Source organism: Thermus sp. KWY1, assembly GCF_057547025.1.
In genome coordinates this window covers 127,572-173,962 of record NZ_BAAJPG010000038.1, presented here as the reverse complement: position 1 = coordinate 173,962, position 46,391 = coordinate 127,572, and the positions used below count along the sequence as shown (strand labels likewise).

54 protein-coding genes, 1 tRNA gene and 1 rRNA gene (1 of these 56 only partly in view) are annotated in these 46,391 nt (G+C 65.1%); 38 read left to right on the top strand and 18 right to left on the bottom strand.

Going from position 1 to position 46,391, the window contains the following annotated elements:
• From AC27GT_RS10860 to AC27GT_RS10850, 3 genes are all read right to left on the bottom strand, one after another.
• Window positions 1–661, bottom strand: a 16S ribosomal RNA gene (locus AC27GT_RS10860); the annotation flags it as partial.
• Window positions 662–766: 105 nt separating this feature from the next.
• The gene (gene nrdR / locus AC27GT_RS10855) at window positions 767–1,228 is read right to left on the bottom strand and encodes a transcriptional regulator NrdR (RefSeq protein WP_028494308.1); all 462 of its coding nucleotides are present in this window, start codon (window positions 1,226–1,228) and stop codon (window positions 767–769) included.
• Complete coding sequence (locus AC27GT_RS10850) at window positions 1,225–1,932, bottom strand: SDR family NAD(P)-dependent oxidoreductase (protein WP_026329073.1); 708 nt, start codon at window positions 1,930–1,932, stop codon at window positions 1,225–1,227. Before AC27GT_RS10850 ends, nrdR begins: the two co-directional genes overlap by 4 nt.
• Before the next feature lie 28 nt (window positions 1,933–1,960).
• Here AC27GT_RS10850 and AC27GT_RS10845 point away from each other — a divergent pair, with 28 nt between their 5' ends.
• On the top strand, window positions 1,961–2,440 hold the full coding sequence (locus AC27GT_RS10845) for a macro domain-containing protein (RefSeq protein ID WP_015716558.1): 480 nt from the start codon (window positions 1,961–1,963) through the stop codon (window positions 2,438–2,440).
• A 26-nt stretch (window positions 2,441–2,466) separates the two neighbouring features.
• Here AC27GT_RS10845 and AC27GT_RS10840 read toward each other — a convergent pair whose 3' ends face one another.
• Window positions 2,467–3,369: a putative Ig domain-containing protein gene (locus AC27GT_RS10840; RefSeq protein ID WP_038031394.1), complete on the bottom strand. Its 903-nt coding sequence runs from the start codon at window positions 3,367–3,369 to the stop codon at window positions 2,467–2,469.
• Between the two features lie 30 nt (window positions 3,370–3,399).
• Between AC27GT_RS10840 and dcd the strand changes: the two genes are divergently transcribed.
• The 5 genes from dcd to trmH are packed head-to-tail and all read left to right on the top strand — an operon-like array spanning window position 3,400 to window position 6,815.
• Window positions 3,400–3,945 (top strand): dCTP deaminase, encoded by a 546-nt coding sequence (gene dcd, locus AC27GT_RS10835; RefSeq protein ID WP_015716556.1) that lies wholly within the window; start codon window positions 3,400–3,402, stop codon window positions 3,943–3,945.
• 3 nt (window positions 3,946–3,948) lie between these two features.
• Entirely contained in the window at window positions 3,949–4,554 is a 606-nt protein-coding gene (locus AC27GT_RS10830; RefSeq protein ID WP_015716555.1) for a peptidylprolyl isomerase, read from the top strand.
• Entirely contained in the window at window positions 4,551–5,636 is a 1,086-nt protein-coding gene (locus tag AC27GT_RS10825; RefSeq protein ID WP_038031391.1) for an ATP phosphoribosyltransferase regulatory subunit, read from the top strand. The genes AC27GT_RS10830 and AC27GT_RS10825 overlap by 4 nt, the downstream gene beginning before the upstream one ends.
• A complete protein-coding gene (gene hisG, locus AC27GT_RS10820) occupies window positions 5,633–6,256 on the top strand; it encodes an ATP phosphoribosyltransferase (RefSeq protein WP_038031388.1) in 624 nt (207 codons plus the stop codon). Before AC27GT_RS10825 ends, hisG begins: the two co-directional genes overlap by 4 nt.
• Window positions 6,240–6,815, top strand: a complete 576-nt coding sequence (trmH, locus tag AC27GT_RS10815; protein ID WP_038068434.1) for a tRNA (guanosine(18)-2'-O)-methyltransferase TrmH — start codon at window positions 6,240–6,242, stop codon at window positions 6,813–6,815. Before hisG ends, trmH begins: the two co-directional genes overlap by 17 nt.
• Here the strand turns inward: trmH and AC27GT_RS10810 are convergent.
• Together AC27GT_RS10810 and AC27GT_RS10805 are read right to left on the bottom strand one after the other, a co-directional pair.
• Window positions 6,805–7,758: a branched-chain amino acid transaminase gene (locus AC27GT_RS10810; protein ID WP_038031382.1), complete on the bottom strand. Its 954-nt coding sequence runs from the start codon at window positions 7,756–7,758 to the stop codon at window positions 6,805–6,807. The two genes, trmH and AC27GT_RS10810, sit on opposite strands and share 11 nt — an antisense overlap.
• A gap of 37 nt (window positions 7,759–7,795) precedes the next feature.
• The gene (locus AC27GT_RS10805) at window positions 7,796–8,692 is read right to left on the bottom strand and encodes a LysR family transcriptional regulator (protein WP_038031380.1); all 897 of its coding nucleotides are present in this window, start codon (window positions 8,690–8,692) and stop codon (window positions 7,796–7,798) included.
• A 102-nt stretch (window positions 8,693–8,794) separates the two neighbouring features.
• On the opposite strand from AC27GT_RS10805, the gene AC27GT_RS10800 reads away from it, so the two are divergent.
• The gene (locus tag AC27GT_RS10800) at window positions 8,795–9,703 is read left to right on the top strand and encodes a manganese catalase family protein (RefSeq protein ID WP_015716549.1); all 909 of its coding nucleotides are present in this window, start codon (window positions 8,795–8,797) and stop codon (window positions 9,701–9,703) included.
• 39 nt (window positions 9,704–9,742) lie between these two features.
• Here AC27GT_RS10800 and dprA read toward each other — a convergent pair whose 3' ends face one another.
• The gene (dprA, locus tag AC27GT_RS10795) at window positions 9,743–10,744 is read right to left on the bottom strand and encodes a DNA-processing protein DprA (protein ID WP_015716548.1); all 1,002 of its coding nucleotides are present in this window, start codon (window positions 10,742–10,744) and stop codon (window positions 9,743–9,745) included.
• A gap of 121 nt (window positions 10,745–10,865) precedes the next feature.
• Here dprA and era point away from each other — a divergent pair, with 121 nt between their 5' ends.
• Genes era through AC27GT_RS10780 form a run of 3 tightly spaced genes read left to right on the top strand, consistent with a single transcriptional unit; the run spans window position 10,866 to window position 13,510 of the window.
• The gene (gene era, locus AC27GT_RS10790; protein ID WP_015716547.1) at window positions 10,866–11,771 is read left to right on the top strand and encodes a GTPase Era; all 906 of its coding nucleotides are present in this window, start codon (window positions 10,866–10,868) and stop codon (window positions 11,769–11,771) included.
• A 44-nt stretch (window positions 11,772–11,815) separates the two neighbouring features.
• Window positions 11,816–12,697 (top strand): acyltransferase, encoded by an 882-nt coding sequence (locus AC27GT_RS10785; RefSeq protein WP_038068424.1) that lies wholly within the window; start codon window positions 11,816–11,818, stop codon window positions 12,695–12,697.
• Window positions 12,698–12,700: 3 nt separating this feature from the next.
• Window positions 12,701–13,510: a HesA/MoeB/ThiF family protein gene (locus tag AC27GT_RS10780; protein ID WP_487224150.1), complete on the top strand. Its 810-nt coding sequence runs from the start codon at window positions 12,701–12,703 to the stop codon at window positions 13,508–13,510.
• 127 nt (window positions 13,511–13,637) lie between these two features.
• On the opposite strand, the gene AC27GT_RS10775 is transcribed toward AC27GT_RS10780, so the two are convergent.
• Complete coding sequence (locus tag AC27GT_RS10775) at window positions 13,638–14,771, bottom strand: citrate synthase/methylcitrate synthase (protein ID WP_038031374.1); 1,134 nt, start codon at window positions 14,769–14,771, stop codon at window positions 13,638–13,640.
• 81 nt (window positions 14,772–14,852) lie between these two features.
• Window positions 14,853–15,998, bottom strand: a complete 1,146-nt coding sequence (locus tag AC27GT_RS10770) for a class I SAM-dependent rRNA methyltransferase (protein WP_487224149.1) — start codon at window positions 15,996–15,998, stop codon at window positions 14,853–14,855.
• Window positions 15,999–16,031: 33 nt separating this feature from the next.
• On the opposite strand from AC27GT_RS10770, the gene sppA reads away from it, so the two are divergent.
• The 3 genes from sppA to AC27GT_RS10755 all read left to right on the top strand — a co-directional run bounded on the left by sppA (window position 16,032) and on the right by AC27GT_RS10755 (window position 17,824).
• Window positions 16,032–16,964 (top strand): signal peptide peptidase SppA, encoded by a 933-nt coding sequence (sppA, locus tag AC27GT_RS10765; RefSeq protein WP_487224148.1) that lies wholly within the window; start codon window positions 16,032–16,034, stop codon window positions 16,962–16,964.
• On the top strand, window positions 16,958–17,395 hold the full coding sequence (locus AC27GT_RS10760; protein ID WP_487224147.1) for an RDD family protein: 438 nt from the start codon (window positions 16,958–16,960) through the stop codon (window positions 17,393–17,395). Before sppA ends, AC27GT_RS10760 begins: the two co-directional genes overlap by 7 nt.
• A gap of 117 nt (window positions 17,396–17,512) precedes the next feature.
• Complete coding sequence (locus AC27GT_RS10755; RefSeq protein ID WP_487224146.1) at window positions 17,513–17,824, top strand: hypothetical protein; 312 nt, start codon at window positions 17,513–17,515, stop codon at window positions 17,822–17,824.
• Between the two features lie 38 nt (window positions 17,825–17,862).
• Here AC27GT_RS10755 and AC27GT_RS10750 read toward each other — a convergent pair whose 3' ends face one another.
• The gene (locus AC27GT_RS10750; RefSeq protein ID WP_015716540.1) at window positions 17,863–18,264 is read right to left on the bottom strand and encodes a metal-sulfur cluster assembly factor; all 402 of its coding nucleotides are present in this window, start codon (window positions 18,262–18,264) and stop codon (window positions 17,863–17,865) included.
• Window positions 18,265–18,496: 232 nt separating this feature from the next.
• On the opposite strand from AC27GT_RS10750, the gene AC27GT_RS10745 reads away from it, so the two are divergent.
• Together AC27GT_RS10745 and AC27GT_RS10740 are read left to right on the top strand one after the other, a co-directional pair.
• Complete coding sequence (locus tag AC27GT_RS10745; RefSeq protein WP_038031402.1) at window positions 18,497–19,192, top strand: TerC family protein; 696 nt, start codon at window positions 18,497–18,499, stop codon at window positions 19,190–19,192.
• Window position 19,193: 1 nt separating this feature from the next.
• A complete protein-coding gene (locus tag AC27GT_RS10740; RefSeq protein WP_038031362.1) occupies window positions 19,194–19,724 on the top strand; it encodes a DedA family protein in 531 nt (176 codons plus the stop codon).
• Here the strand turns inward: AC27GT_RS10740 and AC27GT_RS10735 are convergent.
• Together AC27GT_RS10735 and AC27GT_RS10730 are read right to left on the bottom strand one after the other, a co-directional pair.
• A complete protein-coding gene (locus tag AC27GT_RS10735) occupies window positions 19,721–20,023 on the bottom strand; it encodes a P-II family nitrogen regulator (protein ID WP_038031360.1) in 303 nt (100 codons plus the stop codon). The genes AC27GT_RS10740 and AC27GT_RS10735 overlap by 4 nt on opposite strands.
• Before the next feature lie 3 nt (window positions 20,024–20,026).
• Entirely contained in the window at window positions 20,027–20,983 is a 957-nt protein-coding gene (locus AC27GT_RS10730; protein ID WP_038031359.1) for a sodium-dependent bicarbonate transport family permease, read from the bottom strand.
• A gap of 47 nt (window positions 20,984–21,030) precedes the next feature.
• Between AC27GT_RS10730 and purE the strand changes: the two genes are divergently transcribed.
• The 4 genes from purE to AC27GT_RS10710 all read left to right on the top strand — a co-directional run bounded on the left by purE (window position 21,031) and on the right by AC27GT_RS10710 (window position 24,997).
• On the top strand, window positions 21,031–21,525 hold the full coding sequence (gene purE / locus AC27GT_RS10725; RefSeq protein ID WP_038031357.1) for a 5-(carboxyamino)imidazole ribonucleotide mutase: 495 nt from the start codon (window positions 21,031–21,033) through the stop codon (window positions 21,523–21,525).
• The gene (locus AC27GT_RS10720) at window positions 21,522–22,625 is read left to right on the top strand and encodes a 5-(carboxyamino)imidazole ribonucleotide synthase (protein WP_487224145.1); all 1,104 of its coding nucleotides are present in this window, start codon (window positions 21,522–21,524) and stop codon (window positions 22,623–22,625) included. The genes purE and AC27GT_RS10720 overlap by 4 nt, the downstream gene beginning before the upstream one ends.
• 38 nt (window positions 22,626–22,663) lie before the next feature.
• Window positions 22,664–23,800: a phenylacetate--CoA ligase family protein gene (locus AC27GT_RS10715; RefSeq protein WP_487224144.1), complete on the top strand. Its 1,137-nt coding sequence runs from the start codon at window positions 22,664–22,666 to the stop codon at window positions 23,798–23,800.
• A 270-nt stretch (window positions 23,801–24,070) separates the two neighbouring features.
• A complete protein-coding gene (locus AC27GT_RS10710; RefSeq protein ID WP_487224143.1) occupies window positions 24,071–24,997 on the top strand; it encodes a carbohydrate kinase family protein in 927 nt (308 codons plus the stop codon).
• Here the strand turns inward: AC27GT_RS10710 and hisH are convergent.
• From hisH to AC27GT_RS10690, 4 genes are read right to left on the bottom strand one after another with little or no spacing between them, the layout of a single operon-like run.
• Entirely contained in the window at window positions 24,962–25,558 is a 597-nt protein-coding gene (gene hisH / locus AC27GT_RS10705) for an imidazole glycerol phosphate synthase subunit HisH (RefSeq protein WP_487224142.1), read from the bottom strand. The genes AC27GT_RS10710 and hisH overlap by 36 nt on opposite strands.
• Window positions 25,559–25,561: 3 nt before the next feature.
• Window positions 25,562–26,146, bottom strand: a complete 585-nt coding sequence (gene hisB / locus AC27GT_RS10700; RefSeq protein ID WP_487224141.1) for an imidazoleglycerol-phosphate dehydratase HisB — start codon at window positions 26,144–26,146, stop codon at window positions 25,562–25,564.
• A complete protein-coding gene (locus tag AC27GT_RS10695) occupies window positions 26,139–27,191 on the bottom strand; it encodes a pyridoxal phosphate-dependent aminotransferase (RefSeq protein WP_487224140.1) in 1,053 nt (350 codons plus the stop codon). The genes hisB and AC27GT_RS10695 overlap by 8 nt, the downstream gene beginning before the upstream one ends.
• A 13-nt stretch (window positions 27,192–27,204) precedes the next feature.
• Window positions 27,205–28,140: a thiamine-phosphate kinase gene (locus tag AC27GT_RS10690; protein WP_487224139.1), complete on the bottom strand. Its 936-nt coding sequence runs from the start codon at window positions 28,138–28,140 to the stop codon at window positions 27,205–27,207.
• A 27-nt stretch (window positions 28,141–28,167) separates the two neighbouring features.
• Between AC27GT_RS10690 and AC27GT_RS10685 the strand changes: the two genes are divergently transcribed.
• The 4 genes from AC27GT_RS10685 (at window position 28,168) to AC27GT_RS10670 (ending at window position 32,819) form a co-directional block, all read left to right on the top strand.
• On the top strand, window positions 28,168–28,884 hold the full coding sequence (locus tag AC27GT_RS10685) for a 2-phosphosulfolactate phosphatase (RefSeq protein WP_487224138.1): 717 nt from the start codon (window positions 28,168–28,170) through the stop codon (window positions 28,882–28,884).
• Window positions 28,872–29,576: a WecB/TagA/CpsF family glycosyltransferase gene (locus tag AC27GT_RS10680; RefSeq protein WP_487224137.1), complete on the top strand. Its 705-nt coding sequence runs from the start codon at window positions 28,872–28,874 to the stop codon at window positions 29,574–29,576. The genes AC27GT_RS10685 and AC27GT_RS10680 overlap by 13 nt, the downstream gene beginning before the upstream one ends.
• Window positions 29,577–29,585: 9 nt before the next feature.
• A complete protein-coding gene (locus tag AC27GT_RS10675) occupies window positions 29,586–31,481 on the top strand; it encodes a hypothetical protein (RefSeq protein WP_487224136.1) in 1,896 nt (631 codons plus the stop codon).
• A gap of 228 nt (window positions 31,482–31,709) precedes the next feature.
• Complete coding sequence (locus AC27GT_RS10670; RefSeq protein WP_487224135.1) at window positions 31,710–32,819, top strand: motility-associated ABC transporter substrate-binding family protein; 1,110 nt, start codon at window positions 31,710–31,712, stop codon at window positions 32,817–32,819.
• A gap of 43 nt (window positions 32,820–32,862) precedes the next feature.
• On the opposite strand, the gene AC27GT_RS10665 is transcribed toward AC27GT_RS10670, so the two are convergent.
• Window positions 32,863–32,938: transfer RNA gene (locus AC27GT_RS10665), tRNA-Ala, on the bottom strand.
• Between the two features lie 37 nt (window positions 32,939–32,975).
• The gene (locus AC27GT_RS10660; protein WP_487224152.1) at window positions 32,976–33,320 is read right to left on the bottom strand and encodes a hypothetical protein; all 345 of its coding nucleotides are present in this window, start codon (window positions 33,318–33,320) and stop codon (window positions 32,976–32,978) included.
• A gap of 80 nt (window positions 33,321–33,400) precedes the next feature.
• Between AC27GT_RS10660 and AC27GT_RS10655 the strand changes: the two genes are divergently transcribed.
• The 15 genes from AC27GT_RS10655 to nuoL form a co-directional block, all read left to right on the top strand.
• Entirely contained in the window at window positions 33,401–34,045 is a 645-nt protein-coding gene (locus tag AC27GT_RS10655) for a Rad52/Rad22 family DNA repair protein (RefSeq protein ID WP_487224134.1), read from the top strand.
• On the top strand, window positions 34,042–34,791 hold the full coding sequence (locus AC27GT_RS10650; protein WP_219760039.1) for a metallophosphoesterase: 750 nt from the start codon (window positions 34,042–34,044) through the stop codon (window positions 34,789–34,791). Before AC27GT_RS10655 ends, AC27GT_RS10650 begins: the two co-directional genes overlap by 4 nt.
• Window positions 34,781–35,599 (top strand): 16S rRNA (adenine(1518)-N(6)/adenine(1519)-N(6))-dimethyltransferase RsmA, encoded by an 819-nt coding sequence (rsmA, locus tag AC27GT_RS10645; protein ID WP_487224133.1) that lies wholly within the window; start codon window positions 34,781–34,783, stop codon window positions 35,597–35,599. The genes AC27GT_RS10650 and rsmA overlap by 11 nt, the downstream gene beginning before the upstream one ends.
• 168 nt (window positions 35,600–35,767) lie before the next feature.
• Entirely contained in the window at window positions 35,768–36,127 is a 360-nt protein-coding gene (locus AC27GT_RS10640) for an NADH-quinone oxidoreductase subunit A (RefSeq protein WP_019551172.1), read from the top strand.
• Window positions 36,118–36,663: a NuoB/complex I 20 kDa subunit family protein gene (locus AC27GT_RS10635; RefSeq protein WP_487224132.1), complete on the top strand. Its 546-nt coding sequence runs from the start codon at window positions 36,118–36,120 to the stop codon at window positions 36,661–36,663. Before AC27GT_RS10640 ends, AC27GT_RS10635 begins: the two co-directional genes overlap by 10 nt.
• Window positions 36,664–36,666: 3 nt before the next feature.
• Complete coding sequence (locus AC27GT_RS10630; protein WP_126164536.1) at window positions 36,667–37,287, top strand: NADH-quinone oxidoreductase subunit C; 621 nt, start codon at window positions 36,667–36,669, stop codon at window positions 37,285–37,287.
• A complete protein-coding gene (nuoD, locus tag AC27GT_RS10625) occupies window positions 37,284–38,504 on the top strand; it encodes an NADH dehydrogenase (quinone) subunit D (protein WP_038071566.1) in 1,221 nt (406 codons plus the stop codon). Before AC27GT_RS10630 ends, nuoD begins: the two co-directional genes overlap by 4 nt.
• A 13-nt stretch (window positions 38,505–38,517) precedes the next feature.
• Window positions 38,518–39,063 (top strand): NADH-quinone oxidoreductase subunit NuoE, encoded by a 546-nt coding sequence (gene nuoE, locus AC27GT_RS10620; protein WP_038071562.1) that lies wholly within the window; start codon window positions 38,518–38,520, stop codon window positions 39,061–39,063.
• Window positions 39,060–40,373 (top strand): NADH-quinone oxidoreductase subunit NuoF, encoded by a 1,314-nt coding sequence (gene nuoF, locus AC27GT_RS10615; protein WP_038071561.1) that lies wholly within the window; start codon window positions 39,060–39,062, stop codon window positions 40,371–40,373. The genes nuoE and nuoF overlap by 4 nt, the downstream gene beginning before the upstream one ends.
• A 2-nt stretch (window positions 40,374–40,375) precedes the next feature.
• On the top strand, window positions 40,376–42,724 hold the full coding sequence (nuoG, locus tag AC27GT_RS10610) for an NADH-quinone oxidoreductase subunit NuoG (RefSeq protein ID WP_487224131.1): 2,349 nt from the start codon (window positions 40,376–40,378) through the stop codon (window positions 42,722–42,724).
• Window positions 42,721–43,839, top strand: coding sequence for an NADH-quinone oxidoreductase subunit NuoH (nuoH, locus tag AC27GT_RS10605; RefSeq protein WP_038031324.1), 1,119 nt, complete (start codon window positions 42,721–42,723; stop codon window positions 43,837–43,839). Before nuoG ends, nuoH begins: the two co-directional genes overlap by 4 nt.
• On the top strand, window positions 43,836–44,384 hold the full coding sequence (nuoI, locus tag AC27GT_RS10600) for an NADH-quinone oxidoreductase subunit NuoI (RefSeq protein WP_126178494.1): 549 nt from the start codon (window positions 43,836–43,838) through the stop codon (window positions 44,382–44,384). Before nuoH ends, nuoI begins: the two co-directional genes overlap by 4 nt.
• Window positions 44,381–44,920, top strand: a complete 540-nt coding sequence (locus AC27GT_RS10595) for an NADH-quinone oxidoreductase subunit J family protein (RefSeq protein ID WP_038031320.1) — start codon at window positions 44,381–44,383, stop codon at window positions 44,918–44,920. Before nuoI ends, AC27GT_RS10595 begins: the two co-directional genes overlap by 4 nt.
• On the top strand, window positions 44,917–45,204 hold the full coding sequence (gene nuoK / locus AC27GT_RS10590; RefSeq protein WP_015716509.1) for an NADH-quinone oxidoreductase subunit NuoK: 288 nt from the start codon (window positions 44,917–44,919) through the stop codon (window positions 45,202–45,204). The genes AC27GT_RS10595 and nuoK overlap by 4 nt, the downstream gene beginning before the upstream one ends.
• 2 nt (window positions 45,205–45,206) lie before the next feature.
• Window positions 45,207–46,391 carry the 5' portion of an NADH-quinone oxidoreductase subunit L gene (gene nuoL, locus AC27GT_RS10585; protein WP_015716508.1) on the top strand. The gene runs 636 nt beyond the window's last position, so the window shows 1,185 of its 1,821 coding nt (coding positions 1–1,185); the start codon lies at window positions 45,207–45,209; its stop codon lies beyond the right edge, outside the window.

Sequence of the window (46,391 nt, the reverse complement as noted above, 5' to 3'; positions counted from 1 at the left end):
GGGAATTCCACCACCCTCTCCCACCCTCTAGCCTGAGCGTATCCCACGCTCCTCCACGGTTGAGCCGTGGCCTTTCACATGGGACGCCCCAGGCCGCCTACACGCCCTTTACGCCCAGTAAATCCGGGTAACGCTCGCGCCCTCCGTATTACCGCGGCTGCTGGCACGGAGTTGGCCGGCGCTATTACCTGGGTACCGTCATCCCCCTACACGGGGCTTTCGTCCCCAGTTCAGGAGTTTACACCCCGAAGGGCTTCCTCCTCCAAGCGGCGTCGCTCCGTCAGACTTCCGTCCATTGCGGAAGATTCCTAACTGCTGCCTCCCGTAGGAGTGGGGCCCGTGTCTCAGTGCCCCTGTGGCCGGCCATCCTCTCAGACCGGCTACCCGTCGTCGCCTTGGTGGGCCTTTACCCCACCAACTAGCTGATGGGACGCGGGCCCATCCGGAAGCGGGCTATTCACCCTTTAGTCCTACCCCACAGGACAGGACCACATGGCGGATTAGCCTGGGTTTCCCCAGGTTGTCCGCCTCTTCCGGGTAGGTCACCCACGCGTTACTCACCCGTCCGCCGCTGGGCAGGTATAAACCTACCCCGCTCGACTTGCATGTCTTAGGCACGCCGCCAGCGTTCACCCTGAGCCAGGATCAAACTCTCCAATAAAATTAACGCCCGAAGGCGTTGTTGGCTTCTTGGTGTTAGCCTCTGCTCTCCCCTTTTCAAGATCCCCCTGCTTGGGCTTTCGCCCGCGCAGCAAAAGCTATGCTATCAAGCCCCCTCCTTCTTGTCAACACCCCCCAGGCGCCGGATCTCCTCGATGAAGCGCTCCACGGAATCAAACTCCCGGTACACGGAGGCGAAGCGGATGTAGGCCACATGGTCCAGATCCCGTAAAAAGGCCATGGCCTTCAGGCCGATCTCCTCGGAGGTGATCTCCGGACCCGTCACCTGGTCCTCAAAGGTGTAGGCGAAGCGGCGGAGAACCTCCGGGTCCACGGGGCGCTTTTCGCACGCCAAAAGAAGCCCCCTCAGGAGCTTATCGGGGTTGAAGGGTTCCCTTCGGCCGTCCCGCTTCACCACCATCAAAGGCTCCAGCTGGGTGCGCTCGTAGGTGGTGAAGCGGCGGCCGCAGGCTGGGCACTCCCGGCGGCGGCGGATGGCCGCCCCCTCGTCGGAGGGGCGGGAGTCCACCACCCGGGTGTCGGGATGACCGCAGTAAGGGCACTTCATGGCACTTCCCTAAGGAGCTCGTAGATCTCGGGGGACGGGGGAGGCTCGGGAAGCTCCACCTCCAGCACCACCCCGCGCACCCCTTCGGAAACCATGGAACCCAGGCCCAGGGCCGCCCGGACCAAGGCTTGGTCGTAGGCTTCGGAAACCGGATCCCGGGAGGGCACCACCCCGTTCACCCGCACCCCGGGGAAGGTCCGGGTGACCCCCTCGATGAGCCCTTCCACCGCCCGGCGCACGGAAAGGGTATGGGGCTCTATGCGCACCGCCGGCGGCAGCACCAAGGTGACGAATCCACCCCCTGCCAGGTGGCGCAGACCCTGCTGGAGCACATACAGGCTGGACTTCACATCCTGGCTCATGAGGTCGTACCACTCCCCTTCCAGAAGCTCCACGAAGGGGGTCTTGCTCTCGGCGGTGGTCACGTGGACGATGCCGTCCAATAGCCCAAAAAGCTCTTCCACCTTTTCAAAGGTGCTGGTCACATCCAAAACCACGCTCATATCGCCCCGGATGGGGATGGCCGTGGCCCCCAAGGCCTCCACCTCCGAGGCCACGCTGGTGGCCAGCTCCACGTCGGGGTCCACGGCGATAACCGTGGCCCCGTTGCGCCCGTAGCCGTGGGCGATGGCCCGGCCGAAGCCCCTGCCGGCCCCGGTTACCATAACGATCCGCCCCTCGAGCCCCAAGATATCCCGTGACATCAGGCCCATTGTACGGGAAAATGAGGACATGGCCCGCATCCGCGTGGAAGAAGGGGACATCACCGAGTTCCGGGGGGATGCCATCGTCAACGCCGCCAACAACTATCTGAAGCTGGGCGCCGGGGTAGCGGGGGCCATCCTGAGGAAAGGAGGCCCCTCCATCCAGGAGGAATGCGACCGGATCGGGAAGATCCGGGTGGGGGAAGCCGCGGTCACGGGGGCGGGGAACCTGGGGGTGCGCTACGTGATCCACGCCGCCGTCCTGGGGGATGAGCCCGCCAGCTTGGAAAGCGTGCGCCAGGCCACCCGAAGCGCCCTGGAAAAGGCCGTGGAGCTAGGCCTAAGGACCGTGGCCTTTCCCCTTCTGGGCACCGGGGTGGGAGGGCTTCCCGTGGACCAGGTGGCCCAGGTGATGCTGGAGGAGATCAAGAAGGCCCCGGATACCCTCGAGGTCACCCTCTACGGCTACCGCAAGGAGGACGCCGAGGCCATCCGGAAAGCCCTTTGAGGCTACACCTTAAACATGCGAGGGCACTAGGGGGAACCTTCCTCCTGGGGTGGCGGGGGAGCCTCCTCCCGCCCAGAGGGAGGGGTGCTTCCGGGAGCGGCTGGGGCGGCTACCTTGGGGAAGTAATCCTTGGCCAGGGCCTCGAGGTCCTGGGCATCCACCTTGCCATCCCCGTTGCCATCCCCTTTGAGCTCCTTCCCCTCCTTGCCCCAGTTCTGGGCCAGTTGCAGGAGGTCGGCAAAGGGCCTGCCCCGCTTCAAAGCCTCCCCCAGGAGCTTCCCCTCCTTGTCGTAGAAGACCACCCGGGGGGAAAACCTGGGGGTAAGGGCCTTCTGCGGGGTGAGGAGGAGGCGGAAGGCCTCCTGGTCCTTTAGGGGTTTGGCGAAGGCCACATCCAGGCGCAAAAGCCCTGCCTCCGCATCGTAATCCAGGAGGTAGACGGGGCTCGCTACCTTCAGGCTGGCAAGATCCGGGCTCAGATCCTTTAGGGAAAGCTCCAGCTGGAAGCCCAGGGCCTCCCGCACCTCCACCCGGCCCAAGAGCAGGAAGGGCCCTTCCACCTGGGCCGGCGGGGCCACCAGGGTAAGCCTAGGCGGGGGTGGGTCGGACACCGTGAGGGTAAGCCGCTGGACCCGGCTGTTCTTGGCCCCGTCCTCCACGGTGAGGGTAAGGGGGAACTGGCCCTTCTCCCTGGGTACCCCGGTGATCCGCCCGCCCTGGAAGGCAAGGCCTTGGGGGAGTTTGCCCTCGAGGCTAAAGGTGTAGGGCCGCACCCCACCTTCGGCGCTGAAGGTGGCGGTGTAGGCCTCCCCCAGGTAGGCGGGAGGAAGGCTGGTGCTGGTGAGGCGCAGGGGTTCCATTCCCGCCCCCGTGGGGTCTTGGGTGCCACAGGCGGCCAGGAGGAGGAAGAGGGGCCAGAACTTCCGCATGGGTCCAGTCTAGCGGGTATAGTTGAAGGCATGATTAAGCCGGATTGGTGGATCCGGGAGATGGCCAAAAAGGGAATGATCGAGCCCTTTGAGGAAAGGCTGGTGCGGGAAGGGGTGATCAGCTACGGGCTTTCCAGCTTCGGCTACGACCTCCGCGCCGCCCCAGAGTGGAAGATCTTCACCAACGTCTTTTCCACGGTGGTGGATCCCAAGGGCTTTGACCCCAAAAGCTTCGTGGAGTACGAGGGCGAGGAGGTCATCATCCCCCCCAACTCCTTCGCCCTCACCCGGAGCATCGAGTACATTCGGATGCCGGAGAACGTGATCGCCATCGCCCTGGGCAAAAGCACCTATGCCCGTTGCGGCATCGTGGCCAACGTGACCCCTTTGGAACCTGGCTGGGAAGGGCACGTCACCCTGGAGATCTCCAACACCACCCCCCTGCCCGCCAAGGTCTACGCCAACGAGGGCATCGTGCAGATCATCTTCCTCGAGGGCCCGCGGCCCGAAACCACCTATAAGGACCGCCGGGGCAAGTACCAAGGGCAGAAGGGCATCACCCTGCCCCGGGTGTAGGCTATGAAGGTGCGCCTCCTCTTCCTCGCCTTCCTTCTCCTCCTGGGCGCCTGCAAGGGTGAGAGCATGCAACCCCTTCCCTACCTTTCGGAAACACCGGTCCGATCCTTCAAGGCACCCCAAAAGGTGCTGGAAGACGACAAGGATTACTACGCCCGCCTGAAGACCACCAAGGGGGATATTCTTCTTGATCTCCTGGAGAAGGAGGCCCCCAACACGGTGAACTCCTTCGTCTTCCTGGCCCTCCACCGCTTCTTTGAGGGGGTGGTGTGGCACCGGGTCATCCCGGGCTTCGTGGCCCAGACAGGGGATCCCACGGGCACCGGCCGGGGTGGGCCCGGGTATAGCTTCGGGTTGGAGATCGCCCCCGGTTTGGCCTTCGACCGGGAGGGTATGGTGGGCATGGCCCGCACCCAGGACCCCAACTCCAACGGCAGCCAGTTCTTCATCACCCTGGCCCCCACCCCCCACCTCACCGGGCAGTACACCCTCTTCGCCAAGGTGGTGGAGGGCATGGAGGTGGTAAGGCGCCTTGCCCCCACGGAGGGCCCAGGCGCCACGGGGGAACGGGACAAGATCCTCAGCGTGGAGATCCTGGTCAAGGAATGATCCCCGAAGGCACCCGTTTTCTGCTTCCCCCCGAAGCCCGGCTCAAGGCCGAGCTTATGGCCCGGCTACGGGATCTCTTCCTCCGCCATGGGTATGAGCCCGTGGAACTCCCGGCCCTCGAGGTCTACGACCCCTCCCATCCCCTGGCGGAACGGGCCTTCAAGCTGGTGGACAAAACCGGGGAGGTCTTGGCCCTTAGGAGCGAGTTCACCACCCTTCTGGCCAAACTCCTAAGGCCCCACCTGGGGGAAGGAGTGGCCCGCTTCCAGTACGCCGGGGCCCTTTGGCTTAGGGAAGGGGATGCGGAACTCGGCCGCTACCGGGAGTACACCCAGGTGGGGCTGGAACTCATCGGGGCCACGGGCCCCCTGGCGGATGCCGAGATCCTCTCCCTGGTCTTCGCTGCCCTCGAGGCCCTGGGCCTGGAAGGGGAGGTGGAGGTGGGCCTTCCCAGCCTGGTGGGGGAGGTGCTCAAGGCCTCGGGCCTGCCGGAAGAGGCCCGCAAAGAAGCCCAGAGGGCCATCCATCGCAAGAACCTGCCCGAGCTCACCGAGCTCCTCTCCCGCCACCCGGTTTCCCCGGAGGCCCGGCGTACCCTCCTGGCCCTCCCCGACCTCTACGGGGGCATGGAGGTGCTGGCCGAGGCCAAGAGCCTCCCCCTCCCCGAAAGAGCCAGAAAGGCCCTGGAGGATCTGGAAAAGACCCTGGAACTTCTGGAAAGGCCCGTGCTTTTGGACCTGGGCATGGCCCGGCGCTACGAGTACTACTCGGGGGTCTTCTTCCGCGCCTACACCCCGGGGTTCGGCCTGCCCCTTTTAGGAGGCGGCCGGTACGACGGGGCCCTCCTCCCCAGGGCGGCGGGGTTCGCCATAGGGGTAGAGCGGGCCCTGGAGGCCCTAAAACCCCCCAGGGTGGACGTAAGCCCCGAGGTTTTGGCCCTGGACCTGAAGGCCCTTCGCCGCTTCGCCCGGGAAAAGCGGGTGGAGCTCTTCCACGGGGAAGACCCCGTGGCCTACGCCAAGGCCCGGGGCATCCCCTACCTGGCCCAAGGCGAGCGCATCTTTAAGGTGGAGGAGGCATGAAGCGCTTTGCCCTCACCATTGCCCTGCCCAAGGGGCGAATGTTTCAGGAGGCCTACGAGGCCTTAAGAAAAGCGGGGCTGGAACTCCCTTCCATAGAGAACCAGCGGGCTCTCCTCCACGGCAAGGAAGGAGGGATCGCCCTCCTGGAGCTTCGCAACAAGGATGTGCCCGTCTATGTGGACCTGGGGATCGCCGAGGTGGGGGTGGTGGGCAAGGATGTGCTTTTGGACTCGGGCCGGGACCTTTTCGAGCCGGTGGACCTCGGCTTCGGAGCCTGCCGCCTTTCCCTCATCCGGCGCCCCGGCGATACCTCCCCCATCCGGCGCATCGCCACCAAGTATCCCCTCTTCACCACCCGGCTCCTGAAGGAACGGGGCTGGGTGGCGGATGTGGTGGAGCTATCCGGAAACATCGAGCTGGCCGCGGTCACGGGCCTGGCGGATGCGGTGGTGGACGTGGTCCAGACCGGGGCCACCCTTAGGGCGGCGGGCCTTGTGGAGGTGGAGGTCCTGGCCCACTCCACCGCCCGCCTCGTAGTGAACCGGCAGGCCCTCAAGCTTAAACGCTCGCTTTTAAAGCCCCTGATCGCTAAGCTGAGAAACCGTGACGGAGGCCCGTAGACGCCGCATAGAGGAGGTCCTAAGGAGGCGCCAGCCCGACCTCACCGTTTTGCTGGAAAACGTGCACAAACCCCACAACCTCTCGGCCATCCTGAGGAGCTGCGATGCAGTGGGGGTCCTCGAGGCCCATGCGGTGAACCCCACCGGGGGCGTGCCCACCTTCAACGAGACCAGCGGGGGAAGCCACAAATGGGTCTACCTGCGGGTGCACCCCGACATCCAGACGGCCATCGGCCACCTGAGGGAGCGGGGCTTTCGGATCTACGCCACCGCCTTGCGGGAGGATGCCCTAGACTTCCGGGAGGTGGACTACACCCAGCCCACCGCCATCCTCCTGGGAGCGGAGAAATGGGGGGTTTCCCAGGAGGCCCTGGCCCTTTCCCATGGAGCCATAAAGATCCCCATGCTGGGCATGGTGCAGAGCCTGAACGTGAGCGTGGCGGCGGCGGTGATCCTCTTTGAGGCCCAAAGGCAAAGGTTAAAGGCGGGGCTTTACGAGCATCCCCGCCTGGACCCAGAGCTTTACCAAAGGGTCCTCGAGGACTGGCTCAGGAAGTGACGTAGGTAAGCCAGCCCTCGTACTCGGGCCGCAAGCCCCTGGCGGCCTCCAGGTAGACCTCCCGTAGCCTCAGGGCAATGGGCCCGGCGGTCCCCGAGCCAATGGGCCGCCAGTCGATCATGGAAACCGGGGTCACCTCGGCGGCGGTGCCGGTCATGAAGACCTCGTCGGCCATGTAGAGCTGGTCCCGGGTGGCCCGCACCACCTGGACCTCGTACCCGAGGTCCCTGGCGATGCGGATCACGGAATCCCGGGTGATCCCCTCCAGGTTCACCGAGTGCTCGAGGGCATAGATCACCCCGTCCCGCACGAAGAAGAGGTTCTCCCCGCTGCCCTCGGCCACATACCCCTCCTCGTCCAAAAGGAGCGCCTCGTCGGCCCCGGCCGCCACCGCCTCCATCTTGGCCAGGGCCGAGTTCACGTAGTTCCCCCCCACCTTGGCCTTGCCCGGCATCACGTTGGCGGGGAAGCGGGCCCAGGAGCTGGTGATGAGCTTGGCCCCCTTGCGCACCGCCTCCTCCCCCAGGTAGGCCCCCCACTCCCAGGCAGCCACCATCACCTCGGCGGGGTTGTTGGGCAGGGGGTTCACCCCCAAGGCTTTGGCCCCCATCCAGGCCAGGGGGCGGATGTAGCAGCTTTTGTAGCCGTTTCGCCGCACCACCTCCTTGATGGCCTCCTCGATCTCCTCCGGGGTGAAGGGGATCTCCATGCGCAGGACCTTGGCGGAGTTGAAAAAGCGCCGCACGTGCTCCTTTAGGCGGAAGATGGCCGCACCCTTGGGGGTTTCGTAGGCCCGTATACCCTCAAAGACGCTGGTCCCGTAGTGAAGGGCATGGCTTAGAACGCTGGTCTTGGCCTCCTCCTGGGGCAGAAGGGCCCCGTTCATCCAGATGAGACCGGCTTTGATATGAACATCCCCACCTTTAGCCTCGGGCTTCACCATGGCGAACCTCCGCCCCCATCATAACGCTTTTCCGCTCCTAGCCCTTTAACCGTAGCTCTCGGAAAACCCCCTTGGCCTCTTCCCCCAGGGCCCGGGCCACAGGTGCCTTAAGGCTTCCCTCCCGCACAAGAAGGTAGACGGTCCGCCCCGCCCCTGGGGGGCTCAAGGGCCTTAGGTGGAGGCGCTTGGCCCGGGGAAGGGTCCACAGGGCCACCTCAGGCAGAAGGGTAAGCCCCCCCACCTCCTCCACCAGAAGGATCAGGGTTTCCAGATCCCCGCTTTGAAACTCCACTCTTCGCCTTTCCAGGCTGGGACGGCAGACGGAAAGGACCTGATCCCGGAAACAGTGGCCTTCCGAAAGGATCCAGGTGTCCTCAAGGGGGATCTCCAAGGGATGAAGGCTCGCCTTGGCATAAAGGGGGTGCCCCGGGGAGATGTAGGCCAGAAACTCCTCGGAAAAAAGGGGAAGGCTCTGCACCCCCGGTGCCCGCTCCTCCGTACCCACCAACCCCGCATCCAACCGGCCCTCCACCAGCCCCTGAAGGATGGCCGGGGTGAGCTCCTCCTCCACCGAGACCTCGAGGCCCGGGTACCTTTCCAGCAACCGGGGCAAAAGCCTTGGCAGAAGATAAGGGGCCAGGGTAGGGATGACCCCCACGCGGAAAGGACCTTGGAAGACCCCCTCCTCTCCCCGGGCGATGGCCATGACCCTAGCCACCTCCTCCAGCACCCGGCGGGCCTGGGCCGCCACCCTTTCCCCCACCTCCGTGGGCTTTCCCTGCCTGCGGTCAAAGAGCTTGACCCCAAGCTCCTCCTCCAGCTTGCGGATCTGCACGCTGAGGGCAGGCTGGGTGAGGTAGACCCGCTCCGCCGCCCGGGTAAAGCTCCTCTCCTCCACCAGGGCCACCAGGTAGCGCATCTGCTCCAGGGTCATAAATTTAGTTTATTCCTATAACCAACAAGATGTATTGGACTTATGCGTGGATCCCCCCTAAGGTGAAAACTGCCTGGCCCTGCCAGGCAGGAGGTGACGAGGATGTTCCTGAGAATAGACCGCCTGCAGATCGAACTCCCCATGCCCAAGGAGCAGGACCCCAACGCCGCCGCCGCGGTACAGGCCCTACTGGGAGGGCGCTTCGGGGAAATGTCCACCCTGATGAACTACATGTACCAGTCCTTCAACTTCCGGGGGAAGAAGGCCCTTAAGCCCTACTACGACCTCATCGCCAACATCGCCACCGAGGAGCTGGGCCACATCGAGCTGGTGGCCGCCACCATCAACAGCCTCCTGGCCAAGAACCCGGGGAAGGACCTCGAGGAAAGCGTGGACCCGGTGGCCGCCCCCCTGGGCTTCGCCAAGGACGCCCGCAACGCCGCCCACTTCATCGCCGGCGGGGCCAACAGCCTGGTGATGGGAGCCATGGGGGAGCACTGGCACGGGGAGTACGTGTTCACCAGTGGGAACCTTATTCTGGACCTTCTCCATAACTTCTTCCTCGAGGTGGCCGCCCGCACCCACAAGCTCCGGGTTTATGAGATGACGGATAACCCCGTGGCCCGGGAGATGATCGGTTACCTCCTGGTGCGGGGCGGGGTGCACGCCGCCGCCTACGGCAAGGCCTTAGAAAGCCTCACCGGGGTGGAGATGACCAGGATGCTCCCCATCCCCCGCATCGACAACAGCAAGATCCCCGAGGCCAAAAAGTACATGGACCTGGGCTTCCACAGGAACCTCTACCGCTTTAGCCCTTCCGACTACCAGGACCTGGGGCTCATCTGGTCCGGCCCCTCCCCGGAGGACGGTAGCGAGGTAAGGGTGGTGGACGGCCCCCCCGAAGGCGGACCCGTCTTTGACGCGGGCCACGACGCTGCCGAGTTTGCCCCCGAGTTCCACCCAGGCGAGCTCTACGAGATCGCCAAGAAACTTTACGAGAAGGCCAAGTAAGGGGGTTCTTCCCGGCTGGGCCAAGAGGCCCAGCCGGCCCTAAAGCGCCCCATACCTCCCCCCGGGCAAAGCCTGGGCCAGCCCCTTAAGCTCCAGCAGGGTGAGGAGGGAAAGCACTTTTTCCGCAGGAACCCCCAAGGCCTGGGCCAGGTCCTCGGGGAGGGCTTCCCCTTGCCTAAGAAGGGCATAAAGCCCCTCCTCCTCCTGGGAAAGCTCCACTGCCTTTTTGGGCTTCCCGGAAAATCCCAGGTAGGAAAGAACGTCCTCTGCGGAAAGGACCGGATAGGCTCCATCCTGGATGAGGCGGTTGGTCCCCAAGGAGTTCGCATCGGTGGGACGGCCCGGCACCGCCAAAACCTCCTTGCCCAGTTCCAGGGCATACCGGGCGGTGATGAGGGCTCCGGATTCCATGGGGGCCTCCACCACGATCACCGCCCGCACCAGCCCCGCAATGATGCGGTTTCTTCTCGGGAAAAACTCCGGCTTGGGTCCGGTGCCGAAGGGGAACTCGGAAACCAGGGCCACCTTCCGGGCCAGCTCCCGGTGCTCGGGAGGATAGATGCGGTCCAAGGCGCTTCCCAAAACCCCCAGGGTGGACCCACCTCCCTCCAGGGCCCCCAGGTGGGCCTCCCGATCCACCCCCCTGGCCAGGCCGGAAACCACGCAAAGCCCGGCCTCGGAAAGCTCCCGGGCAAGTTTGCGGGTGAAGGAAAGCGCCCAGGCGGAGGCTTTCCTGGTGCCCACGATGGCCACCGCCTTCCCTTCCTCCGGAAGATCCCCTTGCACATAGAGGTGGGTGGGAGGTTGGGGAAGCCTCCTAAGCCCCTCGGGAAAGGCCTCTTCCCAAAGCCCCAGGATGCGTACCCCCAAGGCCTCCGCCCGCTCCCTTTCCCGCCTGGCCTCCCCTTCCGCCTGGGGAAGCTGGGTTGCCACCTGGGGAAAGCGTTCTTTTAAGGAAAGAAGGGGGTTTTCCTCCGCCAAAAGCTCAAGAAGCCGCTTGGGCCCGATGCCGGGAAGCAGGGCCAGGGCCAAGGGATCCACGGGTTTAGAGTATACTGAAACATCTGGGTCACGGGCGGAGCCTGTATCCCGGAGTCCGTGCCCGAAGGTCCGGCCCCAGGCCCCAAGGCCAATCCAAGGGGGTCGGGATGACCTAGCAGATATGGAAGAGAAAACCTACTCCGGCTTTGTGGCCATCGTGGGCAAGCCCAACGTGGGCAAGTCCACCCTCCTCAACAACCTCCTGGGGGTGAAGGTGGCCCCCATCAGCCCCAGGCCCCAGACCACCCGGAAGCGCCTTAGGGGCATCCTCACCGAGGGAAACCGCCAGATCGTCTTCGTGGACACCCCGGGCCTTCACAAGCCCATGGACGCCCTGGGGGAGTTCATGGACCAGGAGGTCTACGAGGCCCTTTCCGACGTGAACGCCGTGGTGTGGGTGGTGGACCTCCGCCACCCCCCTACCCCTGAGGACGAGCTGGTGGCCAAGGCCCTCAAGCCCCTGGTGGGAAAGGTGCCCATCCTCCTGGTGGGCAACAAGCTGGACGCTGCCAAATACCCCGAGGAGGCCCTCAAGGCCTACCACGCCCTCCTGCCCGAGGCTGAGGCCAGGATGCTTTCCGCCCTGGACGAACGCCAGGTGGCCGAGCTCAAAGCGGAACTCCTGGCCCTTCTCCCCGAAGGCCCCTTCTTCTACCCCGAGGACTTCGCCAAAAGCGACCAGGACTTCGGGGAGTGGGTAGCGGAGATCATCCGGGAGGAGGCCATGAAGCGCCTCTGGCACGAGGTGCCCTACGCGGTGGCGGTGAAGACCGAGGAGGTGGCGGAGAGGGAAAACGGCATCCTGTACATCAAGGCCGTCCTCTATGTGGAGCGCCCCTCGCAAAAGGCCATCGTCATCGGGGAGGGGGGCAGGAAAATCAAGGAGATCGGCCAGGCCGCCAGGAAACAGCTGGAGGTTTTCCTGAACCGGCAGGTGTACCTGGACCTCGAGGTCAAGGTCTACCCCGACTGGCGCAAGGACCCCGAGGCCTTGCGGGAGCTGGGCTACCGATCCTCCATAGGGTGAGGAAGAGCATTCCCCTGGGGGCCTTTTCCGGTTAGCATACCCTTATGCCCTGGCTCCTTCCTCGAGGCATCGCCCCCCTTCACGAAAAGGCCCTGGACCGCTTCATCGGGGCTTTGGTGGAGAAGCTTTCCGATCCCAGCGTGGACCGGAACGCCCTGGTGAGAGAGGAGCTTGCCCGCCTCCTCTACGGCCGGCCCTATGCGGAACTCCTGGAGCTAAACCCCCTGGCCGCCATGGGGCTAGACCCCGAGGGCATCACCTTTGAAGCGGAGTACTACGCCGCCACCGACCAGGAGAAGTTCCAAAAGGTTAAACCCCTCCTTTGGTTCTGGAAGGTTTTGGACCTCACCCCCATCGGCCAGTCCGTGCACTCCGGGGTGGCCATCCGCCGGGCCTTAGCCCCCTTCATCTTCAAACGGGTGGGGAAAAACCCCAAGTTCTTCCAGAACGTGGAGTTTTCCGTGGGGTACAACCTGGAGCTGGGGGACGACGTGGTGGTCCACCGCTACGTGCTCCTGGACGACATCGGGGGCATAAAGATCGGAGACCGCACCTCCCTTTCCGACTACGTGAACGTCTACAGCCACACCCACCACGTCCTGGCCTCCCCTGACGTCACCCTCAAGGAAACCATCATCGGTAGCGGGGTGCGCATCACCTACCACGCCACCATCCTGGCCGGGGTGCGCATCGGGGACGACGCCATGGTGGGCACGGGGGCCATCGTCACCAAGGATGTGCCTCCCCATGCCATCGCCCTGGGCATTCCCGCAAGGCCCACCCGCTATAAGGTCCGCCACGACTGCCCCTACTGCCGCAAGGGGGAACCCCACCCCTCGGACCTCATCCCCAGGGCCCCCGACCGCAAGGGCAACCCCGACTTCCCCGACTTCCTCCCCCCTGGATTCGGAACCCGGGAGGCCTAGGCCATGTGGACCAAGGAGGAACTGGACCGGTACCACCGCCAGATGATCCTGCCCCAGGTGGGCCCCGAGGGGCAGGAAAGGTTGAAGCGCTCCTCCGTGGTGGTGGTGGGGGCCGGGGGCCTGGGTGTGCCGGTCCTGCAGTACCTGGTGGCCGCCGGGGTGGGGCGGGTGGGCATCGTGGAGATGGACCGGGTGGAGCTTTCCAACCTCCACCGCCAGGTGCTTTACGCCACGGAGGATGTGGGCAAACCCAAGGCCCTGGCCGCCAAGGAGCGGCTCTTAGCCCTGAACCCTCTGGTGCAGATCGACACCTACCCCGTGCGCCTCACCTCGGAAAACGCCCTGGAGATCCTGAAGCCTTACGACCTGGTGATCGATGCCTCCGACAACTTCCCCACCCGCTATTTGGTGAACGACGCCTGCGTGTTCCTGGGAAAACCCCTCGTCTACGGGGCCATTTACCAGTTTGACGGCCAGGTGGCGGTCTTCCACCACCTGACCCCTGAGGGGGAGATGGGGCCCTGCTACCGGTGCCTCTTTCCCAAGCCCCCTCCTCCGGGAAGCGTTCCCTCCTGCGCCGAGGCCGGGGTCTTCGGGGTGTTGCCGGCGGTGGTGGGAAGCCTCATGGCCGCAGAGGCCCTTAAGGTGCTTTTGGGGATCGGGAAACCCCTGGCTGGGGCCCTGCTCCTCTACGACGCCTTAGAAGCCCAGTTCCGCAAGCTTTCCCTGCGCCGCAACCCCGCCTGCCCGGTCTGCGGGGACCACCCCACCCAGCGGGAGCTTATAGACTACGAGGCCTTTTGCGGCCTTTGATCCTACCGGGTGGGGGTCCCCCGGGCTACTCCCTTGGACCCTTAGGGGGCGCGCTAAGGTGGGAAAGAGCCAAAAGCTAGAGGGAAAAAGCCGGGGGTCTTACCCCGGCTTCCCCATAGCCTCTCTCCTAAGCCCGGGCCTCGAGGGGCACGTAGGGCACGTCCAACTCCCCGGTATACTTGGCATCCGGCCTGAGAAGGCGGTTATCCAGGGCCTTGTACTCCAGGATGTGCCCCACCCAACCGGAGATACGGGCCACGGCGAAGATGGGGGTGAAGAACTCCAGGCCAAACCCCAGGTCGGAGTAAACCACCCCGGAGTAGAAGTCCACGTTGGGGTAGATGCCCCTGGGGTTCAGGACCTTGCCCGCCTCCTCCTCCACGATCTTCAGGATCTGGTATTCGGTGGAATGCCCATGGGTTTCCGCCACGATGCGGGCCAGTTTTTCCAGTACCCCAGCCCTTGGGTCAAAGGCCTTGTAGACCCGGTGGCCCATGCCCATGATGCGCTCCTTCTTGGCCAGCTTCTCCCGCACCCACTCCCGCGCCCTTTCGGGGGTGCCGATCTCCCGGATCATCTTCATCACCGCCTCATTGGCTCCCCCGTGCCTGGGACCCTTGAGGGAAGCCACGGCGGCGGTGATGGCGGAGTAGAGGTCGGTTTCCGTGGAAAAGGCGGCGATGGCGGTAAAGGTGCTGGCGTTGAAGCCGTGCTCGGCGTGCAGAATAAGGGCAGCGTCCATGAGGCGCTCCTGCTCCTTGGAGGGTTCCACCCCGTTAGCCATGTACAAGAAGTTGGCGGCGTGGGAGAGATCCTCCCGGGGAGCCAGGGGCTCCTTCCCTTCCCTCAGGCGCTTGTTGGCGGCCACAATGGTGGCGAACTTGGCGATGAGGGAAAGCCCTTTTTGGTAGAGGGCCTCTTGGGAGATGTCCCCCTCGGTGGGGTCCAGCATCCCCAGCTCGGAAACCGCCGTGCGCAGGAAGCTCATGGGATGGGCCGAGAGGGGATAGCGGCGGAAGGATTCCAGGATATGCTCGGGCAAGGCCCGTCGCCTGGCCAGCTCCTTTTTGAACCCCTCGAGCTCCTCCCGTTTGGGAAGTCTCCCATGTAGCAGGAGAAAGGTGGTTTCCTCAAAGGTGCTCTTTTCCGCCAGCTCCTGGATGGGGATCCCGTAGTAGTAGAGGCGGCCCGCCTCCCCGTCGATGAAGCACATCCGGCTTTCCGTAAAGAGCACGCCTTCCAAACCCCTTGCCACTTCCATACGCTCCTCCTTTTTTCGCACCCCAAGGGTGCTTCCACGCCCATCATACCAGGGTGGCCTGACGCTGCTGGGTTGTAGCTGCTAGAGGGCATCCTCCTGCAGGATCAGGGTCTTGAGGTAAAGGCTTTCCGGCACGTGCAGGCTCCAGGGATGGTCTTTGGGCTGGTAGGTGAGGCCGTGCACCCTCAGGCGCATCCCCCGGTCGGCGGCCGCCCGCCGGGCCACTTCCAGAAGGTCCTCCGCCTTGAGGTAATAGCTGCAGGTGGAAAGCCAGAGGTACCCCTCGGGCGCAAGAAGGCGCAAGGCTTCCCGCAAAAGGTCCACCAGGTGCCGCTTCATGGGGGGAATCTCCTCTGGGCGCTTCACCAGGGTAGGAGGGTCCAGGAGGATGTGATCGAAAAGCCCTTGAAGGCCTCTAAGCACCTCCAAGGCCTCCCCCTGGCGGATGTCCACCTTTAAGCCCATCCTCAAGGCCACCTGGTCCAGGATGGCCAGGGCCTCGAGGTCCTTGTCCACCGCCAGGGCATGGGCTCCTTTCCGCGCGGCCCTCAAGGCGAAGCCCCCCACGTAGCTAAAGACATCCAAGACCCTTTCCCCAGGGCGCACCATGCCCTCAAAGAGGCGGCGGTTCTCCCGCTGGTCCAGGTAAAACCCCGTCTTCTGGGCTAGGGCCAAGGGGATGGGGAAAACCAGGCCATCCTCCTCCACCGCCAAAACCTCGGGCACCTCCCCGTAAACCGCCCCCACCCTCTCGGGAAGCCCTTCCTGCCTCCTGGCCTCCACGTCGCTCCGCTCGTAAACCCCCTTGGGGCCCACTGCCTCCAGGAGGGCGGGAAACCAGACCTCCCTTAAAGCCTCCATCCCCCGGGTGCGCACTTGGAGAACCAGAACCTCTCCAAAACGGTCCACCACCAGGCCGGGGAGGCCATCCGCCTCTCCATGTACCAGGCGGTAGCTTTGGCCCATTCCCTCCCTCTTGCGCAAGGCCCGCTCAAAGCGGGCTAGAAAAAAAGCCCGATCCAAAGGGCCGGGGTCAAAGCGATAAGCCCGGAACGGGATGCGGGAGCCCGGGTCCAGGTAGCCCACCGCCAAAAAACTGCCATCGGCGGCCACTGCCTCCGCCACCCCTGCCTGCTTGGGCATCTCCTCCAGCTCGTCCCGGTAGAGATTAGGGTAGAAGTTTCGAACCTTCTTTTCCTTTCCCGGCTTGACCACCACCCTCAGCACGGGCTCAGCATACCCTTGTGCTATTTTGGAACCATGAATCGAAAACGCTGGCTGGCCCTTCTCCTCTTCGTGGCGGTGGCCCTTCTCGTGGTGGGCCTGGGGCGCCTCATCCAGCCCCGGGAAACCGACCATCCCTGGCGGGAAGCCACCCTGTACGGCCGGGGCGAAAAAGTCGTCCTCCTGGAGGTGGTGGGCAGCATCCCCATGGGGAAGGACCTCGAGGACCTCCTCTCCAAGATCCGCCAGGCCCGGGAGGATCCGGGCATCCGGGCCGCGGTTCTCTTCGTGGATAGCCCTGGGGGTAGCGTCACGGAAACCGAGGCCATCCACCGCGCCCTGAAGGGCCTGGCCCGGGAAAAGCCCCTGGTGGCTGCCTTCGGCACCGTGGCCGCCAGCGGCGGCTACTACGTGGCCACCGCCGCCCGCGAGATCTTCACCCCGGCCACCGCCATCACCGGCTCCATCGGGGTCATCGCCACCCTTCCCCAGGTCCAGGGTTTACTGGCCAAGCTGGGCGTTCAAGTGGAGGTCCTCAAGGAAGGCCGGCTCAAGGATATGGGCTCCGGCCTCCGGCCCCTCACCCCGGAGGAGCGAACCCTCATCCAGGGCTACATGCGTGAGGCGTACGAGCTTTTCGTGGCCAGGGTTGCGGAGGGAAGGCACCTTCCTAAGGACAAAGTGCGGCAACTGGCCGATGGCCGCATCTACTCGGGAACCCAGGCCATCGCCCTCGGGCTTGCGGACCAGGAAGGCTACCTGGAAGACGCCGCCAAGCGGGCCGCGGAGCTGGCCGGCCTGGAGGAGTTCCGCCTGGTGCGCTATGTGAAACCTAAAGGACTGCTGGACGGACTTCTGGGCGAGGAGTTTCCCCTGGGCCTTTCCTCGGAAACCGAGCAGCTAGTTTCCCTGCTCGGCCAGAACCGGTTTCGCCTCGAGTACCGCTACCTGGGAGGAGGGTTATGGTGATCGCTAGCCCCTGGCGCAGGCTCGTGGCCTCCCTTATCGACGGTCTCATCCTGGTTCCCCTGAGCTTCCTCCTGATGGCCCTGGCCGGGATAAACCCCCTGGCGCAAACCACCACCTTCGTCCAGGACCTCCTCTTCAACTGGATACCCAGCTGGGCCTACTACGTGATCTTCACCGCATTGTATGGGGCAACCCCAGGAAAAATGGCCCTGGGCCTCAAGGTGGTCCGCACGGACGGCCAGCCTGTGGACTGGCTCACCGCCTTTATGCGGGAGGTGGTAGGCAAGACCCTTTCCACCCTGCCCCTCCTCCTTGGCTACCTCTGGGCTTTCTTCCACCCTAAGCGCCAGGCCTGGCATGACCTCATCGCCGACACCCTGGTGGTGCGCTCAGGCCCAGCCAGTGCCAGATCCGAAGAGGGAGCCCCGTAAACCGGGCAGGGCTCCAGAACCCCCCCACCCCTCTGGATCCATCCCCGAAACAAGGGGAAAGGTGGGGTAGAGCTTTCCGTCCGACGGAAAACAGGCAAGGGGCTACGCTGAGGATGTATGGATAGGCTTACGGATGTTGCGGCGGGCCTTTTCCTCTATGCCCTCATGGCAGGGAAGGACAGGGAGGAAGCCCTTGCCATCGCTCTCTCCGACCCTCCCTCTCACCTCGAGGCAAGCCTCCTTGCCCTATTTGCCCAAGCCCATGGCGTGAACGGGAAGAATCTGGACGAAATAGAAGAGTATGCCATGAGGTTCCGAACCGGAAGCCCACTTCCACGGGAAATCTCCCCGATATCGCCCGAGGAACTGAGAGCCTTCTACCTGGAAACCTGGGGAGTGGACCCCATGCAGGAAGAAAACGAGGCTTGAAACCATGCGAGGCCCACTATACCACCCAGCTGAGCCCCCTACACATTGAACCCGAACATGCGCATCATGCGCTTGCCTTCCTCGGTCATTCTGGCAGGGGTCCAGGGAGGAGTCCAAACGAACTCCACATTCACCCCCTGCACCCCGGGAAGGCGCATCACCGCCATTTCCGCATCCGCCTTCACCATGTCCTGGGCGGGACAGCCGATGGCGGTGAGGGTCATGGTGAGGTCCACCACCCCGTTTTCGTGGATCTCCACATCGTAGACCAGCCCCAGGTCCACGATGTTCACGGGGATTTCCGGGTCGTAGACCACCTTCAAGGCCTCGAGGACCTGCTCCTTGGTGGGCAGACCCTCTTTGCCCCCCGCCTGGTTCGCATTCCCTTCCTGCAAGCCAGCCTGCCCCTCCGGCAAACCCTCGCGGTGCCTCTCGTCCATGCTTTACAGGATACCCCTTCCCCCAGCATCCCGCCCACCCGGCCTCACCATTCCCCAAAAGCTTCCTGGTCCTGGCCAAACCGCCACGGGTGTGGCACAATGTCTTCCGGTTGGGGAGTAGCCCCAAGGCCAGCCTTCCGTCAAGACGGGCACGGGCCCCGGGAGGCTGGGGGCGGAAAGCCCGGGCAAGACCACCGCTTAAGCGGTGGTCTTTATCTTTTGGGAGGTGAGCATGGAAACCAGTGTCCTCTCGGTGATCCTAATCCTGGTGGCCCTCGAGGTCATCCTGTCCGCCGACAACGCCCTGATCCTGGGGGTCATCGTCCAAAGGCTACCCGTTCACCTCAGGCGTAGGGCCCTCTTCTACGGCATCCTGGGAGCGTACGTGCTCAGGGGCCTCGCCCTTCTTTTCGCCGCCTTGGTCATCAAGCTCTGGTGGGTCCAGGTGCTGGGCGCTGCTTACCTGCTTTACGTGGCCTTGAAGCACTTCCTCAGGGCGGAGGGAGCCCATGCAGCCCCGCCATTGGAGGTGAGCGCCGCCCAGTTTTGGAAAACGGTGGCCCAGGTGGAACTCATGGACCTGGCCTTCGCCGTGGACTCGGTTCTGGTGGCCGTGGCCCTTTCCGATAAACTCTGGGTCATCTACACCGGGGTCTTCCTGGGCATCCTGGCCCTCAGGATGCTGGCCAGTCTGGTGGTCACCCTCCTGGACCGCTACCCTCGCTTCAAGCACCTGGCCTACGTGGTGGTGGGGCTTGCGGGGGTGAAGCTCCTGGTGGGCGGCTGGGACAAGCTCACCAAGGAGGTTCTCCACCGCCCCGAGCTGGCCGTGGGATTGGACAAGGAAGCCTTCAGCCTCCTCATCCTGGCGGTGCTCCTTCTGGGAAGCCTCTGGGCCTTGCGCAAGCCCGCGGCCCAACCCTCATAGGATGAGCCTCTGGACCTACTTTCTCCCGGCCCTTCTCCTCTTTTTGGAGGTGGGGTTCCCCTTCGGCCTTCTCGTGCCCGGAGGGGACACCCTCCTCCTGGCCTTGGGAGCCCTGGCCGGGGAGGGAAGGCTAAGCCTCTTCCCCCTCCTTCCCCTCCTCTTCCTGGGAAGCTACCTGGGACACGCGGTGGGGTACGGCCTGGGGCGGATCCTGGGCCAAAGACTCCTCGAGCGCTTTCCCGAGCACCTAAGGGAGCGGGCCATCAAGCTCCTAAGCCGTTTCGGCCCCTCGGCCCTCCTCCTTGCCCCTTTTGTGCCGGGCATGCGCACGGCGGTGCCCTTCTTGCTTGGGACCTTGGGCTTTCCCTGGCTGCCCTACCTGCTCCTAGCCGCCTTGGGAAGCCTCCTCTGGACCCAGGGGCTCGTCCTCTTCGCCTACTTCCTGGGGGAAAGGCTTCCCGCCTGGCTCCTCTGGCCTATCCTGCTCCTCCTCGCCCTTCTTCCTCTTCTGCGCCGAAAGCCCAAAGCCTAGATGTACTTCTCCCCCCGCACCACCCAGACGTTCTCCACATAGGCGATCACGGCGTAATGGGGAAAGTAGGCCTCCTGCAAGCGGGCCAGGATCCTGAGGGCCACTTCTTCGGGAACGATGGTTTCCAGGCGGATGTTCTGGCCCTCCCAGTCCAGGCTGCGCATGCCCCGGGAACCCTCTCCCCTGGCGGGCACGGTGGTGTACCCCTTGGCCCCCAGGCGCTTGATCTCCTCCACCAGCTTCTTCTCCAGGATGCTTTCCGCCACGATGGTGACCAGCTTCAAAGGCACCAGGTCCATGCTTCACCCCCCCATCCATTGAGCCAAGGTGTGGTAGATGGGAATACCCAGAACCAGGTTAAAGGGAAAGGTTACCGCCAGGCTTGCCGCCAGATACAGGCTGGGGTTGGCCTCGGGCAGGGCGATGCGCACGGCAGCGGGAGCAGCGATGTAGCTGCTGCTAGCTGCCATGGCCCCCAAGACGGTGGCCCCGCCCACGGAAAACCCCACCAGGTGCCCCACATAGACCCCCACGGCTCCGTGAAAGAGGGGAAGGAGGGTTCCGTAGAGGATCAGACGGAAGCCCACCTGCCTTAAGGTGGCGAACCTCGTGGCCGCCACCATCCCCAGGTCCATGAGGAAAAGGGTGAGGGCCCCGTAGAAGGGATCCGCAAAAAAGGGCTTTACCCGTTCCATCCCCGCCTCGCCGGAAAGGGCCCCGATGAGAAGCCCACCCACCAGGAGGACCACGCTCTTCCCGGTGAGGACCTCCTGGAAGGCCTCCCCCAGGTTTCCACCCCCCCGCTTGGCCAAAAGCAGGGCCACCACGATGCCGGGCACCTCCAAAAGGGCCATCAGGGTGGGCAAAAACCCCTCGGGCCGGTGGCCCACTGCCTGGGCGAAGGTGAGGGCTGCCAGGAAGGTTACCGCGGAAACCGAGCCGTAATGAGCGGCCAGGGCCCCAGCATCCACCCGGCCCAGGACCAGAAAGCGGCGGGCCAGAAAATAACTGGAAAGGGGCCGGAAAAGCCCCAAACCCAGGGTGGCCAAGGCAGGAAGAAGCACGATAGTCAGGGGCGTTTTGGAAAGCTCCACCCCCCCTTTGAAGCCAATGGCGAAGAGCAGGTAGATGGAAAGCGCCGTGTACATGGCCTCAGGGAAGGCGAGGTCGCTTCTAAGAAGCCGGGCCGCCATCCCCAGGGCGAAGGCCAGGACCATGGGCGAAAAAAGGTTGAGCCGAAGGAGCTCCAAGGCATCCATGGCCTGCCTTTTACCACAGGCGGGAGGGCTTGGTACAATCCGGTACGATGCGGCCTTTGGTGGGCGTCATCATGGGCTCCAAGTCCGACTGGGAAACCCTCCGCCATGCGGCGGAAACCCTGGAAACCCTAGGCATCCCCTACGAGGTGCGGGTGGTCTCTGCCCACCGCACCCCGGACCTGATGGCGGACTACGCCAAGACCGCCAAGGAGCGGGGGCTTATGGTGATCATCGCCGGAGCTGGCGGAGCTGCCCACCTTCCCGGCATGACCGCCGCCCACACCCCTTTGCCCGTGCTGGGGGTGCCGGTGGAAAGCAAGGCCTTGAAGGGCCTGGATTCCCTTCTTTCCATCGTGCAGATGCCCGCCGGCATCCCCGTGGGAACCTTGGCCATCGGGAAAGCGGGAGCGGTGAACGCCGCTCTCCTGGCTGCCAGCATCGTAGGGCTCTCCTACCCTGAGGTGATGGAGCGCCTCGAGGCCTATCGCAAGGCCCAGACGGAGGCCGTCTTGGCCCACCCCGACCCCCGGGAGGAAGGATGAAGCTGGGCATCCTGGGCGGGGGCCAGCTGGGGAGGATGCTGGCCCTGGCGGGCTATCCCCTGGGGCTTTCCTTCCGCTTCCTGGACCCCTCCCCCGAGGCCTGCGCCGGGCAAGTGGGGGAGCTGGTGGTGGGGGATTTTCTGGACGAAGAAGCCCTCCGGCGCTTTGCTGAGGGGCTTGAGCTGGTCACCTATGAGTTCGAAAACGTGCCGGTGGAAGCCGCCCGGTTCCTTGAGGCAAGGCTTCCCGTCCTTCCCCCGCCCAAGGCCCTGGAGGTGGCTCAGGACCGCCTGGCGGAAAAGACCTTCATGCACAGCCTGGGGATACCCACCCCTCCCTTTCGCCGGGTGGATGGCCTCAGGGAGCTTAGGGAAGGCCTCGAGGCCCTGGGCTTCCCCGCCCTCCTCAAGACCCGCAGGGGCGGGTACGACGGCAAGGGCCAGGCCCTTCTCACCTCATGGGAGGAGGCGGAAAGGGCCTTCCACGCCCTGGGGGGAGGGGGATTGATCCTCGAGGGGTACGTTCCCTTCCAGCGGGAGCTTTCCATCCTGGGGGTGCGGAGCCGAACCGGGGAGATGGCCTTCTATCCCTTGGTGGAAAACCGCCACCAGGGGGGTATCCTGCGCCTCTCCCTGGCCCCGGCCCCAGGGGTTTCCCCCACCCTGCAGCAGAAGGCGGAAGCCTACGCCAGGAAGGCCATGGAGGCTTTGGGATACGTGGGCGTGCTGGCCCTGGAACTCTTCCAGGTGGGAGAGGAACTCCTCTTCAACGAGATGGCCCCCCGGGTTCACAACTCCGGCCACTGGACCCTCGAGGGCGCCGAAACCAGCCAGTTTGAAAACCACCTCCGGGCCCTTTTGGGCCTCCCCTTGGGAAGTACCCTCCCGCGGGGCCATAGCGCCATGGCCAACCTCATTGGGGTGAAGCCCAACTTCCCCCAGGTCCTCGCCCTTTCCGGAGCCCACCTGCACTGGTACGGCAAGGAGGTGCACCCGGGACGCAAGGTGGGGCATATCACCCTGCGGCGGGACACCTGGGAGGACTTGGCCCGGGACCTTCCCCATCTCCTCGCCTTGGCCCAGGCTCCCGAACCGGTATAATCCCGGTGTTCCCTGCGGGAGCGGGAAGGAGGTAGGCTATGGACCGGAACGCTCGGCTTAAAGAAGTGGTGCGCGCGGCCAAGGAACACCCCGTCTACCGGGAGAAGTTCAAGCAAGTCCACCCGGAGGAGGTCACCCTGGAAAACCTAGGGGAGCTTCCCCTCACCACCCGCGAGGAATGGGTGGCCTACCTTAAGGAAAACCCCAGGCCCCCAGAAGGGGCAAGCCTCATGCACCTGACCCCAAGCCCCCTCATGGGCTGGATGCCCGAGTACCTTTCCCAGGAGGACCTCCGTTACCAGACCGAGGCCCTGGCGGAACACTACCACAGGCTCGGCCTCACCGGCAAAAAGGTGCTGGTGGCCTTCAGCTACCACGTCTTCGCTGGGGGATGGCTCTTCCACCAGGCCCTCTGGCGGGCGGGGAACCTGGTCTTCCCCCACGGACCAGGAGAGGCCTCCCGCATCGCCGAAATCGGCCATACCTATGGCTTTGACGTGCTGGTCACCAATCCCTCCTTCGCCCTCAAGGTGGGCCAGGCGGGGGGGCGGTTTGCCCTCCTCCTGGCAGGGGGAGAGCCCTTCACCTCCGTCCCCGGCTTCCGGGAAAAGGTGGAAGCCCTTTTGGGATGCACCGCCCTGGACGCCTACGGCACCAGCGAGCTCGGGATCGTGGCCGGGGAAAGGCTTAGCAAGGACGGGCTATGGGAGATCCCGGAGATGGCGGTGTTGGAGGTCTTGGATCCCGAGACCCTGAAGCCTGTGCCCGACGGGGAAAAGGGGGAACTGGTGGTCACCGCCCTGAGCCGTACCCTCATGCCCATGGTGCGCTTCCGCACCGGGGACCTGGCCGTGGCCGAAAGGCGGGAAGGGCTCACCCTCCTGCCCCGGGGAGTCTTCGGCCGCACCGACCAGATGGTGAAGGTGAAGGGGGTAAAGCTCTACCCCACGGAACTCGCCCCCATCCTGGGCGGATTCGGCCTGGACCCTAGGGGCTTCCAGGTGGTGGTGGAAAGGAAGCTGGAGGGCACGGACAAGCTGGTTCTCCGGCTCAAGGCGGAGAAGGTGCCGGCAGGGCTTTTGGAGGCCATCACCAAGGCCACGGGCCTGAAGGTGGACGAGGTGGAGCTGGTGGGGGAGCTGGAAGGCGGCCTGGTGGTGGACCGTCGCTTCTAAACCACCCCACCTTAGCTTCCGCTAAGGTGGGGGCCCCGTAATGCCACCCCACCTGGGCAGGAGCCCAGGTGGGGACCCTGGTATATCCCTTCTCCAAGGGGTGTTCTCGGGCACCCACGGAGGGCGGTACGGCGAGAAAGAGTTCCAGGCCATCCTCGTGAGGCCACTTGTTATATTCTTCTCATAACCCCGGGGTATACTCCCCCCAAAGCAACGGGGCCCTTGCGTTATAGTAAGGGCAAACCCTGTGCCTTGTGGGAAGGAGGCAAGATGCGGTTTTTCGTGGTGGGCGACGTGTCCGTGGACCTGCTTTTCTTCGTGGAGCGCATACCGGAGCCGGGGGAGGAGGTTCCTTCCCGCCGTGCCCTGATGAAACCGGGGGGCGCCGGGGCCACCCTGGCAACGCAGCTTTCCAGTCTGGGCCACCGGGTCTACCTGGCTGGCCGGGTGGGGCAGGATCCCTTCGCCGAGCTGGCCCTTTCCCGGGTGCGGGAGGTGGGGGTCGACCTGAGGCACCTTCAGGAGGACCCCGACCACACCACCAGCTCCGTGCTGATCCTTTTGGTGCCAGGGGGGGAAAGGGCCATGGTGAGCGCCGAGGGGGCAAGCCGTTACCTGGATCCCTCCCTCTTCAAGCCCCGCTTCCTGGACCAGGCGGACGCCGTGGTCCTCTCCGCCTACGCCCTGGTGGGAGGCCCTAGCCGGAGCTATGCGGTGGAGGTCCTCGAGGCCGCCAGGAAGCGGAAGATGCCCATCTTCGCCGACTTGGGAACCGGGGCGGTACGGGCAGCGGGCAGGGAGCTTTTAAGGTACCTACGGGGTGTAAACTGGCTTCTCATGAACCAAACGGAGCTTCTGGCCCTGACGGAGGCCTCCTCCCTTTCCGAGGGGGTGGCCCGCCTCCGGGAAGAGGGCTTCCACCACCTGGCCATCAAGGTGGGGGCCATGGGTTCCATCGTGGTCACCCCGGAAGGGGAGGAGCTCATCGAACCCTTCCCCGTGGAGGACATCGTGGATTCCACGGGATCCGGGGACGCCTATACCGCTACCTTCGCCCACGCCATCCTGAGCGGGAAAAGCCCCCTGGAGGCGGGCAGGCTGGCCAACCTGGCCGGGGCCTTGGCCGCCACCGCCATCGGCGCCCAGGGCAGGCTCATCCGGCTAGAGGACCTGGAAGTAGCGGTGGGCCAGGGCTAAAAAGGCCAGGCCCGCCTTCCCGCTCTTTTCCGGGTGGAACTGGGGGGCCAGGAGGTTTTCCTTGGCCAGCAAGGCGGTGAAGGGGGTGCCCTCGTACTCCCCCCGGCCCAGGGAGTAAGGAGTAAGGGGGCCGTAGTAGGAGTTGGCGAAGTAGAAGTGGCGCTCCGAAACCTCCTGGAAAGCGCCTGCGAAGCGCACCCGGTTCCACCCCATCTGGGGCACGCGGCCCTGGGTAAAGCGCCTCACCACCCCCTCCACCAGGCCCAGCCCCCTGACCCCCGGGGCTTCCTCGCTTTCCTGGTACAGGACCTGCATGCCCACGCAGATGCCCAAGAAGGGAAGGCCTCTTTCCAGGTGGGCCAGGACCCGGTCCACGAACCCGCTATTCCGGAAGGCCTGCATCACCTGGCCAAAGTGGCCCTGGCCGGGAAGGACCAGGAGGCTGGCCTCGAGGTGTGCCCGGGGGTCCGAGGAGACGGTGACCTCAAAGCCCGCAACCTCCAACGCCTTGGCAGCACTTCGGAGGTTCCCCGAACCGTAGTCGATGAGCAGGGCCTTCATGCCCTAGAGCACCCCCTTGGTGCTGGGAAGCTCCTCCCCCGTGATCCGGGTCGCCCGGTGTAGGGCCCGGGCCAGGGCCTTGAAGCTGGCCTCCACCACATGGTGCGCCTCCCTGCCGGAAAGAAGCCGAAGGTGCAGGGTGAGGCGGCCGTGGTTAACGAGCCCCCTTAGGAACTCCCGGAGGTGGTAGTGGTTCACCCCACCCGCCTCCCCCACCACGGGCCACTCCTCCGGACGGTACTCCAGGTGGGGCCTTCCCGAGAGGTCCAAGACGCAAAGCACCAGGGTTTCGTCCATGGGGGCAAAGGCCTCGGCGTAGCGTTCCACGCCCCTTCCCTCCCCCAAAGCCTCCCTTAAGGCCTGGCCCAGGGTGATGCCCACATCCTCCACCAAGTGGTGCACGTCCACCTCGAGGTCCCCTTTGGCCTCCACCTCCAGGAGAAAACGCCCGTGGCGCTGGAGCTGGAGGAGCATATGGTCCAGGAAGGGAAGGCTCGTGACCACCTTACCCCCAGGGGGTCCATCCAAGCCCAGGCGCACCCGCACCCAGGTTTCTGCGGTCGCCCGTTCCACGGAAGCCTCACGCATAGGCCACCTCAAAGGCCGCCTTCAAAAAGGCGTCCATCTCCTCCTTGGAGCCCACCGTGACCCGGATGCACCCTGAAAGGCCTGGGTAGTGGTCCTGCCTTCGCACCAGTATCCCCTGGGCGAGAAGGTGGCGGAAGGCCTCCTCGGCATCCGGGGTCCGCACCAACAGGAAGTTGGTGTGGCTCCTATAGGGCTGCCAGGTGGGATGGCCCCTAAGCCTCGCATAAACCCGCTCCCGCTCAGCCCGCACCTGGGCCGCCACCGCCTCCACGTAGCCGGGGTTTTCCAGGACCACCTCCAGAATGGTCCCGGTGTGGGCGGGAAGGACAAAGGGAGGAAGCACCTCGCGGACAAGGGCGGCCACCTCCGGCGAGGCCAACAAATAACCCGCCCTCACCCCTCCCAGGGAGAAGGCCTTGGAAAAGGTGCGCAAGAAGGCCACATGGGGGTTTCCCCGCCCCAAGGGGCTAAAGTCCGTGCCCGCAAACTCCCGGTAGGCCTCGTCCACCACCAGTAGCCCCTCCACCTCCTTGGCCCTCTCGGCCAAGGCCCAAAGGGCTTCCTCGGGGAAAAGGGTCCCCGTGGGGGCGTGGGGGTTGGGAAGGAAGAAGACCCCGCCCTGGAAGGCGGAAAGAAGCTCCTCCAAAGGGAAAGCGAATCCTTCCTCCCTTGCCTCCAGGGGTATGGCCCGGTAAGGGGTTCCCGTCACCCGGGCGGCATGGGCGTAGTGGGGAAAGGAGGGGCTTACATCCAAAACCTCCGCCGCCGCCACCGCCAGGGCCATGATGAGGAGGTTGGAACCCGGTGCCAGGACGATGCCCTCCTCCGGCCATCCCACCCGGGCGGCAAGCCTTTGCCGCAGGGCCTCGGCGTGGATCTCCGGGTACCGGTTCCAGGGAAGGTGGGCCAGGCGCCGCAGGGCCTCCGCCTTCAGGGCCTGGGGAAGGTCAAAAGGGCTTTCGTTCTGGTCCAGCTTCACCGGGGCCTCCACCTTCTTGTAGGGATAGGGGGAGATACCCCGGAGGTGCGCCTTAAAGGCCCGCATGGGTCAAGTATAGCTAGAAGTGGGCGTAACCCCGCCGCTTTACGGGTGCGCCCAGGAAGTACACCCCCTCCCCCTCGGACACCTGTCCGGCGCGAAAAAGGGGAAGCCCCGCCTCCTCCGCTCGGGCCAGGACCTGGGCCTCCTGCTCCGGGGGAACCGCCAGCACCGCCTCAAACTCCTCTCCCCCGTAAAGGACCAGCTCATGGGCTAGGGCCTCATCCCCGGCGAAGGCCAGCACATCGGGGTAAAGGGGAAGGGCCTCGAGGTCCACCCGCACCCCCTGTTCGGAAAGTTGCCAAAGGGTTTCCGCCAGACCATCCGAGGAGTCTAAGCCACCCCGGAGGAGGCCCTTGAGGCTTAAGAGTTCCAGCCGGGGCAAAGGGTAGAAGGCCGCCTCCCGGATCTTCGGATATGCCCCCAGGTCCCGGGCCTGGTAGTGGGCCTGTATGGCCGCCCCCGTCCTGCCCCAGCGGTCCCCGGCCAGGTAGAGGAGGTCCCCTGGAAGGGCCCTCCGGGGTAAGGGAACCTCCGCCTGGGCGAAGCCGGAAACGGTGAGGGCCACCTCCTCGCCGGCGTTGGTGTCCCCCCCAAGGAGCACGGCTCCAAGCCGCCCTGCCGCCTCCGCCGCACCCTTGACCAGCTCAAGGGCAAAGTCCTCCTCCAAATCCGGGGGCAGAAAAAGCCCTAGGGTAAAGCCCAGGGGCCTTCCCATCTTGCAAAGAAGGTCGGAAGCCGTGGCCGCCACCCCCCGGAAGCCCACCTCAAAGGGCCCCATCCCCAGGAGGGCCACTTCCCGGTAGAGAAAGCCATCCGTCTTCAAAAGCCAGGCTACCTCCCCCACCCAAACCCCCCCGGCATCATCCCCGGGAGGCAGGGGAGCCCCTGGGGGATAGCCGATGGGGGCAAGCTTCCCAAGAAGCGCCCGCTCGCCCAAGTCCTTAAGCCGCATACGCCCAGGCTAGGGTATCATGGCGGGGTGTGCCGGGTTGACCTTTGCCTTACGCCGGCCCGCGGCCCCCTGGTCCTGGTGGAGGTCCTCCCCGCAGGGAGCCTCCTCACCCAGCTCCTGGCCCAAGGAGCCTTGGAGGTCTGGGTAGCCCCAGGGCCCAAGGTGGCCCGCCTTCTGGCCCAGGAACTGGGACAAGGGGTCCTTCTCCTGGGCGAGGTGGAAGGCTTCCCTCCCGAGGGCTTCCACGGCCGGCTTTCCCTGATGGACTTGGAAAGCACCCCTGTGGCGGGGAAAAAGGCCATCCTGGTGGCTCCCCTCCTTAACGCCAGCCTCCTGCCCGGGGAGGAGGAGGTGTACGTGGCGGGGTTTCGCAACGCCAAAGCAGTCCTGGAACCCCTTCGCGGCTTAAAGGGGCTGGTGCTCCGACCCTCCGGGGCCCCGGAGCCCCTGCTCTCGGCGGTGGTGGCGGCCGGCTTCTTGCAGAAGCGCCTCTCCCCCGATGGCCCCACCACCCTGGCCACCGCCCTCCTCAAGGCCTTCCCTGATCCCCAGGAGGCCCTCTTCCAAAGCCCGGAGGGCCAGGCCCTTCACAAGGAGGGGCGCACGGAGGAGCTGGCGCGGGCAAGCCTCATCGGGGTGGATCCCGTGGTACCCAGGCTTGCCGGGGTGCGCTTCTTCCCCAAGGTGGAGTTCGGCCTGACCCAGGACCGCTACGCCCAGAGGTTTGTGGCATGGAACGGGTAGAACTCTTGGGCCTTCCCCTGGACCCTGTGGGAATGGAGGAAGCCCTGGCCCGAATCCAGGGCTTCCTAAAGGAGGAAGGCACCCACCAGGTGGTCACCCTGAACCCGGAGATCGCCGTGCGGGCCCAGGAGGACCAGGCCCTCAGGCAAGCCATCCTCGAGGCGGAGCTGGTAACCCCGGATGGGGTGGGCATCCTCTGGGCTGCCAAAAGGCTTTTGGGCCTGGAACTTAAGGAGCGGGTCACCGGGGTGGACCTCACCCTGACCCTTCTAAGCCGCTTCTCCGGTATCCGGGTCTACCTCCTGGGGGGCAGGCCCGGGGTGGCGGAGCGGGCGGCCCTCGAGGCCAGGCGGCTCGGGGCGGAGGTGGTAGGGTACCACCACGGCTACTTCCAGGAGGAGGAAGGGGTGGTGGAGGAGATCCGGCAAAAGGCCCCGGACCTCCTCCTGGTGGGCATGGGGGAAAGGCAGGAAACCTTCATCCACCGGCACAAGGCCCACCTGAAGGCCAAGGTAGCCATGGGGGTGGGGGGCACCCTGGACGTGCTGGCCGGCGAGGCCCGACGCCCCCCGGCCTGGGCGCAGAGGCTCGGCCTGGAGTGGCTTCTCCGGGTGGGCCTGGACCCCAAGCGTTGGAAAAGGGCCCCCAGGCTTTTCCGCTTCGCTTATATGGTTCTCAAGGAAAGGCGCTAGAATGCGTCCATGGTGACCCCAAGGCGCTTCCTCGCCCTTCTCCTTCTCCTGGGGCTCGGCCTGGCCCAAGGGCTGGTCCTGCCCTTTGAAGGCCCCCAGGGCTTCCGCCTGGCCCAGGCCTTCGCCCAAGGCCTCAAGGCCCCTCCCCCCACCCTTCTGGCCCTTCTCCTTCCCGACCTGCCCTGGCGGAGCAGCTACGACCTGACGGGAGGGCTTTACACCCGGGCGGGGGCCCGGCTGGCCCAGGCGGCCACGGGGGCCGAATGGGTCCTCCTGGGCAAACAGGAGGAAGGGGGCCTAAGGCTCTTCCTGGCCCGGAAGGATGGGGTCAAGGAGGGGCGGTTCGCCACCCCGGACCTAGCCTGGCTCTGGCTCCAAGGGGAGGGACTGGCTCAAAAGTTCAGTCCCCTACCCCACCCCTCCCTCTCCGAGGAGGAGCTCAGGGCCCTGGCCCACGGGGAAAACCCCGATCCCCTCCATCAATCCGCCCTGGACCTCAAGGAGGGGCGGGGAAGCGGGCTTTTAGAGGGGATTCTTCCGGAAAGGCTCCTCCTTCTCTGGCAAGGGAAGCTCCCCCCCGCCTACCAGGCCTTCGCCCTCCTCTCCCAGGGCAAGCGGGAGGAAGCCCTCAAGCTGGCGGAAACCCTACTGAAGGGGGATGTCCTGGAAAAGACCGCCGCAGAACTGGTCTTTAGGACCCTCGAGGACCCCCGCTGGAAGGAAGCGGCCCGCACCCTGGCCCAAGCCTTCCCCGAACTGCCCCTGGCGTGGGAAGAGGTGAGCTTCGCCGCCTTCGCCGACGAAAAAGGAGAGGAAGCCAGGGATGCCCTGCTAAAGGCCATCCGGCTCAGGCCGGATTACTGGCTTTACTGGACCAACCTGGGCTGGGCCTACTACCTCACGGGGGATCTCCCCAGGGCCATCCTGGCCTCAAAGCGGGCGGTGGAGCTCATGCCCAACGCCACCGCCTACTACAACCTGGGCCTGTTCAAGGCTATCTACGGGGACTTCCTGGGGGCCAAGGCCGCCTACGACCGGGCCCTGAGGCTGGACCAGGGGGAGGACTTCCCCGAGGCCCTAAAGGACCTGGAGGGGCGAACTGAGCCCCTGGCCCTTTTCTTCCAGGCCTACTTGGCGGAACGGGTAGGGCTTCCGGCCAAGGGGCTTTACCAAGCCTTTCTGGAAACCCATCCCCGGCATCCCCTGGCCCAGGCGGCAAGGAGGAGCCTGCATCAGGAAGAGGGAAGGCTTGCTCTGGAGGTGAAAAAGCTTGCCCTGATCCCCGGGGACCTGGAGGCCAGGCCCTTCCACGCTGGGGAAGCAGTCTTCCCCGAGGTCAAGCTCACGGGAAGCCCCTACCTTCCCCGGCACGAGCTGCAAACCCTCCTCTACAAAGAAGGTGCCCTGGTGGCCCAGGAGAAGAAGCCCTTGGGCTTCCCTCCCCTCACCGCCGCCCTCGAGGAGGTGGCCCCTGCGGTCAGCCTCCCCGAGCCAGGGAGGTACGTGCTGGAGGTACGCTACGGCGAGGCCCAGGCCCTCATCCCCCTCGAGGTGGGTCCCGAAAGCCTGGCCCGGAAGCTTTATGCCCTGGGCCTCGAGGTGCGGGACCTTTCCGGGAACCTCCTCCTCACCCCCAGGGAAACCCTGGGTCCGGATGGGGACCGGCTCCTTCTGGAAAGGACCCTGGAGGCTCTCAAGGAGGCTGCCCCTCTGGCCACCAGCGCCCGGCTCACCGCCCCCCTCCCCCAGGGTCCCTATGCGGGAAAGAGCGTCCAGGAACTGCTGAAGAACCCCACCTTGGAAATGGTCCGCTCCTTCTTCCAAAAGGTGGTGGAAGCCCCAGAGCTCCTGGCGGATAACGACGTGGTGAACGCCCTGGTGAACTGGCTCTTAGAAAGCCGGTAACGTTGTAACGGCCCTGTAACGCTGGGTCGGGTTTACCCTAATCCTGGTCTCATTGGACCGGATTGGAGGCGTATTCGTATGGGCATTTCTCGGCATTGGCGTTTGGGTATTGTGGCGTTGGTGGCGGCGTTGGGCGCTTGTTCCAGCCCCCAGGGGGTCAAGCCCAACATGGCGGTTCCAGGACCACGGGACGACGCCGGGGGCGACCCCGCACAGGCTTGTGGAAAAGTGACGGAGACCCCTCTGGGCCAGGTGGGTACCCTCTTGGTGTGGAACACCCAGGACACCCTCTTCGTGCGGCTTTCCGGGGTTTCGCCCTGGCAACTTACGGAAAGCCATGCCTACGCGGGCACTTCCGCTCCCGGCAACTGGTGGGACTTCCCCGCCCAGGCGGTACACGATCCCTACGTGGGCACCTTCACCTACGCCTTCGCCCTGGCCGACCTAGGGGCCAACCCCGGGGACAGCCTGCACGTGGCCGGCCACGCCTTCCTCATGACCCCAAGCTACAACTTCAACGAGGCCCAGGGGCACGTGGAGTTCGTCGTGAACCGGTGCGGCACCACCCCCCCACCCCCGGGCAAGGACATCGTGGTCTTCAACGACATCAACCCCTTCGACAACACCGGTATGGCCAACGATAACAACAAGCTCATGGTGAAGAACCTCGTCAACTACACCACCTCCGGCCCCCGGGGAACCGGCACCAAGGTCCTCTTTGACCGCGGGAGGGATTCGGTCTGCGGCGGCACCGGGGAGTGCAACGACAGTAACCTCTCCACCATGCGGAGCATCATCGCTGGGGAAGGGTTTGCCATAGAGGAACTGGGATCCACCGCAGGCTCCATCACCGCCCTCCCCGCAGACGTCAAGGTCATCTTCCTCTGGAACCCCAGGCAGACCTTCACCAACGGGGAGATCAACGTGTTCAAGCAGTTCGCCTCCGAGGGCGGGCGGGTGGTCTTCATCGGGGAGTGGCAGGGCTACTACGACGCCATCACCCTGGAGAACGACTTCCTGGGCAAGATGGGAGCGGTGATGACCAACACCGGCCAGGCAGTGGACTGCGGTTACAACACCCTGCCCCAGGCCTCCTTGCGCCCCCACCAGATCACCCAGGGCATGACCGACGTGACCATCGCCTGCTCCTCGGTGCTGGTGCCCGGCCCCAACGACTATCCTCTCTACTACGATTCCAGCAACACCAAGGTGCTCTCCGCCGTGGCCACCATTGACCCAACCCCCTTACCCCTGGGCTTCGTCCAGCCCGCCCGGGTTACCATGGCCCCCCAGGGCCTTCATCCCCTCTTGAACCCGAGCTCGGCCACCGGCTACTAGGAAGCGCCAAGCAAAAACCTCCCGCCCAGGCGGGAGGTTTTTCTGGTGGAGCCGACGGGACTCGAACCCGTGACCTCCTGAGTGCGATTCAGGCGCGCTCCCAGCTGCGCCACGGCCCCACGCGCCCTATATGGTAGCGGGGGGCTTTGGCCTTGTCTAGTCCCCTTCCTTAAGCCGCACCTCCACCCGGCCCTTCTTGTCCTTCACGGAAAGCTTGGCCTTGGCCTTACCCTTCTTGTACTCCGCTTTCCACTCGTCCTTCTTCACCTCGTACTTGACCCGCACCCAGCCCCGGCGGCGGAGGTCCTCGTCGTGGTAGCGGAAGATGGCCTCCGCCTGGGAGTAGCGGTAAACCACCACGAGCCCTTGGGGCTCCGGGAGGCGCTCCACCACCACCGCCTGGGGGAAAAGGTTAAAGGAGAGGGTGGCGGTGATGCGGAGTTCCATGGAGCCGGAGGGATTCACCTCGAGGGCCCAGGCCAGAACCAGCAAGGGTAGCATCCCGAATATCCTGCGCATGGCCTTAGCCTAACCCATCCTTTCCCCTAACCCCTGAGGGTGGCCTAAAGTACACTTTAGCTATGGACGAAGTCTGGCAAAAACTCTCCGAACCCTTCCCCCCCGGCGAGGTGCAGTGGCGCATCGAGGCCCTCTCCCGGGATAAAAAACGCGCCCTGGTGGTTCCCTATGTGGATGCCCGCACCGTTTTGGACCGGCTGGACCGGGTGGTGGGCCCCGAGGGGTGGCAGGACGCCTACGAGGTGCTGGCCGACGCCGAACGTGCGGTGAGGGATGAGCAGGGGGAGCGGCGGGAACGCCTGGTGGAGGTGAAGTGCCGCCTCACAGTCCTGGGGGTGACCAAGGAGGACGTGGGGGAAGGGGATTCCCTGAAGGCGGCCTTCTCTGATGCCTTGAAGAGGGCTGCGGTGAAGTTCGGGGTGGGCCGGTACCTCTACCGCCTCGAGAAACAGTGGGTGGACTACGACCCGGAAAAGGGGCGCTTCACCCCACCCAAGCTGCCCGAACCCTCCCCTGGCGAGGAGGAGGGCCTCGAGGAGGAAAAGCCCGAGGCCTACCGGCTCATCGACCAGCTTCTGGAAAGGCTCAAGGAAAAGGGCCTGGGCAAGGAGGCCGCCAAAATCGTTACCAGGTACGGCGGCTACGGCAAAACCCCCGAGGAAACCAAGCGGCTTTACGGGGAGCTCAGGGCCCTGCTTAAGGGATGAGAATCGTCGCCGTCGGGGACCTTCACGCCAACTTCCCCGCCCTTTGGCGGATCCTCAAGGCAGAAGGCCTGGCGGATGCCGGGCTTAAGCCCACTGAGGAGCTCCTTTCGGGGAAGACCCACCTGGTCCTCCTGGGAGACTTGGTCCACCCCAAGACCCCCAGGGACTACGAACGCCTGACGGGGCTTAGCCCCTTCGACCCCCTGGACCCAAACCACCTGCGCCTGGCGGCAGGGGCTCAGATTCGGGAGCTCTTCCGGCTAAAGGCCTTTCAGGAAGCAGCCCAGGGGCAGGTGACCATCCTCCTGGGCAACCACGACGAGGCGGCGCTGAGGGGAGAACCCATCCTGGGAAACCAGCACCTCAAGCACCTGGAGTTCCATCCCGAGCACGGGGGGCGCCCCCTTCCCGAGGCCCTAAGGAGCTGGATAGCGGGCTTCCCCCGGGAGGTGGTCTTCCACGGGGTGCACTTCGCCCACGTGGGGCCTGTGCCCTGGCTCCAGGAGTACGACGAGCTCTTCTACGCCCAAAGCGAGCCCAAAACCTGGTGGTTCCGCACCCCCGACTACGTGGAGCGGATGGGCTACCGCTACGGCGTGTACGGCCATGTGCCCATGAAGGAGGGCATCCTGCTAAAGGAACGCTTCGCCCTCATCGACGCCCTGGACCTGGGGGAGTACCTGGAGCTTTTCCCGGAGGAAGAGCCCCTGCACCCCGTGGTCAAGCGCCTGAGCCATGCTCAATAACCTCACCTCCCCCAAGGGAATACGGGAACTCCTGAAACGCCACGGGCTTTTCGCCGACAAGCGCCTGGGGCAAAACTTTCTGGTTTCGGAAGCTCATCTAAGGCGCATCGTGGAGGCGGCCAAACCCTTCACCGGCCCCGTCTACGAGGTGGGGCCTGGCCTTGGGGTCCTCACCCGGGCCCTGGCGGAGGCGGGAGCCCAGGTCACGGCCATCGAAAAGGACCTGCGGCTCAAGCCCGTGCTGGAGGAAACCCTGAAGGGCCTTCCCGTCCATTTGGTCTTCGCCGATGCCCTCGCCTACCCCTGGGAAGAGGTGCCGGAAAATAGCCTTCTGGTGGCCAATCTCCCCTACAACATCGCCACCCCCTTGGTCACCCGCCTCCTCAGGACCGGGCGGTTTGCCCGCCTGGTCTTTCTGGTGCAGAAGGAGGTGGCCGAACGCATGGTGGCCCGGCCCAATACCCCTTCCTACGGCCTCCTCTCCCTGCGGGTGGCCTACCACGCCCAGGCGGAGAAGCTCTTCGACCTGCCCCCCGGGGCCTTCTTTCCCCCTCCCAAGGTGGTGAGCAGCCTGGTGCGCCTCACCCCCAGGAAGGTGCCGGACGACCCTGCCCTTTTCCAGCTCCTCGAGGCCGCCTTCTCCAAGCGGCGCAAGACCCTGAAAAACGCCCTCACCGCCGCCGGGTACCCCAAGGAGGAGGTGGAGGAGGCCCTCAGGAGCCTGGGTCTTCCCCCGGATATTCGGGCGGAGGCCCTGGACCTATCCCATTTCCAGAGGCTCAAGGACCTTCTCTACACCAGGGTGTAATGTCTTAGCAGCCGATAATCAAATGGCTTACACCGATTAGCCTCCCCTTCGGTGTAGTCCACCCCTATTGTCCCGCACCTGGGGTGATAAGATGGGCGGGAACTGAGGTGGGGGCCTCGAGGGTTTTGGGCCCTCACCTCGTGAAGAGATGCACGAAAGGAGGGGACCTTGGCGCCGATCGCGGAGTACGTGAGCATCCTGATCTATCTGGGAGTGGCCCTTTTCATCGGGGTGGCGGCCCTGGTGGTGGGGGCCCTCCTGGGTCCCAAGAAACCGGGGAAGGCCAAGCTGATGCCCTACGAGTCGGGGAACGACCCGGCGGGGGAGGTTAAGCGCTTCCCCGTCCACTTCTACGTGGTGGCCATGCTGTTCATCCTCTTTGACGTGGAGGTGGCCTTCCTCTGGCCCTATGCGGTGAGCGCAGGCACGCTCGGCCTGTACGGCTTCCTGGGCGTGGCGGCCTTCACCCTGCTCCTCTTCGTGGGCTTCCTCTACGAGTGGTGGAAGGGGGTGATGCGGTGGCACTGAAGGACCTCTTTGAGCGGGACGTGCAGGAGCTGGAGCGGGAAGGCATCCTCTTTACCACCCTGGAGAAGCTGGTGGCCTGGGGGCGCTCCAATTCCCTATGGCCCGCCACCTTCGGCCTGGCCTGCTGCGCCATCGAGATGATGGCCTCCACCGACGCCAGAAACGACCTGGCCCGCTTCGGGAGCGAGGTCTTCCGGGCAAGCCCCCGCCAGGCGGACGTGATGATCGTGGCGGGCCGGCTTTCCAAGAAGATGGCCCCTGTCATGCGACGGGTCTGGGAGCAGATGCCCGACCCCAAGTGGGTGATCTCCATGGGGGCCTGCGCCAGCTCAGGGGGGATGTTCAACAACTACGCCATCGTACAGAACGTGGACGCGGTGGTGCCGGTGGACGTGTACGTGCCCGGCTGCCCCCCGCGCCCCGAGGCCCTCATCTATGCGGTGATGCAGCTACAGAAAAAGGTGCGGGGCCAGGCGGTCAACGAGCGGGGCGAGAGGCTTCCCCCCGTGGCCGCCTGGAAGCGCGCCAGGGGGTGAGGTATGCGGCTCAATAGGGTGCTGGAAGAAGCCCGGGCCAAGGGCTACACCATAGAGGACAACGGCCTCGGCAACCTCTGGGTGGTGATGCCCAGGGAGGCCTTCAAGGAGGAGATGGTCCACTACAAGGCCCTGGGCTTTAACTACCTGGCGGACATCGTGGGCCTGGACTACCTGGAATACCCCGACCCCCGCCCGGAGCGCTTCGCCGTGGTCTACGAGCTGGTCTCCCTTCCCGGGTGGCAGGACGGGGACGGAAGCCGGTTCTTCGTCCGGGTCTACGTGCCGGAGAAGGACCCCAGGCTTCCCACCGTCACCGACCTCTGGGGAAGCGCCAACTTTTTGGAGCGGGAGGTTTACGACCTCTTTGGGATCGTCTTTGAAGGCCACCCGGATTTGCGCAAGATCCTGACCCCGGAGGACCTCGAGGGCCACCCCCTGCGCAAGGACTTCCCCCTGGGGGAAACCCCCACCCTCTTCCGCGAGGGGCGCTTCATCGTGCCCAGCGAGTTCCGGGCCTCCCTTACCGGGAAGAACCCCGGCCTCACCCTATACCGGGGCGGTAGCCGCAAGGGGTACCGGGCCCTTTGGGCCGATCTCATGAAGGCCAAGGAGGTCAAATGAAGGACTACCTGGACCTGGACCCAAGGGTGGCGGAGGAGCCCAAGGAACTCCGCACGGAGGTCATGACCCTGAACGTGGGACCCCAGCACCCCTCCACCCACGGGGTGCTGCGAGTGGTGGTGACCCTATCGGGCGAAGAGGTCCTGGACCTGGTTCCCCACATCGGCTACCTCCACACCGGGTTTGAGAAGAACATGGAGTACCGGACGTATACGCAGGTGATCACGTATACGCCCCGGATGGACTACCTCCACTCCTTCGCCCACGACCTGGCCTACGCCCTGGCGGTGGAGAAGCTGGTGGGGGCAGTGGTACCCCCAAGGGCCGAAACCATCCGCATCATCCTGAACGAGCTTTCCCGCCTGGCCAGCCACCTGGTCTTCCTGGGCACCGGGCTGCTGGACCTCGGGGCCCTTACCCCCTTCTTCTACGCCTTCCGGGAGCGGGAAACCATCCTGGACCTCTTCGAGTGGGTAACGGGCCAGCGCTTCCACCACAACTACATCCGCATCGGCGGGGTCAAGGAGGACCTCCCCGAGGAGTTCGTGCCCGAGCTTAAAAAGCTTTTGCAGGTCCTGCCCCACCGCATCGACGAGTACGAGGCCCTCTTTGCGGAAAGCCCCATCTTCTACGAGCGGGCCCGGGGCGTGGGGGTCATCCCCCCCGAGGTGGCCATCAACCTGGGCCTCACCGGAGGTTCCTTAAGGGCCAGCGGGGTGAACTACGACGTGCGCAAGGCCTACCCCTATGCGGGCTACGACACCTACCAGTTTGATGTGCCCTTGGGGGAGCACGGGGACGTGTTCGACCGCATGATCATCCGCATCCGGGAGATGCGGGAGTCGGTGAAGATCATCCAGCAGGCCCTGGAGAGGCTGGAACCAGGGCCGGTGCGGGACCCCAACCCCCAGATCACCCCGCCTCCCAGGCACCTTTTGGAAACCTCCATGGAGGCGGTCATCTACCACTTCAAGCACTACACCGAGGGCTTCCATCCCCCCAAGGGGGAGGTGTACGTGCCCACGGAATCCGCCAGGGGCGAGCTGGGCTACTACATCGTTTCCGATGGGGGCAGCATGCCCTACCGGGTCAAGGTGCGGGCCCCAAGCTTCGTGAACCTGCAAAGCCTCCCCTACGCCTGCAAGGGGGAGCAGGTGCCCGACATGGTGGCCATCATCGCCAGCCTGGATCCCGTCATGGGCGACGTGGACCGATAGGAGGGAAGGGAAGATGGGGTTTTTTGACGACAAGCAAGACTTCCTGGAGGAAACCTTCGCCAAGTATCCACCGGAGGGGCGACGCTCCGCCATCATGCCCCTCTTAAGGCGGGTGCAGCAGGAGGAGGGCTGGATCCGCCCGGAGCGGATAGAGGAGATCGCCCGGCTGGTGGGCACCACGGCCACAGAGGTCATGGGGGTGGCGAGCTTCTACTCCTACTACCAGTTCGTACCCACAGGGCGCTATCACCTTCAGGTGTGCGCCACCTTAAGCTGCAAGCTGGCCGGGGCCGACGAGCTTTGGGATTACCTCACGGAAACCCTGGGCATCGGCCCGGGGGAGGTAACCCCGGATGGCCTTTTCAGCGTGCAGAAGGTGGAGTGCCTGGGAAGCTGCCACACGGCCCCCGTGGTGCAGGTGAACGACGAACCCTATGTGGAATGCGTGACCCGGGCGAGGCTTGAGGCGCTTCTGGAGGGCCTCAAGGCGGGCAAGCGCCTCGAGGAGATCGAGCTTCCCGGCAAATGCGGGCACCACGTGCACGAGGTGGAGGTATGACCGGGCCCATCGTTTCCGGACGCGACCCCCGCTTTGAAAAAACCCTCTACGCCCACGTGGGCCAGGAGGGAAGCTGGACCCTGGACTACTACCTGAAACACGGGGGATACGAAACCGCCAAGCGGGTTCTAAAGGAGAAAACCCCGGAGGAGGTCATCGAGGAGGTGAAGCGCTCGGGGCTCAGGGGCCGGGGCGGGGCAGGCTTCCCCACGGGGGTGAAGTGGAGCTTCATGCCCAAGGATGGGAAGCAACACTACCTGATCTGCAACGCCGACGAGTCCGAGCCGGGTAGCTTCAAGGACCGGTACATCATGGAGGATGTTCCCCACCTGCTCCTCGAGGGCATGATCCTGGCAGGCTACGCCATAAGGGCCACGGTGGGGTACATCTACGTGCGGGGGGAGTACCGCAAGGCGGCGGACCGCCTGGAGGCCGCCATCCGGGAAGCCCGCGCCCGGGGCTACCTGGGGGAGAACCTCTTCGGCACGGATTTTTCCTTTAACGTGCACGTGCACCGGGGGGCCGGGGCCTACATCTGCGGGGAGGAAACCGCCCTCATGAACTCCCTGGAGGGCTTAAGGGCCAACCCCCGCCTGAAGCCTCCCTTCCCTGCCCAATCCGGCCTCTGGGGCAAGCCCACCACCATCAACAACGTGGAAACCCTGGCCTCGGTGGTGCCCATCCTGGAACGGGGGGCCGACTGGTTCGCCAGCATGGGCACCGAGCAGTCCAAAGGGATGAAGCTCTACCAGATCTCCGGCCCGGTTAGGCGGCCCGGGGTTTATGAGCTTCCCATGGGCACCACCTTCCGGGAACTCATCTACGACTGGGCGGGAGGGCCCCTGGAGCCCATCCAGGCCCTCATCCCCGGGGGATCCTCCACCCCGCCCTTGCCCTTTACCGATGAGGTCCTGGACACCCCCATGAGCTACGAGCACCTGCAGGCCCAGGGCTCCATGCTGGGCACCGGAGGCGTGATCCTCATCCCGGAGAGGGTCAGCATGGTGGACGCCATGTGGAACGTGACCCGCTTCTACGCCCACGAGTCCTGCGGCAAGTGCACCCCCTGCCGGGAGGGGGTGGCGGGCTTCATGGTGAACCTCTTCGCCAAGATCGGCTCCGGGGAGGGGGAGGAGAAGGACGTGGAAAACCTCGAGGCCCTTCTGCCCCTCATCGAGGGCCGGAGCTTCTGCCCCCTGGCGGATGCGGCGGTGTGGCCGGTGAAAGGCTCCTTGAAGCACTTTAAGGACCAGTACCTGGCCCTGGTGCGGGAAAAGAAGCCCGTGCCCAGGGTGAACCTCTGGAGGTGAAGGTGGTTAAGGTCAAGGTCAACGACCGCATGGTGGAGGTGCCCCCGGGGACCAGCGTCATGGACGCGGTCTTCCACGCGGGGTACGACGTGCCCCTCTTCTGCTCGGAAAAGCACCTCTCCCCCATAGGGGCCTGCCGCATGTGCCTGGTGCGCATCGGCCTGCCCAAAAGGGGCCCGGACGGCAAGCCGGTCCTGAACGAGAAGGGAGAGCCCGAGATCGCCTGGCAGCCCAAGCTGGCGGCCAGTTGCGTCACCGCCGTGGCGGACGGCATGGTGGTGGACACCCTCTCGGAGGTGGTGCGGGAGGCCCAGGCGGGGATGGTGGAGTTCACCCTCCTCAACCACCCCTTGGACTGCCCCACCTGCGACAAGGGGGGAGCCTGCGAGCTCCAGGACCGAACGGTGGAGTACGGACTTTACGAGAAGTATTACCAGAAGGCCCCCCTCGAGCTTCCCACCTACACCCGCTTCGAGTTCACCCGCCGCCACGTGGACAAGCACCATCCCCTCTCCTCCTTCGTGGTGCTGGACCGGGAGCGGTGCATCCACTGCAAGCGTTGCGTGCGCTACTTTGAGGAGATCCCGGGGGACGAGGTCCTGGACTTCATCGAGCGGGGGGTGCACACCTTCATCGGCACCATGGACTTCGGGCTTCCCTCGGGGTTTTCCGGGAACATCACCGACATCTGCCCGGTGGGAGCCCTTCTGGACCTCACCGCCCGCTTCCGGGCCCGCAACTGGGAGATGGAGGAAACCCCAAGCCACTGCGCCCTCTGTCCTGTGGGGTGCGGGATCACCGCGGACACCCGTAGCGGCGAGCTTTTGAGGATCCGGGGCCGGGAAGTCCCCGAGGTGAACGAGATCTGGCTTTGCGATGCGGGCCGGTTCGGGCACGAGTGGGCGGACGAGAACCGGATCAAATACCCCCTGGTGCGGAAAGGGGAAAGGCTGGTGGAGGCCACCTGGGAGGAGGCCTTCGCCGCCATCCGGGAGGGCCTCAAGGGGGCCAGGAAGGAGGAGGTGGGCATCTACCTGCCCCACGACGCCACCCTCGAGGAAGGCCTCATGGCGGCGGAGCTGGCCCGGGGGCTAAACACCCCCCACCTGGACTTCCAGGGCCGCACCGCCGCCCCAGCGAGCCTCTTTGTGCCCGCCACCTTTGAGGACCTCCTCAGGGCCGATTTCGCCCTGGTCCTGGGGGATCCCACGGAGGAAGCCCCCATCCTGCACCTCCGCCTCAGCGAGTTCGTGCGGGACCTCAAGCCCGCCCCCAGGTTCGCCCACGGCACCCCCTTCGCCGACCTCTCCATCAAGGAGAGGATGCCCCGCCGCACCGACAAGATGGCCCTCTTCGCCCCCTACCGCGCCCCCTTGATGAAGTGGGCCCGCATTGCAGAGGTCCATGCCCCTGGGGAGGAGCGGGAGATCCTCCTGGCCCTTCTTGGGGAAAAGGAGGGGAGCGAGGCGGTCAAGCAGGCCAAGGAGGCCTGGGAGAAGGCCCAAAACCCCATCCTCATCCTGGGGGCTGGGGTCTTGCAGGATGCGGTGGCGGCGGAAAGGGCCAGGCTTTTGGCCGAGCGCAAGGGGGCCAAGGTGCTGGCCATGACCCCGGCGGCGAATGCCCGGGGCCTCGAGGCCCTGGGGGTCTGGCCCGGGGAGAAAGGGGCGGCCTGGGACGAACCCGGAAGCCCCTACGCCTACTACGGCTTCGTACCCCCGGAAGGGGCCCTAAAGGACAAACGCTTCGTGGTTATGCACCTAAGCCACCTCCACCCCCTGGCGGAGCGGTATGCGGATGTGGTCCTCCCCGCCCCCACCTTCTACGAGAAGCGGGGGCAGGTGGTGAACCTGGAAGGGCGGGTCCTTCCCCTCAACCCCGCCCCCATCGAAAACGGCGAGGCGGAGGGCGCCATCCAGGCCCTGGCCCTGCTGGCCGAGGCCCTTGGGGTGCGGCCTCCCTTCCGGCTTGGCCTCGAGGTGGAGCGGGAGCTCAAGAAAAAGGTGCCCGCCCCTAATGGCCTCCTCATCCACCGCACCCAACGCCTGCGGCCCAGGGCCCAGGAGGGAAGGCTCTACCTTAGGCCCACCATGTGGAGGGCCTGGCAGCTTACGGGCAAGGTGGCCCAGACCGTCCGCCCCGAGCTTTGGGTCCACCCGGAAACCGCCAAGGCCGAGGCCCTCTTGGAGGGAGCCCGGGTGGAGGTGGAAGGCCCCTTGGGCCCGGTCCTGGCCCAGGTGGTCCACCGGGAAGACCTGCCCCAGGGCTTCCTCTACCTCTCCGCCCTCGGTCCCTTTGCGGGCAGGAGGATGGAGGCCAAGGTGTTGGTTCCCACGGGAGGTGAGGCATGAACCCCTATCCCTTGGATCCCTACTGGATGGTGGCCTTGAAGGCCCTCCTGGTGGTGGTGGGCCTCCTCACCGCCTTCGCCTTCATGACCCTGATCGAGCGCCGCCTTCTCGCCCGCTTCCAGATCCGCCTGGGCCCCAACCGGGTGGGGCCCTCGGGCCTTCTCCAGCCCGTGGCCGACGCCATCAAGAGCATCTTCAAGGAGGACCTGGTGGTGGAGCGGGCGGACAAGGTGCTCTTTGTCCTGGCTCCCTTGATCGGCGTGGTCTTCGCCCTCCTGGCCTTCGGGGCCATCCCCTTCGGCCCCCCGGGGAGCTTCTTCGGCTACCAGCCCTGGGTCCTGAACCTGGACCTTGGCCTCCTCTACCTCTTCGCCGTGAGCGAGATGGCCATCTACGGCATCTTCCTGGCGGGCTGGGCCTCCGGGAGCAAGTATAGCCTCCTGGGCTCCTTGCGCTCCTCGGCAAGCCTCATCTCCTACGAGCTGGGGCTGGGCATGGCCCTCCTCTCCCCCGTCCTTCTGGTGGGGAGCCTGAACCTGAACGACATCGTGAACTGGCAGAAGGAACACGGCTGGCTCATCCTCTACGCCTTCCCCGCCTTCCTCCTTTACGCCATCGCCGCCCTGGCGGAGGCCGCCCGCACCCCCTTTGACCTGCCCGAGGCGGAGCAGGAGCTCGTGGGGGGATACCACACGGAGTACAGCTCCATCAAGTGGGCCCTCTTCCAGATGACCGAGTACATCCACTTCATCACCGCCAGCGCCCTCATCCCCACCCTCTTCCTGGGAGGCTGGACCATGCCCTTCCTGGAGGTTCCCTACCTCTGGATGTTCCTCAAGATCGCCTTCTTCCTCTTCCTCTTCATCTGGATCCGGGCCACCTGGTTCCGGTTGCGCTACGACCAGCTCCTGCGCTTCGGCTGGGGCTTCCTCTTCCCGGTGGCCCTGGTCTGGTTCCTGGTGACCGCCCTGGTGGTGGCCTTAGACCTTCCCCGCTCCTACCTCCTCTACCTCTCCCTAGCCGCCTTCTTGGTCCTTCTGGGAGCGGTGATGTACGGCCCCAAACCCACCCGCAAGCCAGCCCCCAAGGGGCTATCCAAGGGAGGTGGCGCATGACCCTAAAGGCCCTGGCCCAAAGCCTCGGCATCACCCTCAAGTACCTCTTCTCCAAGCCGGTGACCGTTCCCTATCCCGATGCCCCCGTGGCCCTCAAGCCCCGCTTCCACGGCCGCCATGTGCTCACCCGCCACCCCAACGGCCTGGAGAAGTGCATCGGCTGCTCCTTATGCGCGGCCGCCTGCCCCGCCTACGCCATCTACGTGGAGCCCGCGGAAAACGACCCGGAGAACCCGGTTTCGGCGGGGGAGCGCTACGCCAAGGTCTACGAGATCAACATGCTCCGGTGCATCTTCTGCGGGCTTTGCGAGGAGGCCTGCCCCACCGGGGCCATCGTGCTGGGCTACGACTTCGAGATGGCCGACTACGAGTACTCCGACCTTATCTACGGCAAGGAGGACATGCTGGTGGATGTGGTGGGCACGAAGCCCCAGCGCCGCGAGGCGAAGATCACCGGCAAGCCCGTGAAGCCCGGCTACGTGGTACCCTACGTCCGCCCGGAGCTGGAGGGGTTCAAGGCCCCCACGAAAGGAGGCAAAAAATGACCCCCTGGGAAGCCTTGGCCCTCCTGCTCCTCCTTTTCACCGGGGTCCTGGTGGTCACCCTGAAAAACGCCATCCACGCCGCCTTGGCCCTCATCGGGAACTTCCTGATCCTGGCCGGAATCTACGTGGCCCTCGAGGCCCGCTTCCTGGGCTTCATCCAAATCATCGTGTACGCCGGGGCCATCGTGGTCCTCTTCCTCTTCGTGATCATGCTCCTCTACGCCGCCCAGGGCGAGGTGGGCTTTGACCCCCTGGTGCGAAGCCGTCCCCTGGCCGCCCTCCTGGCCCTGGGGGTAGCTTTGGTCCTCCTCTCGGGCCTTTGGGGAGTGAACCTCGCCTTTACCAAGGATCTGCAGGGGGGTCTGCCCCAGGCCCTGGGGCCCCTCCTGTACGGGGACTGGCTTTTCGTCCTGCTGGCGGTGGGCTTCCTCCTCATGGCGGCCACGGTGGTGGCGGTGGCCCTGGTGCAACCCACCCGCCCCCTGGACGCCCTAAGCCCTGAGGAGCGCAAGGAGGAGAAGGAGGTGGTGCGGTGACCTACCTGTACGCCTCCGTCGTCCTCTTCGCCCTGGGGGTTTACGGGGTTTTGACCCGCAGGACCGCCATCCTGGTCTTTCTCTCCATCGAGCTCATGCTCAACGCCGCCAACCTCTCCCTGGTGGGCTTCGCCCGGGCCCTTGGCCTGGAAGGCCAGGTGGCCGCCCTCATGGTCATCGCCATCGCCGCCGCCGAGGTGGCGGTGGGTCTGGGCCTCATCGTGGCCATCTTCCGCCACCGGGAGAGCACCGCGGTGGACGATCTCTCGGAGCTTAGGGGGTGAAGATGCTGCTGCTGACCATCCTCCTTCCCCTCTTGGGCTTTGCCCTTTTGGGGCTTTTCGGAAAACGGATGAGAGAACCCCTCCCCGGGGTCCTGGCCTCGGCCCTGGTCCTGGCCTCCTTCCTGGTGGGGGTGGGCCTTCTCCTTTCGGGCGGGGCCCGCTACGAGGTGGAATGGCTTCCCGGGATCCCCTTTAGCCTGCTTCTGGACAACCTCTCCGGCTTCATGCTCATCGTCGTCACCGGGGTGGGCTTCCTCATCCACGTCTACGCCATCGGTTACATGGCCGGGGATCCAGGCTATAGCCGCTTCTTCGCCTATTTCAACTTCTTTATCGCCATGATGCTCACCCTGGTCCTGGCCGACAGCTACCCGGTGATGTTCATCGGCTGGGAGGGGGTGGGCCTGGCCAGCTTCCTCCTCATCGGCTTCTGGTACAAGAACGCCCAGTACGCCGACTCCGCCCGCAAGGCCTTCATCGTGAACCGGATCGGCGACCTGGGCTTCATGCTGGGCATGGCCATCCTGTGGGCCCTTTACGGCACCCTCTCCATCAGCGAGCTGAGGGAGGCCCTGGAAGGCCCCTTGAAGAACCCCAGCCTCCTGGCCCTGGCGGGCCTCCTCCTCTTCCTGGGGGCCGTGGGCAAAAGCGCCCAGGTGCCCCTCATGGTCTGGCTTCCCGACGCCATGGCCGGTCCTACCCCGGTTTCCGCCTTGATCCACGCGGCCACCATGGTGACCGCCGGGGTTTACCTCATCGCCCGTAGCTCCTTCCTCTACGCCAACCTTCCCGATGTCTCCTACACCATCGCCGTCATCGGCCTCATCACCGCCCTTTACGGGGCCCTTTCCGCCTTCGGCCAGAACGACATCAAAAGGATTGTGGCCTACTCCACCATCAGCCAGCTGGGCTACATGTTCCTGGCGGCGGGGGTGGGGGCCTACTGGGTGGCGCTTTTCCACGTCTTCACCCACGCCTTCTTCAAGGCCCTCCTCTTCTTGGCCTCGGGAAGCGTGATCCACGCCCTGGGCGGGGAGCAGGATGTGCGGAAGATGGGCGGCCTTTGGAAGCACCTGCCCTTAACCCGCTGGCACGGGCTCATCGGGGCCCTGGCCCTGGGGGGCCTGCCCCTGCTCTCCGGCTTCTGGTCCAAGGACGCCATCCTCACCGCCACCCTCACCTACCCC

Bases quoted from the DNA above. Each gene is read 5' to 3' on its own strand.
- purE (WP_038031357.1), top strand. From the start codon at position 21,031: ATGCGGCCTTTGGTGGGCGTCATCATGGGCTCCAAGTCCGACTGGGAA.
- AC27GT_RS10655 (WP_487224134.1), top strand. From the start codon at position 33,401: ATGGACGAAGTCTGGCAAAAACTCTCCGAACCCTTCCCCCCCGGCGAG.
- sppA (WP_487224148.1), top strand. From the start codon at position 16,032: ATGAATCGAAAACGCTGGCTGGCCCTTCTCCTCTTCGTGGCGGTGGCC.
- AC27GT_RS10785 (WP_038068424.1), top strand. From the start codon at position 11,816: ATGCCCTGGCTCCTTCCTCGAGGCATCGCCCCCCTTCACGAAAAGGCC.
- nuoI (WP_126178494.1), top strand. From the start codon at position 43,836: ATGACCCTAAAGGCCCTGGCCCAAAGCCTCGGCATCACCCTCAAGTAC.
- AC27GT_RS10780 (WP_487224150.1), top strand. From the start codon at position 12,701: ATGTGGACCAAGGAGGAACTGGACCGGTACCACCGCCAGATGATCCTG.
- rsmA (WP_487224133.1), top strand. From the start codon at position 34,781: ATGCTCAATAACCTCACCTCCCCCAAGGGAATACGGGAACTCCTGAAA.
- AC27GT_RS10680 (WP_487224137.1), top strand. From the start codon at position 28,872: ATGGAACGGGTAGAACTCTTGGGCCTTCCCCTGGACCCTGTGGGAATG.
- AC27GT_RS10805 (WP_038031380.1), bottom strand. From the start codon at position 8,692: ATGACCCTGGAGCAGATGCGCTACCTGGTGGCCCTGGTGGAGGAGAGG.
- hisG (WP_038031388.1), top strand. From the start codon at position 5,633: ATGAAGCGCTTTGCCCTCACCATTGCCCTGCCCAAGGGGCGAATGTTT.
- AC27GT_RS10745 (WP_038031402.1), top strand. From the start codon at position 18,497: ATGGAAACCAGTGTCCTCTCGGTGATCCTAATCCTGGTGGCCCTCGAG.
- AC27GT_RS10840 (WP_038031394.1), bottom strand. From the start codon at position 3,369: ATGCGGAAGTTCTGGCCCCTCTTCCTCCTCCTGGCCGCCTGTGGCACC.
- dcd (WP_015716556.1), top strand. From the start codon at position 3,400: ATGATTAAGCCGGATTGGTGGATCCGGGAGATGGCCAAAAAGGGAATG.
- AC27GT_RS10595 (WP_038031320.1), top strand. From the start codon at position 44,381: ATGACCCCCTGGGAAGCCTTGGCCCTCCTGCTCCTCCTTTTCACCGGG.
- AC27GT_RS10675 (WP_487224136.1), top strand. From the start codon at position 29,586: ATGGTGACCCCAAGGCGCTTCCTCGCCCTTCTCCTTCTCCTGGGGCTC.
- AC27GT_RS10775 (WP_038031374.1), bottom strand. From the start codon at position 14,771: ATGGAAGTGGCAAGGGGTTTGGAAGGCGTGCTCTTTACGGAAAGCCGG.
- nuoE (WP_038071562.1), top strand. From the start codon at position 38,518: ATGGGGTTTTTTGACGACAAGCAAGACTTCCTGGAGGAAACCTTCGCC.
- AC27GT_RS10800 (WP_015716549.1), top strand. From the start codon at position 8,795: ATGTTCCTGAGAATAGACCGCCTGCAGATCGAACTCCCCATGCCCAAG.
- AC27GT_RS10845 (WP_015716558.1), top strand. From the start codon at position 1,961: ATGGCCCGCATCCGCGTGGAAGAAGGGGACATCACCGAGTTCCGGGGG.
- AC27GT_RS10755 (WP_487224146.1), top strand. From the start codon at position 17,513: ATGGATAGGCTTACGGATGTTGCGGCGGGCCTTTTCCTCTATGCCCTC.
- nuoH (WP_038031324.1), top strand. From the start codon at position 42,721: ATGAACCCCTATCCCTTGGATCCCTACTGGATGGTGGCCTTGAAGGCC.
- nuoD (WP_038071566.1), top strand. From the start codon at position 37,284: ATGAAGGACTACCTGGACCTGGACCCAAGGGTGGCGGAGGAGCCCAAG.
- nuoF (WP_038071561.1), top strand. From the start codon at position 39,060: ATGACCGGGCCCATCGTTTCCGGACGCGACCCCCGCTTTGAAAAAACC.
- hisB (WP_487224141.1), bottom strand. From the start codon at position 26,146: ATGCGTGAGGCTTCCGTGGAACGGGCGACCGCAGAAACCTGGGTGCGG.
- AC27GT_RS10715 (WP_487224144.1), top strand. From the start codon at position 22,664: ATGGACCGGAACGCTCGGCTTAAAGAAGTGGTGCGCGCGGCCAAGGAA.
- AC27GT_RS10730 (WP_038031359.1), bottom strand. From the start codon at position 20,983: ATGGATGCCTTGGAGCTCCTTCGGCTCAACCTTTTTTCGCCCATGGTC.
- AC27GT_RS10850 (WP_026329073.1), bottom strand. From the start codon at position 1,932: ATGTCACGGGATATCTTGGGGCTCGAGGGGCGGATCGTTATGGTAACC.
- AC27GT_RS10825 (WP_038031391.1), top strand. From the start codon at position 4,551: ATGATCCCCGAAGGCACCCGTTTTCTGCTTCCCCCCGAAGCCCGGCTC.
- AC27GT_RS10630 (WP_126164536.1), top strand. From the start codon at position 36,667: ATGCGGCTCAATAGGGTGCTGGAAGAAGCCCGGGCCAAGGGCTACACC.
- era (WP_015716547.1), top strand. From the start codon at position 10,866: ATGGAAGAGAAAACCTACTCCGGCTTTGTGGCCATCGTGGGCAAGCCC.
- AC27GT_RS10830 (WP_015716555.1), top strand. From the start codon at position 3,949: ATGAAGGTGCGCCTCCTCTTCCTCGCCTTCCTTCTCCTCCTGGGCGCC.
- AC27GT_RS10720 (WP_487224145.1), top strand. From the start codon at position 21,522: ATGAAGCTGGGCATCCTGGGCGGGGGCCAGCTGGGGAGGATGCTGGCC.
- AC27GT_RS10750 (WP_015716540.1), bottom strand. From the start codon at position 18,264: ATGGACGAGAGGCACCGCGAGGGTTTGCCGGAGGGGCAGGCTGGCTTG.
- AC27GT_RS10810 (WP_038031382.1), bottom strand. From the start codon at position 7,758: ATGGTGAAGCCCGAGGCTAAAGGTGGGGATGTTCATATCAAAGCCGGT.
- nrdR (WP_028494308.1), bottom strand. From the start codon at position 1,228: ATGAAGTGCCCTTACTGCGGTCATCCCGACACCCGGGTGGTGGACTCC.
- AC27GT_RS10650 (WP_219760039.1), top strand. From the start codon at position 34,042: ATGAGAATCGTCGCCGTCGGGGACCTTCACGCCAACTTCCCCGCCCTT.
- AC27GT_RS10760 (WP_487224147.1), top strand. From the start codon at position 16,958: ATGGTGATCGCTAGCCCCTGGCGCAGGCTCGTGGCCTCCCTTATCGAC.
- AC27GT_RS10695 (WP_487224140.1), bottom strand. From the start codon at position 27,191: ATGCGGGCCTTTAAGGCGCACCTCCGGGGTATCTCCCCCTATCCCTAC.
- AC27GT_RS10660 (WP_487224152.1), bottom strand. From the start codon at position 33,320: ATGCTACCCTTGCTGGTTCTGGCCTGGGCCCTCGAGGTGAATCCCTCC.
- AC27GT_RS10735 (WP_038031360.1), bottom strand. From the start codon at position 20,023: ATGGACCTGGTGCCTTTGAAGCTGGTCACCATCGTGGCGGAAAGCATC.
- AC27GT_RS10740 (WP_038031362.1), top strand. From the start codon at position 19,194: ATGAGCCTCTGGACCTACTTTCTCCCGGCCCTTCTCCTCTTTTTGGAG.
- AC27GT_RS10710 (WP_487224143.1), top strand. From the start codon at position 24,071: ATGCGGTTTTTCGTGGTGGGCGACGTGTCCGTGGACCTGCTTTTCTTC.
- hisH (WP_487224142.1), bottom strand. From the start codon at position 25,558: ATGAAGGCCCTGCTCATCGACTACGGTTCGGGGAACCTCCGAAGTGCT.
- AC27GT_RS10690 (WP_487224139.1), bottom strand. From the start codon at position 28,140: ATGCGGCTTAAGGACTTGGGCGAGCGGGCGCTTCTTGGGAAGCTTGCC.